Below are 56,071 nucleotides of genomic sequence, written 5' to 3'. Positions count from 1 at the left end.
GAACGAGCCGGAGAAGACCGCCGAGGCGATCGACGCGGGCCGCTGGATGCACACGGGTGACCTCGCGATGATGCGCGAGGACGGCTACGTCGAGATCGTCGGCCGCATCAAGGACATGATCATCCGGGGCGGCGAGAACATCTACCCGCGCGAGATCGAGGAGTTCCTCTACACCCACCCGAGGATCGCCGACGTCCAGGTGGTCGGGGTACCCCATGAGCGCTACGGCGAGGAGGTGCTGGCCTGCGTCATCCCACGCGACCCGGCCGCCCCGCCGACCCTGGAGGAACTCCGCGCCTTCTGCGAGGACAGGCTCGCCCACTACAAGATCCCGACCCTGCTCCAGATCATGGACACCTTCCCGATGACGGTCTCGGGAAAGGTACGGAAGATCGAACTGCGGGAGCGGGCGGTACGGGACAGCCGACCTGGGGCCGACTCCTCGAACTAGCCCGGAGCCGGCGGTCCGCGGCGGGTTCTCGTGACGCCGCCCCGGCCGCGTGGCCCTGGACTCCGCCCCCGGACCGTTCCGCAGCCGGTTCCCCTGGGTCCGGCCGTCGGTTGCCGCGAGTCGCCGCGGCTGTGGAACTGACCCCGTGCCGCGTCGAGTTGGCCGGTCCGGTCGCTCACCGGCCGGGGTGTCCGGGAGGGTCCTGTGGGTGAATCGGCGATCCGCCGTGGGTTTTCGTGGCGTTGCTCCGGTTGCGTGGCCCTGGGCTCCGCCCCTGGACTGTTCCGCAGCCCGGCCGCCGGGGTCGGGCCGTCGGCTGCGGCGAGTCACCGCGTAGCGGCCGTGGTCGTCGCGGCCGTCGAACTAACCTCCCGCCGCGTCGAGTTGGTCCGCCGGTTCGTTCATCGGCTGGGGCGTGCCCGTGAGGTCGAGGACGAAGAGGGGGACGCCGAGGGCGTCGGCGCGGACTCGGGCGTCGTCGGCGTAGCCGGCCAGGGAGAAGTAGACGCAGCCCGTGGACTCCGTCATCGCCGTCAGCCACAGGCACTCCACGTCCCGGAGTGAGGCGGGGCGCACGGTGGGGTCCACCTGCGCCAGGATGCCGCGGGCGGCCAGGCCGATGCCCGACGGGGGCCGCTGGTCGGCGCGGCGGATGTCCCGGTAGCCGAGCCAGCGCAGATAGAGCGCGGCGGCCGTGACCGCGTCGCGCGCGGTGCGGATCGTGACGGGCTGGAACGCGGGCCGGTCCCGCGCGCCGGTGTCGACCATGGCGACGCTCGCGGCCGGTTGCGCCGGCGGCTCCTCCCCGGCGACGGGAATCCGCAGCAGCGTCCCGCACGGGCAGCCCAGCTCCGGGTACGGCCACTCGTCCAGACGCCCACAGGCCTCGCAGCGCACCGCGATCCAGTCCTCGTCCCAGACCCGGTGGCTCACGACTGTCGCCGTGCCGCGCGGATCGAGCGGCGGGGCCACGGGGGCACCGCAGACGCAGGGATAGGACGGCGCGGCATAGACGTGCTCACGTCGGCAGGCCGGACAGCGCACCGGCACGCTCTCGGACATGCGCCCCATCGTCCTCCTGGAAACCCCTGCTTGTCCGTCTCTTGACGGCCTTCGTGCCTCCACTTACATTTCTTCCAGATAGTAGAATTTGGATTCCGCGATGCGGAAGTAAGCGGAAGTAAGTATCGAACTCGATGCGGAACCACTCACCGCGGGGCGCGACGGTGACGCGAATCCGACAGCCGAAGCAGGAGTACTCCATGGCTCGTATGACCGCTGCCCGCGCGGCAGTCGAGATCCTCAAGCGCGAGGGCGTCAGCGACGCGTTCGGCGTCCCCGGCGCGGCGATCAACCCCTTCTACGCCGCCCTCAAGGCCGCCGGCGGCATCCACCACACCCTCGCCCGCCATGTCGAGGGCGCCTCGCACATGGCCGAGGGCTACACCCGCACCCGCCCCGGCAACATCGGTGTCTGCATCGGCACCTCGGGCCCGGCCGGCACCGACATGATCACCGGCCTCTACTCCGCGACCGGCGACTCCGTCCCGATCCTCTGCGTCACGGGCCAGGCTCCGACCTCCGTGATCCACAAGGAGGACTTCCAGGCCGTCGACATCGCCTCCATCGCGGGACCGGTGACGAAGATGGCGGTCACCGTCCTGGAGGCGGCCCAGGTCCCCGGCGTCTTCCAGCAGGCCTTCCACCTCATGCGCTCGGGCCGTCCCGGCCCGGTCCTCGTCGACCTGCCGATCGACGTCCAGCTCACCGAGATCGAGTTCGACCCGGAGACGTACGAGCCGCTGCCGGTCTACAAACCGGCCGCGACCCGCGCCCAGATCGAGAAGGCGATCGGGATGCTGAACGCCTCCTCGCGCCCGCTGATCGTCGCAGGCGGCGGTGTCATCAACGCCGACGCGGCCGAACTCCTCGTCGAGTTCGCCGAGTTGACCGGTACCCCGGTCGTCCCCACCCTGATGGGCTGGGGCGCCCTGCCCGACGACCACGAGCTGAACGCCGGCATGGTCGGCCTCCAGACCTCGCACCGCTACGGCAACGCGACCTTCCTGGAGTCCGACTTCGTCCTCGGCATCGGCAACCGCTGGGCCAACCGCCACACCGGCAAACTGGACGTCTACACCGCCGGACGCACCTTCGTCCACGTCGACATCGAGCCCACCCAGATCGGCCGGATCTTCGCCCCCGACTACGGCATCGCCTCCGACGCGAAGGCGGCGCTGGAGCTTTTCGTGGACGTGGCAAGGGAGTTGAAGGCCGCGGGCAGCCTGCCCGACCGCTCCGCCTGGGCCGCCTCGGCACAGGAGAAGAGGTCGACTCTCCAGCGCCGTACGCACTTCGACGACATCCCGATCAAACCGCAGCGCGTCTACGAGGAGATGAACAAGGCCTTCGGCCCGGAGACCCGGTACGTCTCCACGATCGGCCTCTCGCAGATCGCCGGCGCCCAGATGCTGCACGTCTACCGTCCCCGCCACTGGATCAACTGCGGCCAGGCGGGCCCCCTCGGCTGGACGATCCCGGCCGCGCTGGGCGTCGCCAAGGCCGACCCCGAGGCGTCCGTTGTCGCGCTCTCCGGCGACTACGACTTCCAGTTCATGATCGAGGAACTGGCGGTCGGCGCCCAGCACCGCATCCCGTACGTCCATGTCCTGGTGAACAACGCCTACTTGGGCCTCATCCGGCAGGCGCAGCTCGGCCTGGACATCAACTTCCAGGTCAATCTGGAATTTGAGAACATCAACTCTCCGGAGCTGGGCGTCTACGGCGTCGACCACGTCAAGGTCGTCGAGGGCCTGGGCTGCAAGGCGATCCGGGTCACCGACCCCGCCGACCTCGGCACCGCCTTCGAACAGGCGAAGAAGCTCGCCGCGGAGTTCCGCGTGCCGGTCGTCGTCGAGGCGATCCTGGAGCGCGTCACCAACATCTCGATGAGCCGGACGAACGACATCGGCGAGGTGGTGGAGTTCGAGGAGATCGCGACGGAGCCGGGGCATGCGCCGACGTCGATCAGGACGCTGAAGGTCTGAGACCGCGGGAGGAGCAGAGGGGGCCGTCCTTGAGGGACGGCCCCCTCTGTTTTGCTTCGGGCTGTGTCGGTTGTCGGCTCACTCTTACTGATCGTGGTGTTCCGACAGCCCCGGCCAGTCCTCCGGCCCGCCGCCCTGCCACTCGATGAGATCGCTCTCCTCGACCTCGATCCGGTCCAGGTCGGCCAGTCGCAGGATCTCGACGACGTCGTCCAGGTGGGAGGCGAGGCCGAGGGTCTCGTCGCCGGTGGTGACCCGACGGGAGCCGTCCAGGGCCGGGGGGTGGACCACGATGTGCGGAAACTCCGTCGGTGGATGTGTCATGCGTCAAGGCTCCTGCGAGTACGGCGGATCCGCACCCGGAAACGCCGAAGAGCGCCGTCTCCGGCGCTCTGTGTGGTGGCCGTCCGACGGCGCGAGGCTGGGCGCGACAGGACGTTCGCGCCGCCGGACGGGGTCATGGGGAGGGGTATTTCGGGCCGGTGTTTCGGGCCGGTGTTTCGGGCCGGTGTTTCGGCTGGGACCGCGGCGGTCGCGACGGAACCGGGGGCTCCTTCTTCTCAGGTCGAGAAGGAGGCCCCGGAACCTTCACCACCGCACTGGCTCGCACACCGCCGCGGTCCTGGCCCCGCCCGCGCCGTGCCGGCGACCACCCCTCATCCGGGTCGTCCGGCGCACACGGGCCGTCTGTTGGTTTTCTCGGTCCGGCATGATTCCGGGCGGTGCCACCGCCTGGGCGCGACAGGACAGATGTCGGCGACGGCGCCGCCCGGAAGTCTCAGAGTTGCGCGCCGGAGAGGCGCTCGACGGCGCGCAGCAGCGCCGAGTGGTCGAGGCCGCCGTCGCCCTGCGCGCGCAGCGACGCGACGAGTTGGGCCACCACCGCGCCGACCGGCAGGGCCGCCCCGACGTTGCGGGCCGCGTCCGTGACGATGCCCATGTCCTTGTGGTGCAGATCGATCCGGAAGCCCGGCTTGAAGTCGCGGTTGAGGAAGTTGTCCTTCTTCCGCGTCAGCACGGTCGAACCCGCGAGCCCGCCGTTGAGGACATCGAGAGCCGCCGCCAGGTCCACGCCCGACTTCTCCAGGAAGACCACGGCCTCCGCGCACGCCTGGATGTTCACGGCGACGATCAGCTGGTTGGCGGCCTTCACGGTCTGCCCCGAGCCGTGCGGACCGCACAGCACGATGGTCCTGCCGAGCGCGTCGAAGATCGGTCGTGCCTCGTCGAAGTCGGCCCGGTCGCCGCCGACCATGATGGACAGCACGGCCTCGATCGCACCGGCCTCACCGCCCGACACGGGGGCGTCCAGGACCCGAATTCCCTTGTCCGCAGCCGCCTTTGCCAGGTCGACCGAGGTCTGCGGGGTGATCGACGACATGTCGATCAGCAGGGCGCCGGCGCGCGCGTTCTCCAGGATGCCGTCCGGACCGTAGGCGATGGCCTCGACCTGGGGGGACGCGGGCACCATCGTGATCACCACGTCGGCGTCGCGCACGGCCTCGGCGATGGAACCGGCCGCGCTGCCGCCGGCGGTGGCCAGGCGGTCCAACTTGTCCTGTTCCAGGGTGAATCCGGTGACGTCGTAACCGGCCTTGAGGAGGTTCTCGGACATGGGGGAGCCCATGATGCCGAGGCCTATCCAGGCGACCTTGGGGAGCTTGCTCATCGGAAGTGCCTTTCGGTGAAGGTCAGTTGGGCAGCCAGTCGAAGGCCTCGGCGCTCGGGCGGTCGCCGGGCTTGTACTCCAGGCCAACCCAGCCGTCGTAACCGGCCTTCCTCAGCTGGTCGAGGAGGTCTTCGAGGGGGAGCGTGCCGGTGCCGGGGGCGCCGCGGCCCGGGTTGTCCGCGATCTGCACATGGCCGGTCTTCGCCGCGAACTCCTCGATCACCGCGGGGAGTTGCTCGCCGTTCATGGACAGGTGGTAGAGGTCCATGAGGAAGCGCGCGTTGCCGAGGCCGGTCGCGGCGTTCACCTTGTCCACGATCCCCACGGCGGCGGGCGCGCTGACGAGCGGGTACAGCGGCGACTCGGGCCTGTTGAGCGCCTCGATCAGGAGGATCGCGCCGATCCGGTCGGCGGCGTGGGCCGCGAGGGCCAGGTTCTCCAGCGCGAGCGCGTCCTGCTCGGCCGGGTCGACGCCCGCGACGCGGTTGCCGTAGAGCGCGTTGAGCGCGGTGGCACCGAGCGAGCCCGCGAAGTCGGCGGCCACGTCGATGTTCGCGCGGAACCGCTCCGACTCCTCGCCCGGGATCGACAGGGCGCCGCGGTCCGGTCCCGGCAGCTGTCCGGCGTAGAAGTTCAGGCCGGTGAGCTGGACGCCCGCGTCCTCCAACGCCCGCTTGAGAGCGTCGAGTTCGGACTGTGCGGGGGTGGGGGAGTCGACCCAGGGCCACCACAGCTCGACCGCGGTGAAGCCGGCCGCTGCCGCTGCCGCGGGGCGTTCCAGGAGCGGGAGTTCGGTGAAGAGGATCGACAGGTTGACGTTGAAGCGCTGGTCTGCGAATCCCATGGGGGCCGCGCTCCCTTCCGTGTCGAGGTTCTGATTGAATATTCCGTATTGCGGAATATTGTTTCTGCTTAATGGAAGATTGCCGTCGGGTGCCGGAGCTTGTCAAGAGGGCTCGGCGGAAAACGACACCGCGCGTTAGGTTGTGCGCGTGCGATTGCGAGTGGAGTTCACGACAGAGCCCTTCGATCTCGACGAGGCCCCCGCGCATGCGCTGGTCGCCAGGGAGGTCATCGAGGGGGCGGAGCTGGACGCCGTGGACGTCGGGCCGTTCGGCAACACGGCCGAGGGGGGTGCCGACGCGGTGCTCGGCGCCGTCGACGCGCTGCTGCGCAGGACCCTGGAGGCCGGTGCCACCCGGATCTCGCTCCAGCTCAACGTGATCGGCGAGGGCGACCGGTGACCGGCATCGGGGACGAGCCCTTCATCACGGCCGTGAAGCCGCTGGTCGACGCGATGGGCGGCGAGCTGGTCCCGCCCGACCAGGCCGGCCCCGACGACGTCGTGCTCGCCTGGGAGGGCGCCGACGTGGTCGCCGTACGCCTGCCGCAGCTCGCGGACTCGCTGGACCACATCCTGGCCGCCATGGAGCGCAAGAAGGGCAAGCCCCTCGCGGACCTGGACCGCAAGGCCAAGCAGGAGGTCGTACGGATACTGGAGGCGCGCGGCGCCTTCTCGGTACGGCACGGCGTGGAGACCGTCGCGAGCGCCCTCGGGGTCAGCCGGTTCACCGTGTACAACTACCTCAATCGCGAGAAGGAGAGCTGAGCCGCTCCTGCGCTTGTTACCCCGAATTTTCAACAAAGTGTTGACGTGGTGTTGCCGAGGGGCGTTAGCTACTGCCAGCCCGATCAGCACAAGGCCACGGAGGCTCCCGTGACGTCGACATCCACGCCGCCGGGTCTCGCCCGGTTCAACGCCCTGGAGGAGCACGCGGCCCTCGCCGCCCTCCTGGAGGTGTGCGCCTCCACGGCGTGGGCCCGGCGACTGCTCGCCGGTCGTCCGTACGGCGGACCCGAGGACCTCTACGCCGAGAGCGACGCCGCGATGGCCGACCTGACCGCCGAGGACCTCGGCGAGGCGATGGCCGGACACCCGCCGATCGGCCGCCCCAAGCCCGGCGACCCCACCTCCGCCCGCGAACAGCGCGGCATGGCGGGCGCCTCCGAGGCACTCAAGGCGGAGATGCTCGACCTCAACCTGGCGTACCAGGAAAGGTTCGGCCATGTCTTCCTGATCTGCGCCACCGGCCGCACCGGCGAGCAGATGCGCGACGCCGTCAAGGAACGGATCGGCAACTCGCCGGAGCGGGAACGCGAGATCGTCCGCACCGAGTTGGGGAAGATCAACCGCATCCGGCTGGCCAAGCTCGTAGAGGAAGAAACGGCATGAGCAGCAGCACCACCGCCTCGGTGTCCACGCACATCCTGGACACCAGCATCGGCCGCCCGGCCGTCGGTGTCGCCGTCCAACTCGCCGCCCGCAGTGGGCCGTCGGCGGACTGGCAGGCGCTCGGCGGGTCCGCGACCGACGCGGACGGGCGGTGCAAGGACCTTCCGGCGCTGCCGGCGGGCACCACACACGTACGGCTCGACTTCGCCGTCGAGGCGTATTTCCAGCGTTCAGAGAACAAGCAAGCCGATGCGCAGCAGGACGCCCCCGCGAATCGGGACAGCGGTGCGAGCGGAGTGTTCTTCCCGGAGGTGGCGATCACCTTCGCCGTCCAGCCCGGCGAGCACTACCACGTACCGCTGCTGCTCAACCCGTTCGGCTACTCCGTATATCGAGGGAGCTAGCACATGACCACGATCCTGGGCCAGAACCAGTACGGCAAGGCCGAGAACCGAGTCGTCAAGATCACGCGGGACGGCGCCACCCACCACATCAAGGACCTCAACGTCTCCGTGTCGCTGAGCGGCGACATGGACGAGGTCCACTACTCCGGCTCGAACGCCAACGTGCTGCCGACCGACACCACCAAGAACACGGTGTACGCGTTCGCCAAGGAGCACGGCATCGAGTCCGCCGAGCAGTTCGGCATCCACCTCGCCCGGCACTTCGTGACCTCGCAGGAGCCGATCAAGAGGGCGCGCATCCGCATCGAGGAGTACGCCTGGGAGCGTACGACGGGGGGCCACTCCTTCGTCCGCAAGGGCCAGGAGACCCGGCTCACCCAGATCACCTACGACGGCCGGAGCTGGGAAGTCGTCTCCGGGCTCAAGGACTTGACGGTCCTCAACTCGACGGACTCCGAGTTCTGGGGCTACGTCAAGGACAAGTACACGACCCTCCCCGAGGCCTACGACCGCATCCTCGCGACCGAGGTGTCCGCGCGCTGGCGCTTCAACTGGTCCGACGACGCACAGGAGATGCCCGACTGGGAGACCTCCTACGAGCGGACCAAGCAGCACATGCTCGAAGCCTTCGCCGAGACGTACTCGCTCTCGCTCCAGCAGACCCTGTACCAGATGGGTTCGCGGATCATCGACAACCGCGAGGAGATGGACGAAGTCCGCTTCTCGCTCCCCAACAAGCACCATTTCCTTGTGGACCTGGCGCCGTTCGGGCTGAAGAACGACAACGAGGTGTACTTCGCCGCCGACCGCCCCTACGGCCTGATCGAGGCGACCGTTCTCAGGGACGGCCGTGAGGCGAAGATCCCGGCTGACCTCACCAACCTCTGAAGGACCCACCATGGCAGCCGTTGAGCGCATCGTCATCGAGAACTGTTCCATCGCCACCGTCGACGCCCAGGACACCGAGTACGCCACCGGTCATCTCGTCATCGCCGGCAACCGCATCGAGTCGCTCGGCGCGGGCAAGGCGCCCGAGGGGCTCACGGATGTGGTCCGGCGCATCGACGCAGGCGGTCACCTGGTGACCCCCGGCCTGGTCAACACCCACCACCACTTCTACCAGTGGATCACCCGGGGTCTGGCCACCGACCACAACCTCTTCAACTGGCTCGTCGCGCTGTACCCGACCTGGGCGCGCATCGACGAGCCGATGGTCCGCGCCGCCGCGCAGGGCTCCCTCGCGATGCTGGCGCGCGGCGGTGTGACCACCGCGCTGGACCACCACTACGTCTTCCCGAAGGGTTCCGGCGACCTCTCCGGCGCCATCATCGGCGCCGCCCGCGAGATGGGCGTCCGCTTCACACTGGCCCGCGGCTCCATGGACCGCAGCGAGAAGGACGGCGGGCTGCCGCCGGACTTCGCCGTGGAGACCCTGGAGGGCGCCCTCGCCGCGACCGAGGCGACGGTACGGGAGCACCACGACGCCTCCTTCGACGCGCTGACCCAGGTCGCCGTCGCGCCCTGCTCACCGTTCTCCGTCTCCACCGAACTCATGCGTGAGGGCGCCGAGTTGGGCCGCCGGCTCGGCGTACGGCTGCACACGCACGGCTCGGAGACGGTCGAGGAGGAGCAGTTCTGCAAGGAACTGTTCGGCATGGGCCCGACCGACTACTTCGAGTCCACCGGCTGGCTCGGCGAGGACGTATGGATGGCGCACTGCGTCCACATGAACGACTCCGACATCGCCGCCTTCGCCCGCACCAAGACCGGTGTCGCCCACTGTCCCTCGTCCAACGCCCGGCTCGCGGCCGGTATCGCCCGCGTCCCCGACATGCTCGCCGCCGGCGTCCCGGTCGGCCTCGGCGTCGACGGCACCGCCTCGAACGAGTCCGGCGAACTCCACACCGAACTGCGCAACGCCCTCCTCATCAACCGCCTCGGCGCCCACCGCGAGGCCGCCCTCAACGCCCGTCAGGCGCTGCGCCTCGGAACCTACGGCGGCGCCCAAGTCCTGGGCCGCGCAAGCGAGATCGGCTCCCTGGAGCCCGGCAAGCTGGCCGACCTGGTGCTGTGGAACCTGGACACCCTCGCCCACGCCTCGATCGCCGACCCGGTGACCGCGCTGGTCTTCGGCGCGGCGGCCCCGGTCACCGCGTCGTTCGTGAACGGCCGTCAGATCGTCGAGAACAACCGCCTGTTGCACGTCGACGAGGACGCCATCGCCCGCGCGACACGGGAAGAGGCCCGGCGGCTGGCGCGGATCGCCGCACAGGGCTGAGCAGTTGGCGGCTCGGCCGGTAGGCGGGTGTCGTCGCCCCGCCGCTGATCCGGTCGGCCGATCCAAGATCTCCGGTTGAGGGGGACGGCCCTCATCCGGTGGCCGTGGCCGGGGCGTGCATCCGCGCGCCCCGGAACGGCCTTACCCATCCCTTTTGTTGGGTTCCGTCCTCCGGTCCCGCACGACCGCGCACCACCTCCACTAAACCCACGTCAGAGCCGACGTGTTAGCTGACCCGGAGGAACCGCAGTGACCGCTCACCCCGTCGACGAGAAACTCCCCGCACTCAAGATGGCCACCACGGGCCTGCAGCACGTGGCCGCCATGTACGCGGGTGTCGTCGCCCCGCCGCTGATCGTCGGGGCGGCCGTCGGCCTCTCCGGCACCGAACTGACCTTCCTCACCGGCGCCTGCCTCTTCACCGCGGGTCTCGCCACCTTCCTCCAGACCCTCGGGATCTGGAGGATCGGCGCGCGGCTGCCCTTCGTCAACGGCGTCACCTTCGCCGGGGTCGCCCCGATGACCGCGATCGCCGCCTCCACCAAGGACAAGTCCGACGCGCTGCCCGTGATCTTCGGCGCGGTGATCGTCGCCGGTCTGCTCGGGTTCCTCGCCGCCCCCTTCTTCAGCAGGGCGGTCCGATTCTTCCCGCCGGTCGTCACCGGCACCGTGATCACCCTCATAGGCGTGTCCCTGCTGCCGGTCGCCTTCGGCTGGGCGCAGGGGCCCAACCCCTCGGCGCACGACTACGGTTCGACGACCAACCTGGGACTCGCGGCGGCGACCCTCGTCATCGTGCTCGTCCTGCGCCGCTTCACCCGGGGCTTCGTCAGGCAAGTGGCCGTCCTGCTCGGCCTGTTGATCGGCACGCTCCTCGCGATCCCCTTCGGCGCGACGGACTTCGGCCCGGTCACCGACGCCGACGTGATCGGCTTCCCCACCCCCTTCCACTTCGGCGCACCGCAGTTCCAGCTCGCCGCGATCGTCTCGATGTGCGTCGTGATGGTGGTCTCGATGACCGAATCCACCGCGGACATGCTGGCGTTGGGCGAGATCGTCGAACGCCCGGCGGACGAGGCGACCATCGCGGCGGGCCTGCGCGCCGACACCCTCGGCTCGGCGATCAGCCCCCTCTTCAACGGCTTCATGTGTAGCGCCTTCGCCCAGAACATCGGCCTGGTCGCCATGACCCGCATCCGCAGCCGCTACGTCGTCGCCACGGGCGGCGGCTTCCTGGTGCTGATGGGCCTGTGCCCGATGGCCGCGTCGCTCATCGCCGTCGTACCGCGCCCGGTGCTGGGCGGCGCGGGCGTCGTCCTGTTCGGCTCGGTCGCCGCGAGCGGCATCCAGACCCTCGTCAAGGCCGGCCTGGAGAAGGGCGACAACGTTCTGATAGTGGCGGTCTCGCTGGCCGTCGGCATCATCCCGATCACGGCACCGGACTTCTACCACGCGTTCCCGGGAACCGTCAGGATCGTCCTCGACTCGGGCATCTCCACCGGCTGTGTGGCGGCGGTGGCCCTGAACCTGGTCTTCAACCACCTCGGCCGGCGACAGCAGACACAGGAGCCACCCCGCACCGGCCGGCTCCTCCCGTACGGCGTCGGCGAGTCACTGTGAACTCCCCTGCCACGCCATGAGGTTGGCGAGCAGTTCGGCCTGTTCGATCGCGTCGTCGAGGGCGTGATGCGTGTGCCGCCGCCGGGACAGCAGCTCGCGCGGCATCGTGCCCTTGGCGACGGCACGCAGCGGCAGCCGGGCCTTCGCCGCGTACAGCGTCTTCATGTCGAGGCAGCCGGAGTGCCCGAAGGGGCTCGCGCCGGTGAAGCGGATCAGATACCAGTACAGGAACATCCAGTCGTACGATGCCGGGTAGCCGCACATCACCGGCTGGGCGCCCACGGCGACTTCACGCACCCAGGCGCTGAACTCGGCCAGCGCGACGCCCGGTTCCGCACCCTCGCGCCCGAGGCGCTCCCGGTCGAGCCCGCTCACCGCCAGCGCCTCCGGCACGAACTCCTCGCCGATCGGCCGCAGTTCACGGTAGAAGGTCAGCTTCTCCGGGTCCGCCGCGGTGAACCCCTCGGCGTCCTGCGCCCCGGCGACGGCCGCGCCGAGGCTCAGCATGGAGTACGGGCCCGGGATCGGACCGTCGGCTTCGATGTCGACGGAGATGTACAGGCTGGGCTTGACGCGTCGTGCGGCCATGGGCGGGAGCATCGCAGGTGGTCGGGGTGGCCCGCACCCGAATTCAGCCGCCCCGGACCGCCCGGCAGGGCATGGCCTCGGGGAGCCGGCCCGTGAAGTACGACCGGGGCGGGACACCCATCAGGGCGCGGAAGTCGGACGTCATGTGGGACTGGTCGTAGTAGCCGGTGACGGCGGCGAGTTCGGCCCAGGAGAGTTCGGTGGCGTGGGCCACCACGGCGCGCACCCGGTTGATGCGGGCGTAGTGCTTGGGGGAGAGGCCGACCCCCTCGGTGAAGAGGTTGCGCAACTGCCGCTCGCTGACCGCGAGTTCGCGGGCGACCGCGGGAACCGGGCCGGGGAGGTGGCCGGTGCGGATCGACATCGCGTCGACACCGGCCCGGACGAGTTCGGCGCGCGCGGAGTCCGCGACGGCGGAGAGTCGCGCGGGGATGACCTCCGTGAGCCTCGCGACTGCCGCTTCCGGCTCCAACCCGCGCAGCTCCACGGCCAGTTGGCGGGCGGCCCGGCCGGGCAGCTCGCCCAGGGGCATGGCCCGGCCGACGAGATCGACGGCCGGAACGCCCAGCAACGGCCGTGTCGTGCCCGGCGTCAGCCGCAACTCCGCGCAGGACACCAGGTGTTTGGCCGCGTGGTAGGTGGCCCGGACGCGCGGCCCGACGACGAGGACGCTGCGGCGGCCGTTCCCCTCGACGCGGACCACCAACTTCGTCGCCGCGTCCGGGAGATGGACGAAAGGCTCCACCGGGAAGCGGTTCACGGTCAGGTCGGCGATGCGCGAGACCCAGGGGCGCAGCTCGTCCGGCAGGGGCAACTCCCGTTCGGACACGTCGGCGTTCGTCACCCCTCCACGGTAAGCGCGACACCGGCCCGCACCGGGCTCCCGAACGTGCCGGAATCTCCTAGAACCGAAGGCCCCTCTCCGCCCACCGTGGTGGCCATGATCCTAGTGACCGGTGCCACGGGCACCATCGGCAGCGAGGTCGTACGACAGCTCGTGGCGCGCGGCGAGAAGGTGCGCGCCCTGACCCGGGACCCCGAGAAGGCCCGGATTCCCTCGGGGGTCGAGACGGTACGGGGTCTTCCCGCCGACCGGGCCTCCGTGGACGCCGCGCTGACCGGCGCCGAAGTCGCCTTCCTGGTGGGCGTGTTCGGACCGGACGACGCGGAGCACGACCGGGGCCTGGTCGAGGCGGCACGGGCGGCGGGTGTGCGCCGGATCGTGAAGCTCTCCGGCATCGGCACCGGCGACCCCGCCGTCGGACCGGTCGGCGGCTGGCACGTGGCCGGTGAACAGGCCGTGCGGGACAGCGGGTTGGAGTGGACGATCCTGCGCCCCTCCGCCTTCGCCTCGAACACGCTCGGCTGGGCAGCCTCCGTGCGAGCGGGCACCCCGCTGCCGAACACGAGCGGGGCCGGCGGCCAGGGCGTGGTCGACCCGTGTGACGTGGCCGAGGTGGCGGTGGCCGCGCTGCTCGACGCGGGCCACTCGGGGCGGACACACACACTGACCGGACCCGAGGTGCTGAGCGTGCCGGACCAGGCCGCCGTACTGGCCGAGGTCCTGGGTCGTCCCGTGGAGGTGCGTGACCTGTCCTCGGCCGAGGCGCGAAAGTATCTGCTCGGTCTCGGCTACAACGACACGTTCGTCGACGCCTCCGAGATCAGCCGGGAGTTCGTCCGCAACGGCGGCAACGAAGTCGTCACCGAGGAGGTGCGGGAGGTCCTGGGCCGCCCGGCGCGCACATACCGGGAGTGGGCCCAGGACCACAGGGCGGCGTTCGGGAAGGAGTCCGGGGAGGGGTGACCCGAGCCGCTGCGGGGGCGTCAGTCGCGCCGCCCCCGCAGCACCCCCGCCGCCAGGACCAGCGCTCCCGCCGCGATCAACGCCGCGACCCGGAAGGCGAGTTGGTATCCCGCCGCGGTCGCCGGGATCAACTCCGCGCCCCCGGAGACCAGTTCGTCGGTCCGGCCCGCCGCCAGTGTCGACAGCACCGCGAGCCCCAGTGAACCGCCCACCACCTGCGTGGTGTTGAAGAGCCCGGAGGCCAGTCCCGCGTCCTCCTCCCGCGCCCCCGACATGGCGAGCCCGGTCAGCGCGGGCATCGCGGCGGCGAACCCGGTGGCCAGCAGGAGCAGCGGCGGCAGGACGTCGGCGACGTACGAACCGTCGGCGGGGGCGCGGCTCAGCAGGGCCATGCCCCCGACGATCAGAACCAGCCCGGCCAGCAGCACCCGGTACGCACCGAAGCGGCCGATGGTCCGTGCCGAGAGGCCCAGCATCAGTGCGCCGACCGCGATCGGTGCCGGAAGGAACGCCGTACCGGTGAGCAACTCGCTGAAGCCCAGAACGCGTTGGACGTACAGCGCGCCGATGAACTGGAAGCCGAACATCGTGCCGATCATCAGGATCTGCACGGCGTTCGCCCCGGTCAGCAGTCGGGAGCGGAACAGCCGCAGGCGCAGCAGCGGGCGGGCGGCCCTGGCCTGGCGGACGGTGAACGCCACGAAGAGCGCCAGGGCGAGGGCGGCCAGCAGCAGGGTGGCGGTGAGGGAGCGGGCGCCGGTGCCGACGATGACGTACACCGTGAGCATCAGCGCGCCGGTGACCAGCGCGGCGCCCGGGTAGTCGGCACCCCTGCCGAGCCCGGCGCCCTGCTCCGGGGCCGGCACGCGGACGGCGGCGAACCAGGCCGCGATCCCGATCGGCAGGTTGATGAGGAAGATCCAGTGCCAGTTCAGGGCCTGGGTCAGCGCCCCGCCGAGGAAGGTGCCGAGGGCTCCGCCGCCGGCGCCGACCGCGCTGAACACCGCGATGGCGCGGGCCAGTTCACGCGGCTCGGGGAAGAGCGCGAAGAGCATCCCGAGGACGACCGCCGAGGCCATCGCCCCGCCGACGCCCTGCACCGCCCGGGCCGCGATCAGCATCCCCTGGCTGGTCGCGACCCCGCACAGCACGGAGGCCGCGGTGAACACGGCGAGCCCCGTCGTGAACATCCGCTTGCGGCCCACCAGATCGCCCAGTCGGCCGACGAGGAGCAGCAGTCCGCCGAACGGGATCATGTAGGCGTTCACGACCCAGGCGAGCCCCGGCCCCGAGAACCCGAGGTCGCGCTGGATCGCCGGCATGGCGACCGTGACGATGTTGCCGTCCAGGATCGTCATCAGCGTCCCCGCGCACAGGACGACGAGGGACGCCCAGCGGGAGTACGTTCGTTCCAGCGCGCGTGGCTGTGACTCGGACAGGGTCGACATGGCTCGTGGCCTCCATCGTTCTCCGTTGCACCCATAGGTGCACGACTTGTAACGGGGAACATCGTGAGGAACCATGGAGGTCGGCAAAAGGAGGCACTTCGATGTCCCAGGGGAACACCGGTGTTACCGTCCAGGTCGTGAACGCGCACGCCTGCCCGGTGCGCGAAGTTCTTGACAGGGTGGCCGGCAAATGGAGCGTGCAGATCCTGGTCGCGGCGGCCCACGGCCCCGTCCGCTTCACCGAGTTGGAGCGCAGCATCGAGGGCATCAGCCGCCGCATGCTGACCCTGACGCTGCGCAACCTGGAGCGCGACGGACTCGTGACCCGCACCGTCTTCCCGACCGTGCCGCCCAAGGTCGAGTACCAACTCACTCCGGTGGCCCAGGAGTTGCACGAGACACTGCAACGACTGACGGACTGGGCGGAGCGCAACCGCGTCCACATCGCCGAGTCACGCGCGGCCTACGACGCCGAGCACCAGCCGGAGTAGCCCCGGCTCAGAGCCCGAACAGACCCGGATCGGTCGTCAACTGCTTGAAGTACTCCCGGGGTTGGGCGGCCAGTCGGCGTTCCTTGAGGTCCAGCAGCCCGCCGACCGACGCGACCTCGGCGGAGACCGTGCCGTCGGTCTTCGTGATCGTCTGCGTGACCCGGAACGTCTTCCCCTCACCCCACTCGAAGACACAGCTCACCTCGACGTCATCGCCCGCGCGCAGCTCCCGCAGATAGCGGATGGTCGTCTCCAGCACGACCGGCGCGATCCCCTCGGCGAGCAACTCGGCCTGACCCACCCCCGCGGCCTGCAACAGCGCCCAGCGGGCATGCTCCGCGTACTGCAGATACACGCTCTGATTGAGGTGCCCCAGGCTGTCGGTCTCGTATCCGCGGACGGTCACCGGGACGGAAAACGGCTCGCTCACTGCGTTCCCTTCTCGTACTGACGGACGATCTGCCCCACCGATCTTGGCATGCCCCTCAGCTTCTTCGCGGTGAAGCCAGCAGGTAACTCGCCCCCGTACGCGGCTCGTTGTGCTCGCTCACCTGCCAGCCCGCCCGCTCCAGCGTCTCCGCGCAGGCGCGCAGCGCCGCCCCGTCCGGTTCGCGCACGGCGACGGCCTCGGGCTGCGGGGTCGCCCGTACCCGGTAGCCCTCCGTGTCGTCCCGCCCGGAGGGCCGGTGCCCGGCCGCCTCCAGGGCCAGCGCCGCGGCCTGCACCAGATGGGTGCGCTCCCAGCCGCACGGCCGGTCCACGGAGCCGTCCCGGTTGGTCATCCGGCGCAGCTCCACCAGCCCCTGCCACGCGCTGTGCACCTCACGGGTGCGGGCCGGACCGGTGTCCGCCGCGTCCTCGCCGCCGATCCGCGCGGCGAACACCCCGGCGGTCGCGGGCGCCTCCACGACGGGCTCGGCGATCTCCGGGACGGACTCCCGTATGCGATGCCCCGCCGGGGTCAGGAAGTGGTCGTGCGGCGGACGCGGATGCCGGAACGCGAGCCCTCGCTTCACCAGCGCGGCGAGCTGCGCCTCCGTACCCCGCAGCCGCCCGCTGACGGGGTCGGCGGCGTCGATGACACGCCGCTGCGCGGCGGTCGGCGGTCGTGTCACGGCGTGCTCCTCCCCGCCGCGTCGACGGGTGTCCGCGGCTCATTCGAAGGCTACGACGGCGGTCTGACATTCCAGGCGGCGATCACCGGCCGCCCGTGCTCCGTGCCCAGCCGGCACAGCGTCCCGGTCGCCAGCTGGAACAGCGCCCCCTCCGACGGCGGCAGCCCGAGCCGCCGCGCGGTGAGCACCCGCAGGAAATGGCCGTGCGCCACCAGCACCACCACGCCCTCGGTGTTGGCGAGCGCCGCGTCGACCTCGGCCAGCACACGGTCGGCGCGCTGCCCCACCTGCTCCGGGCTCTCCCCAGGATGATCCGGCGGCCCGGGCGCGACCCCGTCGGTGAACAGGAACCAGTCCGGCCGGGTGCGCTGGATCTCGACGGTCGTGATCCCCTCGTAGCCGCCGTAGTCCCACTCCCGCAGATCAGGGTCGATCCGTACGTCCGTCAGACCGATCAGCTCGGCGGTCTCCCGCGCCCGCTGCAAGGGGCTGACGAACGCGGCGCCGACCCGGTGCGAGCGGATCAGCGGCACCAGGCCGCGCGACTCCGCCCGCCCTTTCTCGGTCAGCGGGACATCGGTCCAGCCGGTGTGCCGCCCCGACCGGGACCATTCGGTCTCTCCATGCCGTACCAGGAAAAGATCGCCCATACCTCACAGGCTATGGGTCCACCGCTCCAACGTCGCGAAATCGCTCTCCCGTAGACCACGGCGCGGGTCCACCTTGAGGAGGAGCGCCGAGCCGTCGTGGTGCTCCTCGACATGCCGTACGTCCAGGTCGGTGATCAGGTCGTCGACCCAGGCGAAAGGGCGGCCGGCCGCCCAGGTCACGATCTGACGGGTCTTCCAGTAGAGGCCGTCCGGGTCCTTGGTGAACAGTTGGGTGAACTCGATCACCGGCAGGTCGCCGGGGAGCCCGACAGCCGGCGCGATCAGCTCGTTGGCCTGGTGCTTCCAGGTGGTGGCCCAGGTGGGCTCGTACGGCAGCGCCAGTATGCGCTCGCCGTGCCCCGGGTGCAGGCGTACCCGCAGCCCACGTCGTAGTCGCCGGGAGCCCGGCGGTTGCCGGGCCGACCAGTTCGTCGGCCACAGCCGGTGGGTGACATAGCCGCGGTGACGCAGGAACCGGGCACCGTACGGGTTGAGGGGGCCGTCGACGTCGAGGAGGAGCAGGGGGCGGTCCATCATGCGGAGGGGCTACCCGGGGCGGGGCGAGATCACTGGCGATACCCGCCGAGGAACCGCCCGATCCGGCCGATCGCCGCCTCCAGGTCGTCCGCGTGCGGCAGCGTGAGGATGCGGAAGTGGTCGGGGGTGGGCCAGTTGAAGCCGGTGCCCTGGACCACCTGGATCTTCTCCCTCAGCAGCAGGTCCAGGACGAACTTCTCGTCGTCGTGGATCTTGTGCACCTTGGGGTCGAGGCGGGGGAACGCGTACAGCGCGCCCTTCGGCTTCACGCACGACACCCCGGGGATCTCGTTGAGCTTCTCCCACACCACGTCGCGCTGTTCGTACAGCCGCCCGCCGGGGACGGTCAGGTCGCGGATGGACTGACGGCCGCCCAGCGCGGCCTGGATGGCGTACTGCGCGGGCGCGTTGGGGCACAGCCGCATGGAGGCCAGCATCGTCAGGCCCTCCAGGTAGTTCTTCGCGTGCTGCTTCGGGCCCGTCACCACCAGCCAGCCCGAGCGGAAGCCGGCCACCCGGTACGTCTTCGACAGCCCGCAGAAGGTGAGGACGACCAGGTCGGGGGCGAGCGCGGCGGCCGAGTGGTGCACGGCGTCGTCGTAGAGGATCTGGTCGTAGATCTCGTCCGCGAAGACCATCAGGCCGTGCCGGCGGGCGAGGTCGAGGATGCCCTCGACGATCTCCTTGGGATAGACCGCGCCGGTGGGGTTGTTCGGGTTGATGATGACGACGGCCTTGGTGCGGTCGGTGATCTTCGCCGCCATGTCGTCCAGGTCGGGGTACCAGTCGGCCTGTTCGTCGCAGAGATAGTGGACCGCCTTGCCGCCGGAGAGGGTCGTGACCGCCGTCCAGAGCGGGAAGTCCGGGGCGGGGATGAGGATTTCGTCGCCGTCCTCCAGGAGCGCCTGGACGGCCATGGAGACCAGTTCGGAGACGCCGTTGCCGAGGAACACGTCGTCTACGTCGACTTCGAGACCCAGGGTCTGGTAGCGCTGGGCGACCGCGCGGCGGGCGGAGAGGATGCCCCGAGAGTCCGTGTAGCCGTGCGCCTGGGGGAGCATTCGGATCATGTCCTGGAGGATCTCCTCGGGCGCCTCGAAGCCGAAGAGCGCGGGGTTGCCGGTGTTCAGACGCAGGACGCTGTGGCCCGCCTCCTCCAGTGCGTTGGCGTGCTCGATCACCGGACCGCGGATCTCGTAACAGACCTCACTGAGCTTGCTCGACTGCCGGAACTCCATTGCGCCCTCGCCCCATCGGCTTCGTGTGTTGCTTGGTTTTACCAAGTGTGAGCTTGGAAAGTCCAACAACATGTCTAGACTGCGTCGCATGTCACCTCGCCGAAGCTACGACCAGTACTGTTCCGCGGCCCGGGCCCTCGATCTCGTCGGCGACCGCTGGACCCTGCTGATCGTCCGCGAACTCCTCGCAGGACCGCGCCGTTACACGGACCTGCACGCCGATCTGCCGGGTGTCAGCACGGACGTACTCGCCTCACGGCTGAAGGACATGGAGCGGGACGGGCTCACCACCCGACGGCGGCTGCCGCCGCCCGGTGCCGCCTTCGTCTACGAACTCACCGGACGCGGGCGGGAGTTGCTCCCCGTGCTGCAGGCCCTCGGCACCTGGGGCGCGCCCGAACTGGGGGAGCGGCGGCCCACCGACGCGGTGCGCGCCCACTGGTTCGCGCTGCCGCTGCTGCGGGCGCTGGAGGGCGAGGGGCTGGTCGAAGTCCGGCTGGAGGAGGGGGAGTTCCACGTGTGGGTGGGGGTGGCCGGGGAGGGCGAGGTCTACGGCGAAGGGCCCGCGACTCGGGACCCCGACGCCCGGCTCGTGCTCGGCGTCGACACCTGTACGGCCGTCGCGCAAGGGGAGTTGAGCCTCGCCGACGCGGTGCGCGCCGGACGCGTCGAGGTGAGCGGCGACGGCACGCTCGCGAAGGCCCTGCGGGAGGCCTGAAAGAGCCTCGGAACGGCAGAAGGCCCGCCAGGGGCGGGCCTTCTGATGAGACGTCACATGCCCGGCGGCGGTACCCGCCGAGGCCGTCCCGACCCCCGCGTCAGCGCATACCCGCCGATCCCCGCGAGCGCGGCCAGCACACCGCCGATGCCCGTCCACACCCAGCGGTCGGACCACCAGCCCGACGACCAGCCGCCGTCGGGCTCGATGCTCGACAGCGCCGCCGACGTGGTCGACGAACTGTCCTCGTCCGACGACGACTTGACCGCGATCCCCGGCGTCAGCGGCTGGGCCAGCGAGCCGTCCACCGCCGCCGAACCGCCGATGTCCTTGGAGTCCACCCGCAGTTCGGTGCTCACCGGCTGACCCAGGTCCGAGGACTGGAGGTCCACGACCGTCAGCCGGACGTAATAGGTGCCGGGCAACGGGTCGTTGGCCCACTGCTCCGACCAGGCACGGACCGTACGCAGCGTGCACGCCAGGTCCAGGGAGCCGGTGCCCTGTGCGGCGGTGCGCGTCGCGGCCCCGTACTGGCAGGCCTGGCGGCGCCGCAGGCCGTCGTAGACATCGAGCTGCCAGGTCTCGCCCGCGTGCGTGTCCGGGAGCTTCACCGTGGCCTTCACGGTGGGGCGTTGACCGGCGTCCGCGGCGAACGACCAGTACAGGTAGTCACCCGTGGAGCCGCTCGCTGTGCCTGTTTGCCCCTGGTCGAGTTCCGTGGCCGTACGGAAGGAGGTGCCGGCCTGGGTCGGGGCCGAACTGCCGTCGGAGGAGGCGGAGGCGCTCGCGGACGGTGAGGAGTCCGCCGCCGCAGGGCCCGCCGCCAGCCCCGCCATCAGCAGGGCCGTGCTCAACACACGTGTGATCCGCATCAGTTGGTCCTCCAGACCGCGAGACGCCAGCGCGACAGCCAGCCCCAGAGCAGACCCGCGACGAAGCCGGTCAGCACGAGGGCGCCGAGCAGCCACCAGCCGCGGCCGAGGCCGAAGGAGGCCACGTCGCTCGAACTGCTGGGCGCGTCCACGACGTCGACGGTCAGTTCCAGGGGCAGACCGGGCGTGGTCTTCACGCCGGAGGCCGCCGAGAAGGAGTTGGTGACCTGGAGACACACGGTCTCGGCCGGGGCGTTGTCGTCGTCGCTCTCGGCCTTCGGGTAGCGCAGCCCGGTGGAGATGACGTCCGTACGGCCGTTGCCCGTGCCCTCGCCGCGCACGATCTCACGGCCGTGCACGGTGACCGCCCGCAGCAACACCCCGTAGTCCGGGTTGACTTCACGGTCGGCGCCCACGCTCACCGAAGCGCGCAGCTCCTGGCCCGGGTCGACGTCCACGCGGTAGAAGCGCTGCTTGCCGAACTCCTCGCGGTCCGTGTACAGACCGGACTTGAGGGTCGGGGCGCTGGAACACTGTGCCGTCCCCTCGGTGGCGACCGGAGTCACCACGGGATCGGCGGCCCGGTCGACCAACTGACCGACCCGGTCGGAGAGTTCCTCCTTGTGCTGCACGGACGTGTACGTGCCGCCGGTCGCGTCCGCGATGCAGCTGAGCTGGTCGCGGGTCTTGGCGTCCGGCACCAGACCCAGGGTGTCGATGGTCAGGCCGATGCCCTTGGCCGCGATCTCGCGGGCCACCTCGCACGGGTCCAGCGGCTGGCAGGTGTCCTCGCCGTCGCTGATCAGGACGATACGGCGGGTGCCGTCACCGCCGTCCAGGTCGTCCGCCGCCTTCAGCAGCGCGGGCCCGATCGGCGTCCAGCCGGTGGGCTGGAGCGTCGCCACCGCGGCCTTGGCCTCGGTGCGGTCCAGGGTGCCCACCGGGTAGAGCTGCGCGGTGTCCTTGCAGCCCGTCTTGCGGTCGTTGCCGTGGTAGTTGGCGCCCAAGGTGCGGATGCCGAGCTGCACTTCCTCGGGTGTCGCGTCGAGCACCTCGTTGAACGCCTGCTTCGCCGCTGCCATCCGGGAGCCGCCGTCCATGTCCTTGGCGCTCATGGAACCGCTGACGTCCAGCACGAGTTCGACCTTGGGGGAGGCCGTGGAGTCCGTCTCGTCGGCGACCGCTCCGGCCGGGAAGGCGACCCCGGCCGAGAGGGTGGCGAGCAGGGCACAGATCCCCGCCGCCAGCCGTTGTCTTGTGATCATCGCCGGATCCTATTGATCAGATGGACCGGGCTCCAAAACGAGCGGGTTGGGCAGCCCCGTCCACTGGTCCCCGGGCAGCTCCGGTGACAGCCGCATCAGCGTCAATGCCTTGGTCGGCAGCGGCTGTTGGAGGAGCGCGAGGAGGTCGGGCGTCCGCTCCAGCTTCGGTACGACACTCGCCAGCGCCGCCCTGAGCGCCGTACCGGAACCGGCCGTGCCCGCGAGCGCGCCCGCCACCAGCGAGCCGAACAGCTTGCGGCGCAGGGTCGTTTCGTCGTCGGTGACGATCCGTCCGCTCAGCTCCGGGACCGGAATCCCGTGCCGGGCAAGGCGCTTGGGGCTCACCCGGATGTCGGCGAGATCGCGGTAGACCAGGCGGATCGGGGCACCCGTCCGTGACAGCACCACCAGCAGGTTCTGACCATGTGCCTCAAGGGCCACACCGGACTCCAGCAGACGCAGACCGACGACGAGGGCGAGACGGGTGAACTCGGCCAGCCAGGCGGGCGATCGGGGCAGGCCGGTGGTCGCGAGGGCGGCCACCGGCAGCACCCGCTCGCCCGCCTCCGTGTCCGCGTACGTCTGCGGCGACTCCCGCAACACGGCCGCCAGGTCAGGGGAGTTGGCGGTTGCCGCACCCAGCGTGCGGGTGACGTGCAACAGGCCGTCCGAGCGCGCCGCCAGGGTCTCCCCGAACGCCGACAAGGCCGCCGACAGACCGATCGAGTAGACCGAGATGTCCCGCACCGAGGACGTCAACCGGGCGCTCAGCGCCGTCTTGACGTGCGTACCGCCCGCCAGCGCCAGGGTGCGCAGCGACATCAGCGGATGCGCGTCCACGGGATCGTCCCCGGCGCGCTTGAGCACATGGGCCGCCTGCCACGGGTGCACCGGGATCAACAGCCTTCCCGCGTCCCGCAGTTCGTCCGGCCACGCGCCGGTCAGCAGACACTCCTCCGCCCGCACCGGCACCGACCCCAGCGCCACCACCGGCCGGTGCTCGGGCCCGTACGCGAGCTGCTCGGCCACCGAGAACCCGGGCCGGGAACGGCAGTTGGGGTGGAACGGATGCCCGTCCACGATCCGCTGCTCCCACTCCCAGTCGTGCTCCGGCCACTCCTCCGGGTGCGCGGGCCGGTTGGCCCGGGACAGCGCCAACGAGGCGACGCTGTGCCCGAGTTCGGCCGCGAACGCCGACCCGTGCGGCACGGTGAGGTCGGTCATCAGGCGCGCCGGATCGGCGTAGGCGCGGCCGTCGAGGTGCACGACGGTGACATACGCGTCGGTCGCGTACGGATCGGCGGGCGGGCCGTGCAGCGTCCGGCCCCCGGAGAGCCGTAGGACCGGGCCCGGGGACCGGCCGGTGATCCACGGCAGTGGCTCATGGGCGAGTGCCCGCCACAGCCGGGTGAGCACCGCCGCGCGGGCGCCGGGCAGCTCGGCCGCGTACCGTTGCAGGAGGTCGGGCCGTACGGCGGCGAGTTCCTCGGCGACCTCGGCCTCGGGATGCGGGGGACAGTCCACGGTCGACTCCTCGGGTGCGGACGGGGCGTCAGGGTCGGTGACGACGAGAGACATACTGATCGCGATCGCAGGACACGGACTTAGGGAACGAATGGATCGCGTCGACTTCACACCTCCGGGCGCCGACACGGCGGAGCGTGCCGACGCGTACGCGGCGGCGCCCCTGCTCAACTGTCTGCTCCGGGAGGTGGCCCGGCCGCTCCCGGATCCCGGGGAGCGACGGGTGTACCGGCTGCCGGGGAGCGGCCGGCTGCTGCGGGTGCGCGGCGAGCGGCGGCCCGCCGAGCCCGAGGTGTACGCGGACGGCGACTGGCACCGCGTGGGCCACGCCGAACTCGTGAAACTCGTAGCCGAGGAACTGGCGCGGCACACCGGGGTGTCCAACCACGAACTGCCCGCCGAGATGACGGACAGCCGTGACGCGGTCGCCGCGCTGCTCGCCGCGCGCGAGCGGGCGACGGCGCCCGCCGACCCGTATCTCCGCTCCGAACAGTCCTTGATCACCGGCCATCCCTACCATCCCGCACCCAAGGCCCGCGGCGGCGGCCCCGTCACGGGCTGGCTGCCCTACGCCCCGGAGGCGTACGCCCGCTTCCCGCTGGTGCTGCTCGGACTGCGCGAGGACGCGGTCGTGGAGGAGGGCGACGTATCCGCCCTGGACGCGCTCGGCGAGGCCCCGCCCGGCTACCGGCTGCTGCCCGCCCACCCCTGGCAGCTCGACCTCGTCGGCGACGCGCTGGCGGACGCCTTCGCCGACGGCCGCCTGATCCGGCTCGGCACGACCGCGACCGAGGCCTGGCCGACGGCCGCGATCCGCACGGTGTACGAGCCCGTCGACGACCTGTTCCTCAAGTTCAGCCTGGACGTACGCATCACCAACGACGTGCGCCGGCTGTGGCGCCACGACCTGCTGAAACTCCGGCGCACCGACACGGCCGTCCTGGACACCTTCGCGGCGACGGCCGGTCCGGCCGGCTGGCTGAGCGACCGCGGCTACCGCACCGCCGACTTCGCCTTCGAGGAACTCGCCGTCCTGGTCCGCGACGGCCTGCGCGACCACCTCCTGCCCGGCACCACCCCACTGCTCGCCGCGGCGCTGGTGGAGGGCTTCGACGGCAACCCGCTCGACGGTACGACCGACCCGGCGGCCTGGTGGAAGGCGTATCTGCGGCAGGTCGTACCGCCCGCGCTGGGTGCCTTCGCGGACCACGGCGTCGTACTCGAAGCGCATCTGCAGAACACGGTGGTCGCCGTCGACGGCGACGGAACGCCCGTGCAGGCGCTGTACCGGGACGCGGAGGGCGTGAAGCTGCTGTCGGACGTGGACCGGGCCGCCGGGTGGGAGCGGCTGGTGTACTGCCTGGTCGTCAACCACCTCGTGGAGGTGGCCGGAGTCCTCGCCGAGCGCCACCCGAAGCTGGACCCCTGGCCCGCAGTCCGCGCCGAACTGGCCCGCCGCGACGACCTTCCCGAGGTCGCCGTGCTCCTCGCCTCGCCCACTCTGCCCGGCAAGACCAATCTGCTGCTGCGCTGGACCGGCGCGGACGGCGCCGACGCGCGCTATCTGCCGGTGCCCAATCCGCTGGCGGAGTGAGCGGGGACGCCGTCGGACCAACTCCGCCGCCGGCCGTGACCGGTTCGGTCGAGGCGCTGCTCGGTGCCCGTGAGCGATTCCGTCCGGCTTCGGACACCTCTTCGTTCCGCATCCTCAGGGAAACGATCCGCTGCTGACGTTCATGCGGGAGGAACGCCGGGACTTCCAGGCTGCTTTCGAAGATGTACCCGAACACCCGTTCCCGGCAGCGATCTCTGCATGCTGCCGAGGCAAGCACGGGCTCTGGGCGTCGCGCGTCAGGGCGTTGGTGACGGCCCGTAGTGGTGGGCGAGGTCGGCGGCGAGGTCGCGGAGGTGAGCCCTGGCTTCGGTGGGGCCGTGCACGGTGATGGCGCTCCCGAACGGCAGCAGTGCTCGCACGTCCTCCAGATGAAGGAAGCGGATCGTCACCTTGCGGCCGGGGGCGGATTCCTCCTGGTCGTCCGGGACGAGCCGTAGGCCGAAGATCCGTTGCGCTCGCTCGAACTGGGTCCGGTCGATGGTGGCGCTGACCTCTGTCGTGTGGTTGTGCTCCCACTGATCGGTGAGCGCTGCGGCGACGGTGGCCAGGGTCTGGCTCTCGCGGATCCGTCGTGGCTGGTCGACTTCCTGCCACGTCGTGATCCGTTCGAGTCGGTACATCCGTGGCGCTCTGGCGCAGTCGGCGACGAGGTACCAGATGCCGGCCTTGGCGAGCAGCCCGTAGGGATCCACGACCAGGTCGCGTGGGCCTGACTCGCGTGGGCTGTCGTACTCGATCCGTAGCCGGCGGCCTCGCCGCACCGTGCCGATCAGCGAAGCCGGAGTCGTGCCGGATGTCGGTGTCTGACGCCAGGGACGGCTGTCCACGTGCACCACGTCGGTGAGCGGCAGGAGTTCATGGACTCGACGCGGCTGTGCGGCGGCGATCTTGGAGAGCGCGCGCCGGCTCTCGGCCGATGCGTCGAGCTCCGCACGTTGCTTCTCGTCCAGCCCGGTGAGCGACAGATGATCGCGCTCGCCCGGTGTGAGCCGCGTGAGGTCGGGCCCGGACCCGGGCAGCATGGTCACGCCGCCGAGGCGGCCCCGGTGTGCGGTCACCGGCAGACCGGCGTCGCGGAGCCAGTTCAGGTCCCGGGTGATGGTTCGAAGGGACACCCCGAGCGCTGAGGCGAGTTCCTGTGTGGTCACGGTGTCCCTCGATGCGAGGAGCAGCATCAGGGTGAAGAAGCGGTCTGGGGTCACCCACCGATTTTTTCAGGAATTGCGACACGATGCGGCGCATATCCCGGTCAGGGTGGCGGCTGCGTACCTGTCTACGACCTGGGAGAAGGCACAACCATGACCACATCCGTCGTGTCCATCGTCTACGTGAACGACGCTCCCGCCGCGGCTCGTTTCTACGGCGACCTGCTCGGCCTGAGCCCCTCGTTCGAGACGTCGGGATACATCACCTTCGACCTCGGGCCGGGCGCCGACCTCGGTGTGTGGTCCGGCCAGTTCGAGGATCTGTCACCGGAGGTCCCGCGCACCAGTGAGGTCTGCCTGGCCATCGGCGGTGGACCCGACGAGCTCAACGCGATCTTTGAGCGGTGGAGGTCCAAGGGGGTCACGATCCTGCGCGAGCCTCATGACGCGGGGTTCGGGCCGACCTTCCTCGCGGCCGATCCTGACGGGAACCGTATCCGCGTCGCACCGCGGGGCTGAAAGGCCGCGACGCGGCAGGCGCGCACGACCGGTGTCGCGCCTGCCGTCGTCCGGCTTCGAGAGGACGACGAGCGCCCCACGCGCATGCGCCCCTGAGCGTCGAGGGCCGTAGGCGGCTCGGGCACTCGCCGCCGGTGATCACCCTTGGTTACTATGCTCACTTCATGCCGGAGGCCGGAGATTCCCCCCAAAGCTGATGGCGGGCAATTTCCACTCCTCGACGCCCTTGAGGCCGGCTGTGGACTGCAAGGGTGAAGAGTAAGGTGGCCTGAGAAAGTGCTGAGAGAGGTCGCGGCAACCCGCTATATCGAACCCTTGCGTTCCGGCGGCTCCGTCCCCGGAGTCGTCGAGGCCGACGACCTCGGCACCTACGTCGTGAAGTTCACCGGCTCCGCGCAGGGCCGCAAAGCGCTGGTCGCCGAAGTGATCGTCGGGGAGCTGGCCCGCGCGCTCGGACTGCGCTTCCCCGAACTCGTGCTCGTGCACTTCGATCCGGAGATCGCCGACGAGGAACCGCACCAGGAGGTCCGGGACCTGCACAGTGCGAGCGCGGGCCTGAACCTCGGCATGGACTATCTGCCGGGTGCGCGGGACTTCACCCCGGAGGTCGCCGCGCGCTGCACGGTCGACCCGCTGGAGGCCGGGAAGATCGTCTGGCTCGACGCGCTGACCGTCAACGTCGACCGTACGGTCCACAGCTCCAACCTGATGATCTGGCCGACCCTCGGCATCGCACCCCCGCGACTGTGGCTCATCGACCACGGTGCCGCCCTCGTCTTCCACCACCGCTGGGACGGCGCCGACCCCACGAAGGCCTACGACTTCCGCCACCACGCCCTCGGCCACTACGCCCCCGACACCCGGGCCGCAGACGCCGAGTTGGCCCCCAGGGTGACCGAGGAGCTGCTGCGCCGGATCGTGGCCGAGGTGCCGGACGCCTGGCTGGCCGGCGAACCGGGCCTCGCGACCCCCGACGCCGTCCGGGAGGCGTACGTCGTCTACCTCCACGCGCGCGTGGAGGCATCCGCGGCCTGGCTCCCCACCGACTTCCCCAGCGGGGAGGAACGCGCCGCGGAGGAGGCCCTCCGCGCGGCGAAGACACAGCAGGGCCGCCCGAGTTGGCTCAAGCGGGTCCCCGACCTGCACGGCAAGCCGGCGGCGGAACAGGATTGGTCGGTACACCTGGGATGACGGGGAAGACGACGGGCATGACCCAGCGAGTCGAGATCGAGTACTGCACCCAGTGCCGTTGGCTGCCGCGCGCGGCCTGGCTGGCGCAGGAGCTGTTGACCACCTTCGAGACCGAGTTGACGGAACTGTCCCTGAAGCCCGGCACGGGCGGTGTCTTCGTCGTCCGCGTCAACGACGAGGTCGTGTGGGACCGCCGTGTGCAGGGTTTCCCGGAACCCACGGCCGTGAAGCAGCTCGTACGCGACCGAGTGGCCCCGGACAAGTCCCTGGGCCACTCGGACAAGTGAGCTTTTCCCCGCGCTCGTTGAGATTCAGCCCTTGAGCTGCTCGTACGCCGGCAGGGTCAGGAAGTCCGCGTAGTCGGCGTCGAGCGCGACCTCCAGGAGCAGGTCGTGGGCCTGCTGCCAGTGGCCCGCGGCGAAGGCGTCCGCGCCGATCTCGGCACGGATGTTCTCCAGCTCCTCGGCGGCGATCTTGCGCGCCAGCTCGGGAGTCGCCTTCTCGCCGTTCTCGAACTCGACGTCCGCGTTGATCCACTGCCAGATCTGCGAGCGCGAGATCTCGGCGGTGGCCGCGTCCTCCATCAGGTTGAAGATGGCGACCGCGCCGAGCCCGCGCAGCCACGCCTCGATGTAACGGATGCCCACCTGAACGGCGTTGACGAGCCCCGGGTACGTCGGCTTCGCGTGCAGCGAGTCCACGGCGATCAGGTCGGCCGCCTTGACCTCGACGTCCTCGCGCAGCCGGTCCTTCTGGTTCGGCCTCTCGCCGAGCACCGCGTCGAAGGAGGCCAGGGCGATCGGCACCAGGTCCGGGTGAGCCACCCAGGACCCGTCGAAACCGTCGCCAGCCTCACGGTCCTTGTCCGCCTTGACCTTCTCGAAGGCGACCTTGTTGACCGCCTCGTCCCGGCGGGACGGGATGAACGCCGCCATGCCGCCGATCGCGTGCGCCCCGCGCTTGTGGCAGGTACGGACGAGGAGTTCGGTGTACGCCCGCATGAACGGGGCCGTCATCGTGACCGCGTTGCGGTCCGGGAGGACGAACTTGGGCCCGCCGTCACGGAAGTTCTTCACGATGGAGAACAGGTAGTCCCAGCGGCCCGCGTTCAACCCCGAGGCGTGGTCGCGGAGTTCGTAGAGGATCTCCTCCATCTCGTACGCGGCCGTGATCGTCTCGATCAGCACGGTCGCGCGGATCGTGCCCTGCGGGATGCCGACGTAGTCCTGCGCGAAGACGAACACGTCGTTCCACAGCCGCGCTTCGAGGTGGGACTCGGTCTTCGGGAGGTAGAAGTACGGGCCCTTGCCCAGGTCCAGCAGCCGCCGCGCGTTGTGGAAGAAGTACAGCCCGAAGTCCACGAAGGCGCCCGGGACTTGCTCACTGTCGACCAGCAGGTGACGCTCGTTGAGATGCCAGCCGCGGGGCCGCATGACGACGGTCGCCAGCTCCTCATCCGCCTTCAGGGCGTACGACTTACCGGAGTTGGGGTCGGTGAAGTCGATCGCGCGGGTGTAGGCGTCGATCAGATTGAGCTGGCCCGTGACGACGTTCTCCCACGTGGGCGCCGAGGCGTCCTCGAAGTCCGCGAGCCAGATCCTCGCGCCCGAGTTGAGGGCGTTGATCGTCATCTTGCGGTCGGTGGGGCCGGTGATCTCGACCCGCCGGTCGTTCAGCGCGGCGGGGGAGGGGGCCACCTTCCAGGAGTCGTCCGCGCGGATCGCGGCGGTCTCCGGGAGGAAGTCGAGCGTGGAGGTACGGGCGATCTCCGCGCGGCGCTCGGCCCGGCGGGCGAGGAGTCCGGCCCGGCGGGGCGTGAACCGCCGGTGCAGCTCGGCCACGAAGGCGAGCGCCTCGGCGGTGAGGACCTCCTCCTGCCGGGGCAGCGGTTCGGCGTCGACGACGACCGGCGAGGACGGCGCTGGTGCGGACATGAACTGTCACTTCCTTCAGCGAGCGTGGCACCGGGTGCCAGATGACCCGGGTAGGACGGAGAGCACCCGAGGGGCCGCCGGGCGCTTCTGAACAGTGGATACTAGTTTCCTCATTGTGGAAGTTCAATGGTTTGTTGACGTCGAGATTCTCCGTATCGAGCCAAAGTGGCGCTCAGTGTCACCCCGTTCACTCAAGGTGGACGAGATCCGCCTCAGTGTCGATGTCGTACGGCTCCGCCGCATCCCCGCACTCGACGAGCACGACCTCGTCCGCGTGCGCCTTGAGGTACGCCCGCGCCCCCCGGTCCCCGGTCGCGCTCTCGGCGATCCCGGCCCAGTGCGCGGCCCCGAACAGCACCGGATGCCCGCGCACCCCGTCGTAGGCGGCCGAGACGAGCGAGTCCTCGGAGCCATGGGCCGCCAGCACCCGCGCCACCGCCTCCGCGCCGATCCCGGGCTGGTCCACGAGCGACACGAGCACCGCCCGCGCCCCCGTACCGGCCAGCGAGTCGAGTCCGGCCCGCAGCGAGGACCCCATGCCCCGCTCCCACTCCGGGTTCTCCACGACCACACACCCGGTCAGCTCCGCCCGCTCCCGTACGGCGTCGGCGCGCGCCCCCAGGACCACGTGGACGCGGCTGAGCCCGGCCGCGCGCAGCACCCCGACCGCGTGCTCCACAAGGGGCCGCCCCCGGTGTTCCAGCAGCGCCTTGGGCCGCCCGCCGAGCCGCCGGCCGCCCCCGGCGGCGAGCAGCAGCCCGGCGACCTGGTCTTCGTTTCGCGTCATACGTCCTGCATACCTGACCGGGCGGCGACGGCACGGAATCCTCCGACTCAATTTCGGTCCGCGGAGTGGCGCAGCCCGCACCGGGTGGCGTTTACTGGCCCGCGTCCCTCGGTGCCCGACCAGTGTCGCGGGGTGCGCGGCGGGATCACAAAGTTCTTGCGCACGACGGCGTGCGAGGGGGGAGAGCTGTGTTGCGGAGCTTGGGGCAGAGGCCAGTGACCGGCAGCGACGAGGATCCGAGGGTGGCGGAACTGCGGACCGCGGTGTCCCGGTTGCGCCGCGAACTGGCCGCGCATCCGGCCGAGTTCCCCGACCGTGTCATCGCCGAGGACGAACTCGCGGCGCTGGCCGCGATGACCATCGACGGCATCCCCGAAATCCCGCGACTGCGCCGCTCGTTGCTCCTCATCGCCGGCGCGATCGGCTCGGTGAGCGCCCTCACGAGGGGACTGACGGACGTACGCAACGCCGTGGACCTGTTCGGCCAACCGCGGGGCGGCCAGGGCTAGTTCGGCGCCGGGAACGCTCCCCGATAGCCGGCGTGCCCGGACCGGTGCTCGAACTCGCCGCACAGCCAGGTCTCCTGGACGAATTCGGTGTGCTCGTCCCAGAGGGTGAAGATGCCCGTCGGGCCGTGCTTGCCGTCGACCTGGCGGTAGCGGTCCTTGACGTCACGGAAGCAGGCCAGCCCCGCCATCAGCCCGTTGCCGGCCGGGTTGTAGTCGGACCAGGCGCACGCGACACAGGCCCGGAGTCGTACGCCCGCCGGGAGGAGCAGGCGCTGGAGGTCGTTCAGGGCGTCCTCGAAGGTGTCGTGGTCCTCCGTGGTCAGGTGCTCGTGCCCGTCCAGGCGCAGGACGGTGAACAGCCGCTCCGTGTCCAGGCCCCCGCCCGGCCCGCCCGGCCCGCCGAGCCACAGCGCGCAGTCCAGCGCGGCCGTCCGTACGCCCTGCCCCTCGGCCGTGACGGACATCGGTACGGTCCACTCCAGGAGGCAGGAGCACAACGCCCCGTCGAAGAAGGTGAACGGGACCTCCGGCGGCTCGCCGCCCAGCGCGCCGAGGTCGTCCATGCTGTCCCCCTCGAAGCGGACGCCCCTGATCGTCGTACGGATCGACTCCCGGCCGTCCGACTCGAAGACGACGTCCTCGCCGCCGTGCCGGTCGGTGTACCGCCCGGGCCAGCGCTGTACGCCGCTCACGCGGGGTTCTGGCTGGCGAGCGCCTCCGACAGTTCGCCGGCCACCTGCTGCAGGATCGGCACGATCTTCTCGGTCGCCGACTCGGTGACCCGCCCGGCCGGGCCCGAGATCGAAATCGCCGCCGCCGTAGGGGAGTTGGGCACGGAGACGGCGAGGCAGCGGACGCCGATCTCCTGTTCGTTGTCGTCGATCGCGTAGCCGAGGCGGCGCACGTCCTCCAGGGCCGCGAGGAAACCCTCCGGCGTGGTGATCGTCTTCTCGGTCGCGGCCGGCATGCCGGTGCGGGCGAGCAGCGCGCGCACCTCGTGGTCCGGGGTGTTGGCGAGCAGCGCCTTGCCGACGCCCGTGGAGTGCGGCAGGACGCGTCGGCCGACCTCGGTGAACATGCGCATGGAGTGCTTGGACGGCACCTGCGCCACGTACACGATCTCGTCGCCGTCGAGCAGGGCCATGTTCGCCGTCTCGCCGGTCTCCTCGACGAGCCGGGCGAGGTAGGGGCGGGCCCAGGTGCCGAGGAGCCGGGACGCGGACTCGCCGAGGCGGATCAGCCGCGGGCCGAGGGCGTACCGGCGGTTGGCCTGCTGGCGGACGTAACCGCAGACCACCAGCGTGCGCATCAGCCGGTGGATGGTGGGCAGCGGCAGTCCGCTGCTCGCGGACAGCTCGCTCAGGCCGACCTCACCGCCCGCGTCGGCCATCCGCTCCAGCAGGTCGAAGGCGCGCTCAAGGGACTGGACACCACCCGTGGCGGACTTGGTGGAGTCGGTGCTGCTGGCGATGGACGGCGGCACGGCGCGTTCCTTTCGGCACGGGCGGGAAGGGCTGAAGCCTACCCGGGGGCCGGTTGACTCCCCGCCGGTGCGTAGCTACGTTCTGCTTGCCGGAAGTCTACTTCCGCTTTGCGGAAACATCCAGAGTGTGCGCGTGCGGCACATCGCGGAGAGGTGTGCCCTTGACGGTACGGGAGCGGGAGTGAAGACTCCTTCAACAGAACGTTGAATTCCGTTACGTGGACGTAAATCCCGTTTCCCGGAAGTAACGGAGCGACGACGGTGGCAGAGAGGGGTCCGGGTGTCCGACGCTGAACTGGTGGTGCGCTCCACGCGTGTCATCACTCCCGAGGGAACACGCGCCGCGGCGGTCGCCGTGACCGGCGGAAAGATCACGGCCGTTCTCCCCTACGAGGCCCAAGTCCCGTCCGGCGCACGGTTCGAGGACTTCGGCGACGACGTCCTGCTGCCCGGCCTGGTCGACACCCATGTGCATGTGAACGACCCCGGCCGCACCCACTGGGAGGGCTTCTGGACCGCCACGCGCGCGGCGGCGGCCGGCGGCATCACCACCCTGATCGACATGCCGCTCAACTCCCTCCCGCCGACGACGACGGTCGACAACCTCCGCACGAAGCAGCGAGTCGCCGCCGAGAAGGCTCACATCGACGTCGGCTTCTGGGGCGGCGCCCTGCCCGACAACGTCAAGGACCTGCGCCCGCTGCACGACGCCGGCGTCTTCGGCTTCAAGGCGTTCCTGTCCCCGTCCGGCGTGGACGAGTTCCCGCACCTCGACCAGGACCAACTCGCCCTGTCCCTCGCGGAGATCGCGGGTTTCGGCGGCCTGCTCATCGTGCACGCGGAGGATCCCCACCATCTGGAGGCGGCCCCCCAGCAGGGCGGCCCCAAGTACGCCGACTTCCTTGCCAGCCGCCCCCGCGACGCCGAGGACACGGCCATCGCGGGACTGATCGCCGCCGCCAAGCGCCTCGACGCGCGCGTGCACGTCCTGCACCTCTCCTCCTCCGACGCGCTGCCGCTGATCGCCGCCGCCAAGGCCGAGGGCGTGCGCATCACGGTGGAGACGTGCCCGCACTACCTCACCCTCACGGCCGAGGAAGTCCCGGACGGCGCAAGCGAGTTCAAGTGCTGCCCGCCCATCCGCGAGTCCGCCAACCAGGACCTCCTGTGGCAGGCGCTGGCCGACGGCACCATCGACTGCGTGGTCACGGACCACTCACCATCGACCGCCGACCTGAAGACCGCCGACTTCGCCACCGCGTGGGGCGGCATCTCCGGCCTCCAGCTGAGCCTCGCGGCGGTGTGGACGGAGGCGCGCAAGCGTGGCTACGGCCTTGCGGACGTGGTCCGCTGGATGTCGTCAAGGACCGCACAACTGGCGGGACTTGAGCAGAAGGGCGCCATCGAGGCGGGTCGCGACGCCGACTTCGCGGTCCTCGCGCCCGACGAGACGTTCACCGTGGACCCGGCCGCCCTCCACCACCGCAACCGCGTCACGGCGTACGCCGGAAAGACCCTCAGCGGCGTCGTGAAGTCGGCCTGGCTGCGCGGCGAACGCATCGTGCTGGACGGCGAGTTCACCGACCCGAAAGGCCAACTCCTGACCCGTACCCCCTGATCGACCGATTCCCCGCACCCGCAGCGGCCGACTCCCGAAAGGCAAAATCAGTGACGGCGCAGCATCCATTTCCTTTGGCTCGCTTCACCGGCGACGCGAACCCCTACGGAGGCGGTGACCCGTACGCGGACTACCGCACGGCCGACTTCCCCTTCACCCAGTACGCCAACCTCGCCGACCGGCAACTCGGCGCCGGAGTCATCGCCGCCAACGACGAGTTCTTCGCCCAGCGCGAGAACCTCCTCGTGCCCGGGCCCGCCGAGTTCGACCCCGAGCACTTCGGCCACAAGGGCAAGATCATGGACGGCTGGGAGACCCGCCGCCGCCGCGGCGCTTCGGCGGACCACCCCTGGCCGACGGCGGAGGACCACGACTGGGCACTGGTCCGGCTCGGCGCGCCCGGCGTGATCCGGGGGATCGTCGTCGACACGGCCCACTTCCGGGGCAACTACCCGCAGGCGGTGTCGGTCGAGGCCGTCTCGGTGCCGGGCTCCCCGTCCCCCGAGGACCTGCTCTCCGACGACGTGAAGTGGACGACCCTGGTCCCGCGCACACCGGTCGGCGGCCACGCGGCGAACGGTTTCTCCATCTCGGTCGAACAGCGCTTCACCCACCTCCGCGTCAACCAGCACCCCGACGGCGGCATCGCGCGCCTACGGGTCTACGGCGAGGTCGCCCCGGACCCCGACTGGCTGGCGGCGCTGGGCACTTTCGACGTGGTCGCCCTGGAGAACGGCGGCCGGGCCGAGGACGCCTCCAACCTCTTCTACTCACCCGCCACCAACACCATCCAGCCCGGCCGCTCCCGCAAGATGGACGACGGCTGGGAGACGCGCCGCCGCCGCGACCAGGGCAACGACTGGATCCGCTACGCCCTGGCCGCCCAGTCCCGGATCCGCGCCGTCGAGATCGACACGGCGTACCTGAAGGGCAACAGCGCGGGCTGGGCGTCGGTGTCGGTACGGGACGGCGAGTCCGGCGACTGGCACGAGATCCTCCCGCGCACCCGCCTCCAGCCCGACACGAACCACCGCTTCGTCCTCCCCACTCCGGCGACCGGGACGCACGCGCGCGTGGACATCTATCCCGACGGCGGGATCTCGCGGCTGCGGTTGTTCGGTTCGCTGACGGAGGAGGGGGCGGCGGCGCTGGCGGCGCGGCATCAGGAGCTGGGCGGCTGACGCGAGCCTCCAGGGCCGAAGCGGGGGTCTGGGGGCGCAGCCCCCGAGGGACCCGAGCCACAATCCACCCGCACCCGGAACCGAGTCGACCCCCCGCCGCGTTCTCCCCTCGTGACCCTTCAGCAAGAAATCGTCGGCAACGCCATGCAGATGGCGGTCGTCAACCTGAACCCCGGCCAGACCGTGTACTGCGAGGCCGGGAAGTTCCTCTTCAAGACGACGAACGTGACCATGGAGACCCGGCTGAGCGGCCCGCCCGGCGCCGGACAGCAGCAGGGCGGCGCCGGTTCCGGAGGTATGGGCGGCATCCTCCGGCAGGCCATGGGGACGGCCATGCAGGTCGGCCAGCGCGCGCTCGCGGGCGAGTCGCTGGCGTTCCAGTACTTCACCTCCCAGGGCGGTGAGGGGACCGTCGGCTTCGCCGGCGTGCTCCCCGGAGAAATGCGCGCCCTGGAACTGGACGGCACGCGCGCGTGGTTCGCGGAGAAGGACGCCTTCGTGGCGGCCGAGTCCAGCGTGCAGTTCGGCATCGCCTTCCAGGGCGGCCGCACCGGCATGAGCGGCGGTGAGGGTTTCGTCCTGGAGAAGTTCACCGGGCACGGCACGGTGATCATCGCCGGCGCGGGCAACTTCATCGACCTGAACCCGGCCGACTTCGGCGGCCGCATCGAGGTCGACACCGGCTGCCTCGTCGCCTTCGAGGAGGGCATCCAGTACGGCGTCCAGCGCATCGGCGGCCTCAACCGCCAGGGCCTGATGAACGCGGTGTTCGGCGGCGAGGGCCTCTCCCTGGCCACCCTGGAGGGCAACGGCCGCGTCATCCTCCAGTCCCTCACCATCGAGAGCCTCGCCAACGCCCTGAAGAAGGCCCAGGGCGGCGACAAGCAGGGCCCGACCGGCGGCATGTTCTCGACCCACGCCGGGTGAGCAGCCGTAGCGACCGATGAGTTGCGGGGGCGGGCCGGGTCTGAGCTGATGACACCAACCCCCGCACCAGGAAGCAGGCACCCGACATGGGCAAGCTCGTCTCCACCATCTTCGTCACTCTCGACGGCGTCTACCAGGCCCCCGGCGGCCCCGAAGAGGACACCCGGGGCGGCTTCGAGCACGGCGGCTGGAGCTTCGTGTACGGCGACGACGACTTCGGCCGGTTCGTGGTCGACGTCTTCGACCGCTCCGGCGCCTATCTGCTCGGCCGCCGTACGTACGACATCTTCGCCTCGTACTGGCCGAACATGACCGACCCCGCCGACCCGATCGCGTCCAAGCTGAACGCCCTGCCGAAGTACGTCGCCTCGGCCACCCTCACCGACCCCTCCTGGGCCGGCACCACCGTCCTCGGCGGCGACCTCGCCAAGGAGGTCACCGACCTCAAGGAGCGCACCGAGGGCGAACTCCAGGTGCACGGCAGCGGCGCCCTCGTCCGGTCCCTCCTGGAGCTCGACCTCCTCGACACCGTCCACCTGGTGACCTTCCCGGTCGTGCTCGGCACCGGCCTGCGCCTGTTCCCCGAGGGCACCACGCCGAAGGCCTTCAGGCGCACGGGCGGCACCGTCACCAGCACCGGGGTCTCCATCCAGTCGTACGACCTGGCGGGCCGCCCCACGTACGGCTCGTACGCCGACCCGGAAAACGCCTAGTCAGCCGGGGCCCGCGCGGGTACGGTGATCGTTCCGTGTGGCAGCCGCCGATGTCTCCACCCCTTCGCCGGAGACCGGGAGAGCCGCCCCCATGTCCTCGATCGCCGTACCGCGCGCCGTCGCGCCCCGCCGCACCTGGTCCACCGACCTGCCCGTCCTGCTGGTCGCCGTGGTCTGGGGCGCCAGCTATCTCGCCGCCAAGGACATCACCACCGCCCGTACGGTCCTCGCCGTCCTGGTCCTGCGCTTCGCCCTCGTCCTGCCCGTCCTGGCGGTCGTCGGCCACCGCTCGCTGCGCGCCCTGACGGCCGCCCAGTGGCGCGGCGCGGCCCTGCTCGGGCTGATCCTCGCCGGGATCTTCCTCCTGGAGACCTACGGCGTCGTCCACACCTCGGCGACCAACGCGGGCCTCATCATCAGCCTCACCATGATCTTCACCCCGCTCGCCGAGTCCGCGGTGACCCGCACCCGGCCCTCCCGTGCCTTCCTCGGGGCCGCCGCGCTCTCCGTGCTCGGCGTGCTGCTCCTGACCCAGGGCGCCGGCTTCAGCCGCCCCTCCCTCGGTGACCTCCTCATGCTGCTCGCGGCCCTCGCCCGCACCCTGCACGTGCTGGCCATGTCCCGCGTGAAGTCCGTGCGGGGCGCCGACGCGCTGCCCCTGACCACCGTCCAACTCGGCGCGGCCGTAGGGGTGTTCGCGCTGCTGTCGGCCGGCGCCGACACGACACCGTGGGCGACGGCGGCGGACTTCGGGCCGCGCGAGTGGGCCGGGCTGCTGTTCCTGTCCGTGTTCTGCACCCTGTTCGCCTTCTTCGTCCAGATGTGGGCCGTACGCCGGACCTCCCCCTCCCGGGTCAGCCTGCTGCTCGGCACCGAGCCGCTGTGGGCCGCCGCGGTCGGCATCGCGCTCGGCGGGGAACGGCTCGGCGCGTTCGGACTGGCGGGCGGCGTGCTCGTCCTGGTCGGGACGGCGTGGGGGCGCGGCGCCGCACGGTGACGCACGAAGGACTCACTGGCCTCGGTCATTCATCCGATAAATAGCCCCAGTACGTTCGTGAATCGTCTCTTTGGTGAGAGCGAGATGCCTCAGAGGTCGGATCTTTTGGCTGCACGACCATTGCTTGTTCCTCGGGGTCTCATTAATTTACGAATTAATCCCGACCGTCCCGTCCGAGGAGATCCGCCGTGCCTTCTTCCTCCCGTCGTGACTTCCTTCGTCTGACCGGTGTCGCCGGTGGTGGTCTCGCCGCCTTCGGTGGCCTGCCCCCGTTCGTGGCGCATGCCGCCCCCGAGCGCCCCGCTCACGCGGACATCGTTCCGGAGGCCGAGGCCACCACCCTCTGGTACCGGCAGCCGGCCGACGAGTCGCACATCATCCAAGAGGCGCTTCCCGTGGGCAACGGCAGGATGGGTGCCCTGGTCGGCTGTGACCCCGCGGACGACTTCGTGTACCTCACGGACGGTTCGTTCTGGACGGGCGGGCGCAACGACACCCTCACCAGCGACGGTCAACTTCCCTACGGAGCCGATGACTTCGGCAGTTTCGGACTGCTGGCCAAACTCCGCGTCACGTTGCCGGGCCACACCGCGCAGGAGATCAGCGGCTACCGGCGCAGTCTCGACCTGAGCAACGGTGTCGTGTCCGCGACCCATCAGCACCACGGCACCCGTTTCCGCCGCGAGATCTACGCCAGCCATCCCGACGACGTGATCGTGGTCCGGCTCACCGGGGACGGCACCCACACCGGTGCGATCTCGCTGGAGGGCGCGCACGGCGAGACCACGTCGGCGGACGGGAAACAGCTCTCGTTCGCCGCGACCCTGAAGAACGGCCTGCGGTACGCGGCCTCCGTGACCGCCGTGAGCAGCACCGGAACCATCAGGGCCGAGGACGGCAAGCTGTCCTTCTCCGGCTGCCGCGAACTGCTGATCGCGGTCTGCGCGGGTACCGACTACGCACCCGACGCCGACAAGGACTTCCGCGACCCGTCCCTGGTCCCGCTCACGGTGGCCCGCGCCAAGAGCACTGCCGCGGCGAAGGTCTCCGGCGCCGCTCTGCTCGCCACCCACGTGGCCGACTACCGGCGGCTCTACGACCGCTTCTCGATCGACCTCGGCAGATCCTCGACGGTGCAGCGGTCGCTGGACTCGTGGTCGCGCATCGCCGTCAGACACACCGACGCGTCCACCCCGGACCCGGAGTTGGAGGCTGCCTACGTCCAGTACGGCCGCTACCTGACCATCACCGGGTCCAGGGACTGGCTGCCCATGAACCTCCAGGGGCTGTGGATCCACAACAACACCCCTGACTGGTACGCCGATTACCACACCGACATCAACGTGCAGATGAACTACTGGCTGGCCGACCCCGCCGGACTGGGCGACAACGCGGAGGCGCTCGCACGCTACTGCCGGTCCCAACTGCCGGTCTGGACCGATGTGACGAGACGGCTCTTCAACAGCCCCGACAACCGTTTCCGCAACAGCTCGGGAAACGTGGCCGGTTGGGCCATCGCCTTCTCCACCAACATCTACGGCGGCAGCGGCTGGGCCTGGCACCCCTCGGGCAACGCCTGGCTCTGCGCGACACTTTGGCGCCACTACGAGTACTCCCAGGACCGCGCGTACCTGGAGACGATCTACCCGGTGCTCAAGGGGGCCGCCGAGTTCTGGAAGGCACGGCTGATCACCACCGAGGTGACCGACGCGGACGGTTCGTCCCGCGAGGTCCTGGTGGACGACACCTCCTGGTCGCCGGAGCACGGCCCGGACGGCAGGGGAAACACCTACGGGCAGGAGCTCGCGTGGGAACTCTTCCGGGAGTTCGCCGTCGCGGCCCGCACGCTGCGCCGCGACACCGACCTCGCCGCCGAGCTGGAATCGATGCGCGCCCGGCTCCATCTCCCGCGCGTCAGCCCGAAGACCGGCTGGCTGGAGGAGTGGATGAGCCCCGACAACCTCGGCGAGACGACACACCGCCATCTCTCACCGCTCATCGGATTCTTCCCCGGCGACCGGATCTCCGTGGACACCAGCCCGCGCGAACTCGTGGACGGCGTACGCGCACTCCTCACCGCCAGGGGAATGGACAGCTTCGGCTGGGCCTGTGCCTGGCGATCACTGTGCTGGTCGCGGCTCAAGGACGCCGAGAAGGCCTACCAGCTCTATCTCACCGTGCTGCGCCCTTCGATGAACAACGGCAACGGCACCTCGGCGAACTGGTTCGACATGTACAGCCAGGGCAGCTACACGATCTTCCAGATCGACGCCAACCTCGGCGGCCCCGCCGCAGCGCTGGAGATGCTCCTGTACTCAAGGCCGGGAGTCCTCGAACTGCTCCCGGCACTGCCCAAGGCCTGGGCGGCCAAGGGCTCCGTCGCCGGGATCGGCGCCCGTGGCGGATTCACGGTCGACTTCTCCTGGCGCGACGGCAGGGCGACCACGGTCACGGTCCGAAGCGTCGGGGGGACGGAGACGGAACTCCGCGCCGGGAAGGTCCGTAAGAAGATCTCCCTCAAGCCCGGGGCATCCGTGAAGATCGACCTTTAGCGAGGCGCGAAGCATCTGTCGTCGGAACACGCGGCGATGCGAGTCCGCGCGGGACTCGCATCGCCTGGTGGTGTCCGGGCCGGCCGGCCAGGTAGGTGCTACTTCGTGGCGAGGAACAGATAGTCGGCCGTGTAGGGGACACGGGCGGTGGGCTGCTCGGTCGGGTTGCAGGTGCCGGACGGGGCGACGCCGCCGACGGTGTCGAGCCGCAGTACCGAGGTGGTCTTGGACAGAAGTCCCTTGCTCTTGCCGGTCTGCTGGGCGCGGAGCAGGAGTTGGGGGATGTTGCCCTTGCCGTTGTCGAACTTGTTGACGACGGTCCCGGTCACCGAGGAGCCGTCCGGGGCGATCCACTGCGGCGGGCCGGCGGGGCCGTGCTTGGCGAAGCTGTGCTGGATGCCGCCCTGGAGGGTGGCGTCGACGTTGTCCTGGGTGAAGGCGTAGGAGCCGTCGTCCTGCTTGGTGCAGGCGTAGATCTGCGCCCCCTTGACGACGCCGGCCAGCGCCGAGTGCCGGATGGCGTCGGGCAGCGAGACCGCGCCCGGCAGTGCGACGGCCTGTCCGCGGACCGCGCCGCCGGGGAACTCGGCGGTGTGCAGGTTGAAGTAGAACTGGTCGGGATGCGCCTTGATGCTCCGCAGCAGGTCGGCGTCCTTGACCTTCACGGTGCCGAACACGAACGGCGTGCCGCCCTTGAGCTTCTCCATGAAGAACGGGATCTTCACGTCACCGTTGGTGCCCCGCGCACCCTGGTGGAGATGGGCCATGGTCGGGGTGCCGATACCCGTCCACGCGAACGCGAACGACACCTCGTCGCCCTGGATCCGCATGAGGGCCACCGCGCTGCCGTCCTTGTCGCCCACCGCCGGCTTGCCCTTGACGGGCACCTCGTTGTCACCGGTGAGGATCGTGGTGAAGTACTGCGCTCCGGGCGCGTTCTCGGAGTAGCGGCCGATGGCACCCGCCGCCTGCGTCGCCCCCGTCGCCGCCGGATGGGACACGGTGGCGTCGGCCGCACCGTCCACGCCGTTGCAGGCGGTCAGGAGCAGGGTGCCGGTGATCGCGGTCGCGGCGATGGTCCCGAATCGCTTGAACATCATGTGTCTCGTTCTCCCCGTGATTGCCGATCCGCGGTTGCCCCGCGGTCGTTCTCCCTCCATCACGGGGCCCCTGGGGCGATCCCTCACCCGATGACACTCCTGAGACACGCCTGAGAAGGGATGGCATCACTGAGGACACGATCTTGACATTACGACGCACATCGACCGCCCGCGGAGAGACAGCTGGGTGGACGCCGGTGACGGCCGCGAAGGCCCCCGGCCCCAACTCGCCCTTGCCGCGCGGGCGGTGGATACGGAGACCGGGTGCGGCCCGCGCCCGCCGAACCCCCGCAGTCCGCGAACCCGCCGACTCAGCGGCCCTGTTGGTCGCCGCCGGACATCGACCGCGCCGTGAGCGGCAGGACACGTGCGGTGCCCTGCCCCGGAAGGCGGACGGCACCCGCTCCAGGACACCGCCCGCGAAGACGTCGTACAACGGCAGGGATTCCAGGTGGACATAGCCGATGTGGCAGTCGCAGACGGCCAGTGGACACGCGCGCGGGCGCAGCGCCGCCCGGTACGAGCCGTCGTACAGATTTCCCAGCTCGTCGCGGACGAAGTGGCAGCGGCGGACCGTGCCGGTGCCGTCGACCGAGATCACGGACTCGCCGGCAAGGAGGCCGCGGAGATCCGGCTGCTCCTCCTGGACGCCGTCCTCGGGCAGCACGACGCCCCGTGGCTCGCGGCGTTCCCCGCCAACGACGGCCCGATCGACGCGCTGTCCGCGGTGTGCCGCGGCGCCGGCTGGTGGTGGCCGTTCGTCCGGGGCGCGGTGCTGACGGAACGCCCCTCGGCCCTCCACCGCGACGAGGCCGGACGACTCGACCACGGGGACGGCCCGGCACTCGCGTACCCGGACGGCTTCGCCCTGCACGCCTGGCGCGGCATGCCGGTCCCGGCCGCCTTCCTGGCCGAACTGCCCACGCTGACCCCCGAACGCGTCCGGGCCGAGGAGAACGCCGAGCTGCGCCGCGTGATGCTGGAGTACTACGGCTACGACCGGTACCTCGCCGATTCGGGCGCCCGCCCCCTGCACCGGGACGAGACCGGCACGCTGTGGCGGATCGACCTGGCCGACGACGAGCCCGTGGTCATGGTGGAGGTCCTCAACTCCACACCGGAACCCGACGGCACCCACCGCACGTACTGGCTACGGGTACCCCCGTCGACGCGCACGGCCAGAGCGGGAGTCGCCTGGACCTTCGGCCTGGACGCGGAGGCGTACGCACCCGAGCGGGAGACCTGACAGTCCCGTACGACCGGCGCCAGGACGTGCCTCGCCCCGCGGCCCATGATCGTGGGGGGAGCCGCGGGGCGAGGGGTGAGCGATGGTGCAGCCGGTGGGAGCCGGACGCCCGGGTGACTACGGAACGGACCTGACCGACCGGCTCAGCAGCCGAAGTTGATCAGGTCGAAGGTGACGTAGTGGTCCGAGGTGTAGTAGTCCTCCTGCGTCTTCTTCCCGGTGACGATCCGGCGCGCTCCGCGCGTGGACGAGCCGGGAGTCTTGACCGTGTACTCGTGGTAGTAGCCGGACGCCTGGCTGGGGAGGACGCCTTCCTGGTTGCGGAAGACGACGCCGTCCTGCGAGTACGGGAAGGGGCCGTTCGTCGCGATCAGGTCGAGCGTGTCGTACGCCTGCGAGGGCAGGTCGCTGTAGCAGATGCTGCCGACCGCGGCGGCCGCCGGGGTCGCGGTGGCGACGGTGCCGCCGATGAGGAGAGTGGACAGGACGGCGGCTGCTGCGCCGATGCCGGTGATCCGTGGGGGGAATCTCATGGCTTCATGATGACGCGCGTAGATAGTGGCATGTCAATGACAACAGCGGAGATTTTCCCGTCAAGTCCGATGAGTTTTCGGGAAGTTAACCTGACGCGCGCCGTCTCCACGCGGTCTTCGCACGGGCAGCGAACACCTCCGTGGGCCGCGGGGCGAGGTGTGTCCGCCGAAAGTCTGTGATGCCGCGACTTTGGTCGACGATCCCCGTCGGGGTGGGGTGACCGGGCCCGGCCCTGCGTAGATTTGTCGACCGTGACCGATGACAGGACCGCGCAGGTACCGTCGGCGTTCGCGGGGCGCCGCTGGCTGCTGCCGTCCGCCGTGGCGGACGAACTCGACCCGGACGTCGAACGGCCGGGACGGCCCCGCCGTACCGCACGCGACTGGGTCGTCGACACCTCCTGCTTCCTGCTGGCCGTGATCATCGCGCTGATCGCCGCGCAGAGCCTCAGGGACGACACCGGGACCTCGCACGCCCTGGCCGTCGTGGACCAGCTGATCGGAGTCCTCGCCTGCTTCACCGTGTGGCTGCGCCGCCGCTGGCCGGTCGGGCTGGCGATCGCCATGATCCCCGTCGGCATCGTCTCGACCACGGCGGGCGGCGCCGGCCTGGTCGCCCTCTTCACCCTCGCCGTGCACCGCCCCTTCCGGTACGTGGCCTGGATCGGCGGTATCCAGCTCGCCCTGACCCCGGTCTTCTTCTGGCTGCGCCCCGACCCCGACCTGCCGTACGCCGGCGCGGTCGCGTTCACCGAACTGTTCACCCTCACCGTCATCGGCTGGGGCATGTTCGTCCGCTCCAAGCGGCAGCTCATGCTCAGCCTGCGCGACCGCGCCCGGCGCGCCGAGACCGAGGCGGAACTCCGTGCCGAGCAGGCCCAGCGGCTGGCCCGGGAGGCCATCGCCCGCGAGATGCACGACGTGCTCGCCCACCGGCTGACCCTGCTCAGCGTGCACGCCGGCGCGCTGGAGTTCCGGCCGGACGCGCCCCGCGAGGAGGTCGCGCGGGCCGCCGGCGTCATCCGGGAGAGCGCCCACGAGGCGCTGCAGGACCTGCGCGAGATCATCGGCGTCCTGCGCGCGGGCGAACCCGACGACACCGGCCGCCCGCAGCCCACGCTCGGCGCCCTGGACGCGCTGGTCACGGAGTCCCGCGAGGCCGGCATGAAGGTCACCCTCGACAACCGGGTCAGCGACCCCGCCACGGTCCCCAGCTCGATCGGCCGCACCGCCTATCGCATCGCCCAGGAGGCCCTCACCAACGCCCGCAAACACGCCCCCGGCACCGAGGTCACGGTGACGGTCTTCGGCCAACGCGGTCAGGGCCTGAAGGTCGTCGTGGACAACCCGCCCCCGGAGGGAGAGGTCCCGCACGTCCCCGGCTCCGGGCAGGGCCTGATCGGCCTGACCGAGCGGGCGACGCTGGCGGGCGGACGGCTGGAGCACGGCCCGCTGGACGGCGGGGGCTTCCGGGTGGACGCCTGGCTGCCCTGGGGCTGACCCGGCGGCTCTCGCTCGCGGGGCCGTGGTTACGTAGCCCCATGACCGCGATCAGAGTGCTCCTCGTCGACGACGACCCGCTGGTGCGGGCCGGACTCTCCCTCATGATGGGCGGCGCCGCCGACATCGAGATCGTCGGCGAGGCCGCCGACGGCAGCGAGGTCCAGGAACTCGTCGACCGCGTCCACCCCGACGTCGTCCTCATGGACATCCGCATGCCCGCGGTGGACGGACTGACCGCCACGGAACGGCTGCGCTCCCGCGGCGACGCGCCGCAGATCATCGTTCTCACCACCTTCCACGCCGACGAACAGGTTCTGCGGGCCCTGCGCGCGGGAGCCGCCGGCTTCGTCCTCAAGGACACCCCGCCCGCCGAGATCATCGACGCGGTGCGCCGGGTCGCGGCCGGCGATCCCGTCCTGTCGCCGGCGGTCACCCGCCAGTTGATGGAACACGCGGCCGGCACGGGCACCGGTACCGACACCCGTCGCGCACGCGCGCGTGCCCGCCTCGCCGTCCTGGGAGACCGCGAACGCCAGGTCGCCGTCGCCGTCGGACAGGGCCTGGCCAACGCCGCGATCGCCACCGGCCTCTTCATGAGCGTCGCCACCGTCAAGACCCACGTCTCCCGCATCCTGGCCAAGCTCGACCTCAACAACCGTGTGCAGATCGCCCTGTTGGCGTACGACGCGGGCCTCCTCGAAGAGGACGGCGACGGCGGGCACTAGCCGCTGCCGCCGCGCGTTCCCACTGCGCTGGGAGATCTCGGGGGATCGTCCGGGATGGGGGCACAGCATGACCGAGGCAATCGATCTGGGGGAGTTCGGCGAGGAGTTCCGACGCGACCCGCATCCGGTGTACGCGACGCTGCGGGAGCGCGGCCCGGTGCACCTCGTGCGCCTGCCGGAGCTGGACGAGCACCATGTGACCTGGCTGATCGTGGGGTACGAGGAGGCACGCGCGGCGCTCGCCGACCCCCGGCTGGCCAAGGACGGCAGCAGGACTTCGGGTCCCGAGCGGCTGGCCCTGCGGGCACTGGTCGACTTCTGGTGGGCGCCCTTCGAGGACACGAGGAGCAGCAGGCCCGCCATGGCCCCGACCAGCCACCCCTGGGTGCGGCTGCACCTGCGCTCCTACTGCCCCGAGGCGAAGGAGGCGGCCACGTACAGCATCCAGACCAACCAGGGACGGCCGCGCGAACTGCGTTGCCCCCATTGCGACTTCGGGGCCGCCACGGACGCGGCGACCCCTGCGATACGACTGCTCAACTGAGGGCGTAGCCACCCGCGATCTCGCCGAGCCGGACTGGTCTTCGCTCGCGCCGGGACACCTCGCACGCCTCGGCGATCCGCAGCGCCTGGAGGGCCTCGCGCCCGTCGCAGGGATTGGTCCGCTGACCGACCACGACCTCGACGAAGGCAATCAGTTCGGCCTCGTAGGCGGGCGCGAAGCGCTCCAGGAAGCCGGTCCACGGCTTGGTCGCGGCCGGTGGCCCGGACGGCTCGGTGGACGCGATCGGGGTGCGGTCGTCCAGGCCGACCACGATCTGGTCCAGCTCCCCGGCCAGTTCCATCCGGACGTCGTAGCCCGCCCCGTTCAGCCGGGTGGCCGTCACCGTGGCCAGGGTGCCGTCGTCCAGAGTGAGGACGGCGGCGGCCGTGTCGATGTCACCGGCCTCGCGGAACATCGGGGGCCCGGCGTCCGACCCGGCCGCGAACACGTCGACCACTTCGCGCCCGGTCACCCAGCGCAGCATGTCGAAGTCGTGGATCAGGGTGTCCCGGTACAGCCCGCCGGAGATCGGCAGATAGGCGGCCGGGGGCGGGGTCTGGTCGGAGGTCATCGCCCGCACGGTGTGCAGCCGTCCCAGCCGCCCCGAGCGCACCGCCTCCCGGGCACCCGTGTAGCCCGTGTCGAACCGGCGCTGGAACCCCATCTGAAGGATCGTTCCCGCCGTCTCGACCTCGGCGATCGCAGCCAGCGACCCCGGCAGATCGAGGGCGATGGGCTTCTCGCAGAACACCGGGAGCCCGGAGCGTGCCGCCCTGCCGATTAATTCGGCGTGCGCCGATGTCGCCGTAGTGATCACCACGGCGTCCACGCCCCACTTGAAGATCTCCTCCGTACTCGGTGCCGCCGTTTCCCCCAGCCGGTTCGCCAACTCCTGGGCCCGTACCGGGTCCACGTCGGTGAGGATCAGCGAACCGACCTCACGATGACGGCTGAGCGTCCTGGCATGGATGGTCCCGATGCGGCCCGTACCGATGACTCCGATGCGCATGGGAACAAACTGAGGGCCGACCAGGCACGCTGTCAATGCGTATGTCCGGACAATCGAACTACATCACTTCCCGTCAACCATTCACAGAGCTACGCTCGGCCCGTGCCGAAACCAGATGTGGACCCGACAGTGCCGCTCGAACTCAGCGTGGACCGGAGCAGCCCGGTGCCGCTGTACTTCCAGCTGTCCCAACAACTGGAGGCCGCGATCGAGCACGGCTCGCTGACCCCGGGCAGCCTGCTGGGCAACGAGATCGAACTCGCCGCCCGGCTCGGCCTGTCCCGGCCCACGGTCCGCCAGGCCATCCAGTCCCTCGTCGACAAGGGGCTCCTGGTGCGCCGCCGGGGCGTCGGCACCCAGGTCGTGCACAGCCAGGTCAAACGCCCGCTCGAACTCAGCAGCCTCTTCGACGACCTGGAGGCGGCCGGACAGCGCCCCGCCACGAAGGTCCTCGTCAACACCGTCGTCCCGGCGTCCGCCGAGGTGGCGGCGGCGCTCGGCGTGGCCGAGGACAGCGACGTACACCGCATCGACCGCTTGCGCCTCGCCCACGGCGAGCCGATGGCGTACCTCTCCAACCACCTCCCGCTCGGCCTGCTCGCCCTGGACACCGCACAGCTGGAGGCCACCGGCCTGTACCGGATGATGCGCGCCGCCGGAATCACCCTGCACAGCGCCCGCCAGTCCATCGGCGCCCGCGGCGCCACCGCCGAGGAGGCCGAACGGCTCGCCGAGCCCGAGGGCGCACCGCTGCTCACCATGCAGCGCACGACGTTCGACGACACGGGCCGGGCGGTGGAATTCGGCAGCCATACTTATCGGCCGACGCGCTATTCGTTCGAGTTCCAGCTTTTGGTACGTCCCTGAGTGCACCGCTTTCCCTGCGATGCTTGCCGTAATGTCCGGACAATTCGAATTTAATGGACGCCCGCTGTAGCGCCCCTTTCAGGGGCGCGGAGAACTGCGCGACCAGCCACAACGCACCCGTACAAGACAACGATCCGCACCCCCCATACGCCCCCGCACAGCACCCACGGTCACGGTGAGGCAGAATCGGGCCTGATGAGCACCTACGGCAATTTCAGCGCCCCCATAGGCTCCCGCCGCGCCCCGGCGCTCCGAACCGTCGGCACGCGCGAGCGCAGGTCCCACCTGACCGCCCCCCGCGTGCCCACCGTCGGCATCGACATCGGCGGCACCAAGGTCATGGCGGGCGTCGTGGACGCCGACGGCAACATCCTGGAGAAGCTCCGCACGGAGACCCCGGACAAGTCCAAGAGCCCCAAGGTCGTCGAGGACACCATCGTCGAACTGGTCCTGGACCTGTCCGACCGCCACGACGTGCACGCGGTCGGCATCGGCGCGGCCGGCTGGGTCGACGCCGAGCGCAACCGGGTCCTGTTCGCGCCCCACCTGTCCTGGCGGAACGAGCCCCTCAGGGACCGCATCACGAGCAGGCTCTCCGTCCCCGTCCTGGTGGACAACGACGCCAACACCGCCGCCTGGGCCGAGTGGCGCTTCGGCGCAGGCCGCGGCGAGGACCACCTCGTCATGATCACGCTCGGCACCGGCATCGGCGGCGCGATCCTGGAGGACGGCCAGGTCAAGCGCGGCAAGTACGGCGTCGCCGGCGAGTTCGGCCATATGCAGGTCGTGCCCGGCGGCCACCGTTGCCCGTGCGGCAACCGCGGCTGCTGGGAGCAGTACAGCTCCGGCAACGCGCTGGTCAGGGAGGCCCGCGAGCTGGCCGCGGCCGACTCCCCGGTGGCCTACGGGATCATCGAGCACGTCAAGGGCAACATCGGCGAGATCACCGGCCCGATGATCACCGAGCTGGCCCGTGAGGGCGACGCGATGTGCATCGAGCTGCTCCAGGACATCGGCCAGTGGCTCGGCGTCGGCATCGCCAACCTCGCCGCCGCCCTCGACCCCTCCTGCTTCGTGATCGGCGGCGGTGTCTCGGCCGCCGACGACCTGCTGATCGGCCCCGCGCGGGACGCGTTCAAGCGACAGCTCACCGGCCGCGGCTACCGCCCCGAGGCTCGCATAGTGCGCGCCCAGCTCGGCCCCGAGGCCGGCATGGTCGGCGCCGCCGACCTCGCCCGCCTGGTCGCCCGCCGCTTCCGCCGCGCCAAGCGCCGCCGTGTCGAGCGGTACGAGCGCTACGAGCGGTTCGCCGAGTCCCGGCGCGACACCCAGGACACGGCATGATCGCATCGCTGCCCCGTCCGACCACCTCCCGGGACGAGCCGCCCCGACCACCCGAGGACCCCCGCCACAAGGCCCGCCGCCGAGCGCTCACCCTGCTCATCATCGTGCTGCTCATCGGCGTACCGGCCGTCTACCTGGCGATCTCCGCGAACCAGAGCCGCAACAGCGGCAAGGACAAGGAGGCCAAGTACTCGGCGACCGGCCTCACCGTGGGCTGGCCCTCCAAGGTCCAGCGCCGCCTCTACCAGGTACCGGTCCCGCACCCGGCGGAAGAGGTCGCCTTCTACGAGACCAACAACTGGAAGACCAGCCGCCTCTACGTCCAGTTCCAGACCTCCGAAGCCGGCCTCGACACCTTCCTCGCCGGCATAGGAGTCGACCGGGACACGCTGAAGAAGAACGACATCACCATCAGCGACCGCGACCAGAAGATCACCGGCTGGAAGTTCACCCGCCCCGGCCCCTGGTGGGGCGTCGTCAACAAACAGAAGGACCCGGCCCCCACCCAGGACATCGTGGTGAACCTGTCCGATCCGGCCCTCCCCATGGTCTACGTCGTCTCCCGCACCGTTCCCTAGCGGGGCGCCCCGGCCGGTCGCCGGAGCCGATTGTCAGACCCCGCCCGTAGAGTCGAAGACAGCTGACACGACTGACGGGCGGGAGGTGACAGGACGTATGACGGACACGGCACTCATGGAGCAGATCTCCGTACGACTGGCCGCGGTCTTCCTGCCGTCCCCCGTCGTCCCGCGCGAGGGCCGCGTCGCCTTCTGGGACCCCGACGGCGAGCGCGCCCTCCCCGAAGCCGAAGAGGGCGTGGAACAGACCGAGTTGACGGTCGTACGACGACAGGGCGCCGCGGTCCGCCGCAGGTCCGCCCCCGCGCTGACCCTGCCGATCGAAGCGGCGCTGCCCCTCCTCGTGCGCGCCCGCCACAATCCCGCAGCCCATCCCGCCACGGCCTGCTGGGGCGCCGCCGCCCTGCACGCGCTGCGGCTCGCGGCCCGCGGCCGGCTGCTCCCCGGCCTCACCGCGTCGGGCCACGACGCATGGCGGGCGGGCCCCCTGGAGCCCGAGGACATCGCACACGTCCGCGCGGTCGCGGCGGCCCTCCCGTACGAGGGCCACGCCGTCCCGCTGCCCGGCCCGGGCCCGCTCCGGCTGCCCGAGCCGGAAGCACTGATGCGGTCCTTCCTGGACGCCGTCGCGGACACCCTGCCCCGCACCCCGGCCGCGCCGTACACCTCGGGGATGCCCTTCGCGGCCCGCCCGCCGCAGCGCCTGCGCGACGCCCAGGACTGGGCCGCCGAGGTCGCCGCCGGCATGGACGCGGGCGTACGGATCTCGCTCCGCCTGGACCTCTCGGCCTACGACCTGTTCGACGACGGCGGCCGGGTGCGCAGCGCGGGCGCGGCGATCGTCCAGGTGCACAGCCTCGCCGACCCGACCCTCGTGGTCGACGCGGCGGCCCTGTGGGCGGGCACGGCGGACAGCGCCTTCGGCCCCCGCGCGCGCGTGGACGCCGCGTTGGCCGTACGCCGGGCCGCCCGCGTCTGGCCCCCGCTGGACCGCCTCACCGAGCAGGACGTGCCCGATGTACTCGCCCTGTCCGAGGAGGAGTTGGGCGATCTGCTCGGCATGGCGGCCACCCGCCTCGCGGCGGCCGGGGTCGCCGTCCACTGGCCCCGGGACCTGGCGCAGGACCTCACGGTGTCCGCCGTGGTCCGGTCGGCACCGGGCTCGGCGACCGACGGCACCGGCTTCTTCGAGAGCGAGGAACTCCTCCAGTTCCGCTGGCAGTTGGCTCTCGGCGGCGACCCGCTCACCGAGGCCGAGATGGACACCCTGGCCGAGGCCCACCGTCCGGTCGTACGACTGCGGGACCAGTGGGTCCTGGTCGACCCGGCCCTCGTCCGCAAGGCCCGCAAACGCGAACTGGGCCTCCTCGACCCGGTCGACGCGCTGTCCGTCGCGCTCGCCGGCACGGCGGAGGTCGACGGCGAACAGGTGGCAGCCGTCCCGGTCGGCGCGCTGGCCACGCTCCGCGACCGCCTGACGGCGGGCATCCAGCCCGCCGAGCCCCCGCCCGCCCTTCAGGCCACCCTCAGGGACTACCAACTCCGGGGCCTGGCCTGGCTCGACCTGATGACCTCCCTCGGGCTCGGCGGCTGCCTCGCCGACGACATGGGCCTCGGCAAGACCATCACCCTCATCGCCCTCCACCTGCGCCGCGCGCACCGCGACCCCACCCTCGTGATCTGCCCCGCATCGCTCCTGGGCAACTGGCAGCGGGAGATCACCCGCTTCGCCCCCGGAGTCCCCGTCCGCCGCTTCCACGGCGCGGACCGCACCCTGGAGGACCTGACCGGCGGCTTCGTCCTCACCACGTACGGCACGATGCGCTCGGCGGCGGCGACCCTCGCCCAACAGGCGTGGGGCATGGTCGTCGCGGACGAGGCACAGCACGTCAAGAACCCGTACTCGGCGACCGCGAAGGCACTGCGCACGATCCCGTCCCCCGCGCGCGTGGCCCTCACCGGCACCCCGGTCGAGAACAACCTCTCCGAACTCTGGGCCCTGCTGGACTGGACGACCCCCGGGCTCCTCGGCCCCCTGAAGTCGTTCCGCGCCCGGCACGCGCGCGCGGTGGAGAACGGCGAGGACGAGGAGGCGGTGACCCGCCTGGCCCGCCTGGTCCGACCCTTCCTCCTGCGCCGCAAGAAGTCCGACCCCGGCATCGTCCCCGAACTCCCGCCCAAGACGGAGACGGACCACCCGGTCCCGCTCACCCGCGAACAGGCCTCGCTCTACGAGGCGGTGGTGCGCGAATCCATGCTGGCGATCGAGACGACGGAGGGCATCGCACGCCGGGGCCTGGTCCTCAAGCTCCTCACCTCGCTCAAACAGATCTGCGACCACCCGGCGCTGTACCTGAAGGAGGAGCACACGGCGGCCCAGGCCGGCGGCGACCGCCTCGCCGCCCGCTCCGGCAAACTCGCCCTGCTGGACGAGCTGTTGGACACTCTGCTGTCGGAGGACGGCTCCGCGATCGTCTTCACGCAGTACGTCGGCATGGCCCGCCTGATCACCTCCCACCTGGCGGCCCGCGCGGTCCCGGTCGAACTGCTCCACGGCGGCACACCGGTACCGGAGCGGGAGCGCATGGTGGACCGCTTCCAGGCCGGCGCGACCCCGGTCCTGATCCTGTCCCTGAAGGCCGCGGGCACCGGCCTGAACCTCACCCGCGCGGGCCACGTCGTCCACTTCGACCGCTGGTGGAACCCGGCGGTCGAGGAACAGGCCACGGACCGCGCGTACCGCATCGGCCAGACCCAGCCGGTCCAGGTCCACCGCCTCATCACCGAGGGCACGGTCGAGGACCGCATCGCCGAAATGCTCGAATCCAAGCGGGCGTTGGCCGACGCGATCCTCGGCTCCGGAGAGTCGTCCCTGACCGAGCTGACGGACCGCGAACTGTCGGACCTCGTGCGGTTGCGGAGGGAGTCATGACGGGAGCGGAGCGGGTTGCGCAGGGTGCGGGCGAAGCGGAGCACGACGTAGAACTGCCGGTGAGCGAAGGCGAGTCGGGGCGGGCGCGGCCCGCGCCGGGCGAGAACGAAGAGCGGGAAGCGGCCGCGCCGCGAGCCGCGCGCCCCGCCGACCTGGCACGACAGGCACTGCGGGCCGCGCGGGAGCGGCAGGAGCGGGGGGAGCGGGGACCGGAGAAGCCCGCGGAGGATACGGCGGCCCCTGCGGACCCGGTGGTCAACCCGCTTGAGCCGGCCGGTTCTGAGGGGTCGGTGTCCCGCGAGCCCCGGCCGACCGGTGCCGGGAGGCTGGTGTCCCGTGCGACTGTGTCGTCTGGTTCCGAGCCGTTGGTGTCTCGTGCGCCTGTGTCGGCCGGTCTTGGGGAGTCGGTGTCCCGGGCGACTGTGTCATCTGGTTCCGAGGAGTCGGTGTCTCGCGTGTCTGTGTCGGCCGGACCTGGGGAGTCGGTGTCCCGCGCGCCTGAGCCGACGGATCCCGAGGCGTCGGCATCTCCCGCTCCCGTCGTGACCGGCGCCGAGGAGACGACGGTCACGGCACCCCCGGCCGCCGATCCCTCACCGCCCGCCCCACGCCCCGGTGACGCCGCCCGCGCCGCGCTGCGCGCCGCCCTGCCGGTCCGACGCGAGGCAACCGCAGCGGCCGCCCCCGAGGGCGCCCGTACCGAACCGGAGCCTCCCGACCCCGTAGATCAACAAGGTGACCACTCGGCACCCCTCGCCCCCGCTCGCACCCTCGGCGACAGCACCCCGGACCAGCCGTCCGCCCGTCCCGCCGACCTCGCCCGCGAGGCGCTGCGAGCTGCCCGGCGGGAGAATCAGCAGGCCAGGACTGACGTAGGGGGCAAGGGAGTTGAGCCCGCGGCTCGTCCACCTCGCCGAACCTCCGCCTCCTCCAGCACCAGCACTGGCACCGCACGAACCCGTGCCCACATGCCCGGCGGCGTCGAGGCCAACCGGGCGCGCGCCGTTCGGGACATGCTCGCCGACGCCTTCCGGATGCCTGAGGGCGACGACCCCATCACGGTGCCGCCCGCCGACAAGGCCCCCGAAGAGCAGGCGAGTTGGAACGATTGGAACGAACGGACGCGGGACCACACCGCACCCGGCGCCACGGCCACAACCCCCAGCCCCATCCACGCACCCCCCATTCCCACAACCCCCACCTCCATGGCCGCCCCCACCCGCGACGGCGACCTCCGCCGCACCTTCCCGGCCTTCCCGCCCAAGCCGTCGAAGGACACGCACTTCGCCGAGACCTGGTGGGGAAACGCCTGGGTCACCGCGTTGGAGGAAGGCGCGCTGGACGCCAAGCGGCTTGTGCGCGGGCGGGGTTACGCCGAGAAGGGCCACGTGGACGCGATCACCGTGACACCGGGACTCGTACTCGCGTATGTGCAGGGCAGCCGCCCGCGGCCGTACCGCGTACAGGTGCGGTTGCGGACGCTCGACGACGGCGACTGGGACCGGTTCCTGGACGCCGCCGCCGACCGGCCCGGGCACATCGCCGCACTGCTCGACAAGGAGATGCCCAAGTCCCTTGCGGAGTGCGGAGTTCCGCTGCTGCCGGGGCCCGGTGACCTCGACCCGCATTGCAGTTGCCCCGACGTCGGTCACCCCTGCAAGCACGCCGCCGCCCTCTGCTACCAGACCGCGCGACTCCTCGACGCCGACCCCTTCGTCCTGCTCCTGCTGCGCGGCCGGGGTGAACGCCCGCTGCTCGACGCGCTGTCCCGCCGCAACGCGACCCGGGCCGCCCGCGCCGCCCAGGACCAGGAACCGGCCCCCCTCCCCGGAGTACGGGCCACCGAAGCCCTCGCGATGGACCGGCGACTCCCGCCGCTCCCACCCCCGTTGCCCACACCTCCGCACCCCGAGCAGCCTCCCGTGTACCCGGCGGCGCCCGGCGGCCCGGACCCCTTCGCCCTCGACCAGTTGGCGACCGACGCCGCCGCCCGCGCACACGCGCTGCTCAGCACCGGCCGGGACCCGGTCGGTGAACTGACCCTGTGGCAGGACGCGGTACGGCTCGCCGCCGCCCGCCCGGGCTCGGGGCTGACCGCCACCACCCGCTCCCTCTACGCCTCCCTCGCCAAGGCCACCGGACGCACCCCGGCCGAGCTGGCACGCGCGGTCGCCGCCTGGCGGCAGGGCGGCATCGAGGGGCTCGCGGTGCTCGAAGAGCCCTGGGACCCGCCGGCCGGCCGCTTCGACCGGGCCCGCCCGCTGCTCCTCGCCGCCGACCTCCCGGCCTTCCGCCCCTGGCACAACCACCTCACCCACCCCCACGGCCATGTCCAACTCCGCCTGGGCCGCGACGGCTTGTGGTACGCCTACGAATCGGAACCGGGCCACGACGACTGGTGGCCCAGAGGCACCCCGGACCTGGACCCGGTCGGCGCACTCACGGGTTTGGGCGCCCCCGGCGAACTCTGAGCTGCAACTCACTCACCACCCACGCTCAGCCCGCCCTCCGGTGAAGGCGATGTGAGAGTTCCCCACCCAAGTGTGGGAGCCGGGTGCGGAGAC

Annotated in this window: 53 protein-coding genes and 3 pseudogenes (1 of these 56 running past the window's edge); 32 read left to right on the top strand and 24 right to left on the bottom strand. The window is 70.9% G+C overall.

The genetic code is table 11. The annotated features are described in order from the left end of the window. Nucleotides 1-451: the final stretch of an AMP-binding protein gene (locus ACIBJH_RS16935; protein WP_399117619.1), read on the top strand. It extends 1,187 nt beyond the left edge of the window; only the last 451 of its 1,638 coding nucleotides appear in the window; its start codon lies off the left edge, out of view; the stop codon is at nt 449-451. Between the two features lie 363 nt (nt 452-814). Here the strand turns inward: ACIBJH_RS16935 and ACIBJH_RS16930 are convergent, their stop codons facing one another. Then, a complete protein-coding gene (locus tag ACIBJH_RS16930; RefSeq protein ID WP_399117618.1) occupies nt 815-1,522 on the bottom strand; it encodes a hypothetical protein in 708 nt (235 codons plus the stop codon). Between the two features lie 191 nt (nt 1,523-1,713). Here ACIBJH_RS16930 and gcl point away from each other — a divergent pair, with 191 nt between their 5' ends. Further along, nucleotides 1,714-3,498 carry a glyoxylate carboligase gene (gene gcl / locus ACIBJH_RS16925; RefSeq protein ID WP_399117617.1) on the top strand — a complete coding sequence of 595 codons (1,785 nt, stop codon included), beginning with the start codon at nt 1,714-1,716 and terminating at the stop codon, nt 3,496-3,498. Nucleotides 3,499-3,582: 84 nt separating this feature from the next. Here gcl and ACIBJH_RS16920 read toward each other — a convergent pair whose 3' ends face one another. From ACIBJH_RS16920 to ACIBJH_RS16910, 3 genes are all read right to left on the bottom strand, one after another. Next, complete coding sequence (locus tag ACIBJH_RS16920; RefSeq protein ID WP_399117616.1) at nt 3,583-3,822, bottom strand: hypothetical protein; 240 nt, start codon at nt 3,820-3,822, stop codon at nt 3,583-3,585. A 454-nt stretch (nt 3,823-4,276) separates the two neighbouring features. Further along, on the bottom strand, nt 4,277-5,167 hold the full coding sequence (locus ACIBJH_RS16915) for a 2-hydroxy-3-oxopropionate reductase (protein ID WP_399117615.1): 891 nt from the start codon (nt 5,165-5,167) through the stop codon (nt 4,277-4,279). A 22-nt stretch (nt 5,168-5,189) separates the two neighbouring features. Then, nucleotides 5,190-6,011 (bottom strand): TIM barrel protein, encoded by an 822-nt coding sequence (locus tag ACIBJH_RS16910; protein WP_399117614.1) that lies wholly within the window; start codon nt 6,009-6,011, stop codon nt 5,190-5,192. 148 nt (nt 6,012-6,159) lie between these two features. On the opposite strand from ACIBJH_RS16910, the gene ACIBJH_RS16905 reads away from it, so the two are divergent. The 7 genes from ACIBJH_RS16905 to ACIBJH_RS16875 all read left to right on the top strand — a co-directional run bounded on the left by ACIBJH_RS16905 (nt 6,160) and on the right by ACIBJH_RS16875 (nt 11,702). Beyond that, a complete protein-coding gene (locus ACIBJH_RS16905; RefSeq protein WP_359613237.1) occupies nt 6,160-6,411 on the top strand; it encodes a hypothetical protein in 252 nt (83 codons plus the stop codon). Beyond that, entirely contained in the window at nt 6,408-6,776 is a 369-nt protein-coding gene (locus ACIBJH_RS16900) for a helix-turn-helix domain-containing protein (RefSeq protein ID WP_399117613.1), read from the top strand. The genes ACIBJH_RS16905 and ACIBJH_RS16900 overlap by 4 nt, the downstream gene beginning before the upstream one ends. A gap of 108 nt (nt 6,777-6,884) precedes the next feature. Next, nucleotides 6,885-7,400, top strand: a complete 516-nt coding sequence (gene uraD / locus ACIBJH_RS16895) for a 2-oxo-4-hydroxy-4-carboxy-5-ureidoimidazoline decarboxylase (RefSeq protein ID WP_399117612.1) — start codon at nt 6,885-6,887, stop codon at nt 7,398-7,400. Then, complete coding sequence (gene uraH, locus ACIBJH_RS16890) at nt 7,397-7,804, top strand: hydroxyisourate hydrolase (RefSeq protein WP_399117611.1); 408 nt, start codon at nt 7,397-7,399, stop codon at nt 7,802-7,804. The genes uraD and uraH overlap by 4 nt, the downstream gene beginning before the upstream one ends. Nucleotides 7,805-7,807: 3 nt before the next feature. Beyond that, nucleotides 7,808-8,692, top strand: a complete 885-nt coding sequence (gene pucL / locus ACIBJH_RS16885) for a factor-independent urate hydroxylase (protein WP_399117610.1) — start codon at nt 7,808-7,810, stop codon at nt 8,690-8,692. Between the two features lie 10 nt (nt 8,693-8,702). Next, entirely contained in the window at nt 8,703-10,082 is a 1,380-nt protein-coding gene (locus ACIBJH_RS16880) for an 8-oxoguanine deaminase (protein WP_399117609.1), read from the top strand. Nucleotides 10,083-10,331: 249 nt separating this feature from the next. Further along, the gene (locus ACIBJH_RS16875; protein WP_399117608.1) at nt 10,332-11,702 is read left to right on the top strand and encodes a nucleobase:cation symporter-2 family protein; all 1,371 of its coding nucleotides are present in this window, start codon (nt 10,332-10,334) and stop codon (nt 11,700-11,702) included. On the opposite strand, the gene ACIBJH_RS16870 is transcribed toward ACIBJH_RS16875, so the two are convergent. After that, nucleotides 11,694-12,290, bottom strand: a complete 597-nt coding sequence (locus ACIBJH_RS16870) for an exonuclease (protein WP_399117607.1) — start codon at nt 12,288-12,290, stop codon at nt 11,694-11,696. The two genes, ACIBJH_RS16875 and ACIBJH_RS16870, sit on opposite strands and share 9 nt — an antisense overlap. Nucleotides 12,291-12,333: 43 nt before the next feature. Beyond that, entirely contained in the window at nt 12,334-13,134 is an 801-nt protein-coding gene (locus ACIBJH_RS16865; protein ID WP_399117606.1) for a helix-turn-helix domain-containing protein, read from the bottom strand. A gap of 96 nt (nt 13,135-13,230) precedes the next feature. Between ACIBJH_RS16865 and ACIBJH_RS16860 the strand changes: the two genes are divergently transcribed. Next, nucleotides 13,231-14,097, top strand: a complete 867-nt coding sequence (locus tag ACIBJH_RS16860; RefSeq protein WP_399117605.1) for an NAD(P)H-binding protein — start codon at nt 13,231-13,233, stop codon at nt 14,095-14,097. A gap of 20 nt (nt 14,098-14,117) precedes the next feature. Here ACIBJH_RS16860 and ACIBJH_RS16855 read toward each other — a convergent pair whose 3' ends face one another. Then, nucleotides 14,118-15,545, bottom strand: coding sequence for an MFS transporter (locus ACIBJH_RS16855; RefSeq protein ID WP_399117604.1), 1,428 nt, complete (start codon nt 15,543-15,545; stop codon nt 14,118-14,120). A gap of 101 nt (nt 15,546-15,646) precedes the next feature. On the opposite strand from ACIBJH_RS16855, the gene ACIBJH_RS16850 reads away from it, so the two are divergent. After that, entirely contained in the window at nt 15,647-16,036 is a 390-nt protein-coding gene (locus ACIBJH_RS16850) for a winged helix-turn-helix transcriptional regulator (protein WP_399117603.1), read from the top strand. Nucleotides 16,037-16,043: 7 nt separating this feature from the next. Here the strand turns inward: ACIBJH_RS16850 and ACIBJH_RS16845 are convergent, their stop codons facing one another. From ACIBJH_RS16845 to ACIBJH_RS16825, 5 genes are read right to left on the bottom strand one after another with little or no spacing between them, the layout of a single operon-like run. Continuing rightward, on the bottom strand, nt 16,044-16,466 hold the full coding sequence (locus ACIBJH_RS16845; RefSeq protein ID WP_399117602.1) for an acyl-CoA thioesterase: 423 nt from the start codon (nt 16,464-16,466) through the stop codon (nt 16,044-16,046). 55 nt (nt 16,467-16,521) lie between these two features. Then, nucleotides 16,522-17,151, bottom strand: a complete 630-nt coding sequence (locus tag ACIBJH_RS16840) for a hypothetical protein (RefSeq protein ID WP_399117601.1) — start codon at nt 17,149-17,151, stop codon at nt 16,522-16,524. A 50-nt stretch (nt 17,152-17,201) separates the two neighbouring features. Continuing rightward, complete coding sequence (locus tag ACIBJH_RS16835) at nt 17,202-17,801, bottom strand: histidine phosphatase family protein (RefSeq protein ID WP_399117600.1); 600 nt, start codon at nt 17,799-17,801, stop codon at nt 17,202-17,204. A gap of 3 nt (nt 17,802-17,804) precedes the next feature. Continuing rightward, a complete protein-coding gene (locus ACIBJH_RS16830; RefSeq protein WP_399117599.1) occupies nt 17,805-18,338 on the bottom strand; it encodes an HAD domain-containing protein in 534 nt (177 codons plus the stop codon). Between the two features lie 29 nt (nt 18,339-18,367). Next, nucleotides 18,368-19,576 carry a pyridoxal phosphate-dependent aminotransferase gene (locus ACIBJH_RS16825; RefSeq protein WP_399117598.1) on the bottom strand — a complete coding sequence of 403 codons (1,209 nt, stop codon included), beginning with the start codon at nt 19,574-19,576 and terminating at the stop codon, nt 18,368-18,370. Between the two features lie 88 nt (nt 19,577-19,664). Between ACIBJH_RS16825 and ACIBJH_RS16820 the strand changes: the two genes are divergently transcribed. Further along, nucleotides 19,665-20,294, top strand: a complete 630-nt coding sequence (locus ACIBJH_RS16820; RefSeq protein ID WP_399117597.1) for a winged helix-turn-helix transcriptional regulator — start codon at nt 19,665-19,667, stop codon at nt 20,292-20,294. Nucleotides 20,295-20,347: 53 nt separating this feature from the next. On the opposite strand, the gene ACIBJH_RS16815 is transcribed toward ACIBJH_RS16820, so the two are convergent. Genes ACIBJH_RS16815 through ACIBJH_RS16805 form a run of 3 tightly spaced genes read right to left on the bottom strand, consistent with a single transcriptional unit; the run spans nt 20,348 to nt 24,009 of the window. Further along, a complete protein-coding gene (locus tag ACIBJH_RS16815; RefSeq protein WP_399117596.1) occupies nt 20,348-21,166 on the bottom strand; it encodes a hypothetical protein in 819 nt (272 codons plus the stop codon). Then, nucleotides 21,166-22,431, bottom strand: coding sequence for a VWA domain-containing protein (locus ACIBJH_RS16810; RefSeq protein ID WP_399117594.1), 1,266 nt, complete (start codon nt 22,429-22,431; stop codon nt 21,166-21,168). Before ACIBJH_RS16810 ends, ACIBJH_RS16815 begins: the two co-directional genes overlap by 1 nt. A 9-nt stretch (nt 22,432-22,440) precedes the next feature. Then, on the bottom strand, nt 22,441-24,009 hold the full coding sequence (locus ACIBJH_RS16805) for an IucA/IucC family protein (protein ID WP_399117593.1): 1,569 nt from the start codon (nt 24,007-24,009) through the stop codon (nt 22,441-22,443). Between the two features lie 37 nt (nt 24,010-24,046). On the opposite strand from ACIBJH_RS16805, the gene ACIBJH_RS16800 reads away from it, so the two are divergent. Then, nucleotides 24,047-25,549, top strand: coding sequence for an IucA/IucC family protein (locus ACIBJH_RS16800; RefSeq protein WP_399117592.1), 1,503 nt, complete (start codon nt 24,047-24,049; stop codon nt 25,547-25,549). A gap of 257 nt (nt 25,550-25,806) precedes the next feature. Here ACIBJH_RS16800 and ACIBJH_RS16795 read toward each other — a convergent pair whose 3' ends face one another. Beyond that, nucleotides 25,807-26,772, bottom strand: coding sequence for a helix-turn-helix transcriptional regulator (locus ACIBJH_RS16795; RefSeq protein WP_399117591.1), 966 nt, complete (start codon nt 26,770-26,772; stop codon nt 25,807-25,809). Nucleotides 26,773-26,868: 96 nt separating this feature from the next. Between ACIBJH_RS16795 and ACIBJH_RS16790 the strand changes: the two genes are divergently transcribed. From ACIBJH_RS16790 to ACIBJH_RS16780, 3 genes are all read left to right on the top strand, one after another. Then, nucleotides 26,869-27,234 (top strand): VOC family protein, encoded by a 366-nt coding sequence (locus tag ACIBJH_RS16790; protein ID WP_399117590.1) that lies wholly within the window; start codon nt 26,869-26,871, stop codon nt 27,232-27,234. A gap of 276 nt (nt 27,235-27,510) precedes the next feature. After that, nucleotides 27,511-28,425 carry a HipA family kinase gene (locus ACIBJH_RS16785; RefSeq protein WP_399117589.1) on the top strand — a complete coding sequence of 305 codons (915 nt, stop codon included), beginning with the start codon at nt 27,511-27,513 and terminating at the stop codon, nt 28,423-28,425. A gap of 17 nt (nt 28,426-28,442) precedes the next feature. After that, nucleotides 28,443-28,712: a SelT/SelW/SelH family protein gene (locus ACIBJH_RS16780; RefSeq protein ID WP_399117588.1), complete on the top strand. Its 270-nt coding sequence runs from the start codon at nt 28,443-28,445 to the stop codon at nt 28,710-28,712. A gap of 24 nt (nt 28,713-28,736) precedes the next feature. Here the strand turns inward: ACIBJH_RS16780 and aceB are convergent, their stop codons facing one another. Together aceB and ACIBJH_RS16770 are read right to left on the bottom strand one after the other, a co-directional pair. Then, nucleotides 28,737-30,359, bottom strand: coding sequence for a malate synthase A (gene aceB / locus ACIBJH_RS16775; protein WP_399117587.1), 1,623 nt, complete (start codon nt 30,357-30,359; stop codon nt 28,737-28,739). Between the two features lie 187 nt (nt 30,360-30,546). Beyond that, nucleotides 30,547-31,146 (bottom strand): NTP transferase domain-containing protein, encoded by a 600-nt coding sequence (locus ACIBJH_RS16770; protein WP_399117586.1) that lies wholly within the window; start codon nt 31,144-31,146, stop codon nt 30,547-30,549. A 215-nt stretch (nt 31,147-31,361) separates the two neighbouring features. Here ACIBJH_RS16770 and ACIBJH_RS16765 point away from each other — a divergent pair, with 215 nt between their 5' ends. Then, a complete protein-coding gene (locus ACIBJH_RS16765; protein ID WP_235029506.1) occupies nt 31,362-31,655 on the top strand; it encodes a DUF5955 family protein in 294 nt (97 codons plus the stop codon). Here ACIBJH_RS16765 and ACIBJH_RS16760 read toward each other — a convergent pair. Further along, nucleotides 31,652-32,347, bottom strand: a complete 696-nt coding sequence (locus ACIBJH_RS16760; protein WP_399117585.1) for a DUF6304 family protein — start codon at nt 32,345-32,347, stop codon at nt 31,652-31,654. The genes ACIBJH_RS16765 and ACIBJH_RS16760 overlap by 4 nt on opposite strands. Continuing rightward, nucleotides 32,344-33,138 (bottom strand): IclR family transcriptional regulator, encoded by a 795-nt coding sequence (locus tag ACIBJH_RS16755; protein WP_399117583.1) that lies wholly within the window; start codon nt 33,136-33,138, stop codon nt 32,344-32,346. The genes ACIBJH_RS16760 and ACIBJH_RS16755 overlap by 4 nt, the downstream gene beginning before the upstream one ends. A gap of 280 nt (nt 33,139-33,418) precedes the next feature. Here ACIBJH_RS16755 and allB point away from each other — a divergent pair, with 280 nt between their 5' ends. From allB to ACIBJH_RS16725, 6 genes are all read left to right on the top strand, one after another. Then, complete coding sequence (allB, locus tag ACIBJH_RS16750) at nt 33,419-34,756, top strand: allantoinase AllB (RefSeq protein WP_399117582.1); 1,338 nt, start codon at nt 33,419-33,421, stop codon at nt 34,754-34,756. Nucleotides 34,757-34,806: 50 nt separating this feature from the next. Then, nucleotides 34,807-35,937: an allantoicase gene (alc, locus tag ACIBJH_RS16745; protein WP_399117581.1), complete on the top strand. Its 1,131-nt coding sequence runs from the start codon at nt 34,807-34,809 to the stop codon at nt 35,935-35,937. A 111-nt stretch (nt 35,938-36,048) separates the two neighbouring features. Then, nucleotides 36,049-36,864, top strand: a complete 816-nt coding sequence (locus tag ACIBJH_RS16740; protein ID WP_399117580.1) for an AIM24 family protein — start codon at nt 36,049-36,051, stop codon at nt 36,862-36,864. Nucleotides 36,865-36,950: 86 nt separating this feature from the next. After that, the gene (locus ACIBJH_RS16735; protein WP_399117579.1) at nt 36,951-37,577 is read left to right on the top strand and encodes a dihydrofolate reductase family protein; all 627 of its coding nucleotides are present in this window, start codon (nt 36,951-36,953) and stop codon (nt 37,575-37,577) included. Between the two features lie 91 nt (nt 37,578-37,668). Next, nucleotides 37,669-38,574: a DMT family transporter gene (locus ACIBJH_RS16730; RefSeq protein ID WP_399117578.1), complete on the top strand. Its 906-nt coding sequence runs from the start codon at nt 37,669-37,671 to the stop codon at nt 38,572-38,574. 188 nt (nt 38,575-38,762) lie between these two features. Beyond that, nucleotides 38,763-41,126 (top strand): glycosyl hydrolase family 95 catalytic domain-containing protein, encoded by a 2,364-nt coding sequence (locus ACIBJH_RS16725; RefSeq protein ID WP_399117577.1) that lies wholly within the window; start codon nt 38,763-38,765, stop codon nt 41,124-41,126. Between the two features lie 98 nt (nt 41,127-41,224). Here ACIBJH_RS16725 and ACIBJH_RS16720 read toward each other — a convergent pair whose 3' ends face one another. Beyond that, nucleotides 41,225-42,226 (bottom strand): CHRD domain-containing protein, encoded by a 1,002-nt coding sequence (locus tag ACIBJH_RS16720; RefSeq protein WP_399117576.1) that lies wholly within the window; start codon nt 42,224-42,226, stop codon nt 41,225-41,227. A 388-nt stretch (nt 42,227-42,614) separates the two neighbouring features. Next, a pseudogene (locus ACIBJH_RS16715) lies at nt 42,615-42,836 on the bottom strand (radical SAM protein); the annotation flags it as partial. Between ACIBJH_RS16715 and ACIBJH_RS16710 the strand changes: the two are divergent. Further along, nucleotides 42,828-43,472 (top strand): annotated as a pseudogene (locus tag ACIBJH_RS16710) (DUF6745 domain-containing protein); the annotation flags it as partial. The pseudogenes ACIBJH_RS16715 and ACIBJH_RS16710 sit on opposite strands and share 9 nt — an antisense overlap. Nucleotides 43,473-43,615: 143 nt before the next feature. Here ACIBJH_RS16710 and ACIBJH_RS16705 read toward each other — a convergent pair. Further along, entirely contained in the window at nt 43,616-44,005 is a 390-nt protein-coding gene (locus ACIBJH_RS16705) for a ribonuclease (protein WP_019071217.1), read from the bottom strand. Nucleotides 44,006-44,248: 243 nt separating this feature from the next. Here ACIBJH_RS16705 and ACIBJH_RS16700 point away from each other — a divergent pair, with 243 nt between their 5' ends. The 3 genes and pseudogenes from ACIBJH_RS16700 to ACIBJH_RS16690 form a co-directional block, all read left to right on the top strand. Further along, on the top strand, nt 44,249-45,505 hold the full coding sequence (locus ACIBJH_RS16700; RefSeq protein WP_399117575.1) for a sensor histidine kinase: 1,257 nt from the start codon (nt 44,249-44,251) through the stop codon (nt 45,503-45,505). 41 nt (nt 45,506-45,546) lie between these two features. Next, on the top strand, nt 45,547-46,233 hold the full coding sequence (locus ACIBJH_RS16695; protein ID WP_399117574.1) for a response regulator: 687 nt from the start codon (nt 45,547-45,549) through the stop codon (nt 46,231-46,233). 67 nt (nt 46,234-46,300) lie between these two features. Further along, a pseudogene (locus ACIBJH_RS16690) lies at nt 46,301-46,507 on the top strand (cytochrome P450); the annotation flags it as partial. A gap of 262 nt (nt 46,508-46,769) precedes the next feature. Here ACIBJH_RS16690 and ACIBJH_RS16685 read toward each other — a convergent pair. Further along, nucleotides 46,770-47,786, bottom strand: a complete 1,017-nt coding sequence (locus ACIBJH_RS16685; protein ID WP_399117573.1) for a Gfo/Idh/MocA family oxidoreductase — start codon at nt 47,784-47,786, stop codon at nt 46,770-46,772. Between the two features lie 129 nt (nt 47,787-47,915). Between ACIBJH_RS16685 and ACIBJH_RS16680 the strand changes: the two genes are divergently transcribed. The 5 genes from ACIBJH_RS16680 (at nt 47,916) to ACIBJH_RS16660 (ending at nt 55,978) form a co-directional block, all read left to right on the top strand. Then, nucleotides 47,916-48,653 (top strand): GntR family transcriptional regulator, encoded by a 738-nt coding sequence (locus tag ACIBJH_RS16680; protein ID WP_399117815.1) that lies wholly within the window; start codon nt 47,916-47,918, stop codon nt 48,651-48,653. 195 nt (nt 48,654-48,848) lie between these two features. After that, the gene (locus ACIBJH_RS16675; protein ID WP_399117572.1) at nt 48,849-49,997 is read left to right on the top strand and encodes an ROK family glucokinase; all 1,149 of its coding nucleotides are present in this window, start codon (nt 48,849-48,851) and stop codon (nt 49,995-49,997) included. Further along, a complete protein-coding gene (locus ACIBJH_RS16670) occupies nt 49,994-50,575 on the top strand; it encodes a sugar kinase (RefSeq protein WP_399117571.1) in 582 nt (193 codons plus the stop codon). The genes ACIBJH_RS16675 and ACIBJH_RS16670 overlap by 4 nt, the downstream gene beginning before the upstream one ends. A gap of 97 nt (nt 50,576-50,672) precedes the next feature. Then, nucleotides 50,673-53,507: a DEAD/DEAH box helicase gene (locus tag ACIBJH_RS16665; RefSeq protein WP_399117570.1), complete on the top strand. Its 2,835-nt coding sequence runs from the start codon at nt 50,673-50,675 to the stop codon at nt 53,505-53,507. Nucleotides 53,508-54,475: 968 nt separating this feature from the next. Then, nucleotides 54,476-55,978 carry an SWIM zinc finger family protein gene (locus ACIBJH_RS16660; RefSeq protein WP_399117814.1) on the top strand — a complete coding sequence of 501 codons (1,503 nt, stop codon included), beginning with the start codon at nt 54,476-54,478 and terminating at the stop codon, nt 55,976-55,978. Nucleotides 55,979-56,071 lie beyond the last annotated feature (93 nt).

This window comes from Streptomyces sp. NPDC050548 (genome assembly GCF_044457385.1).
Lineage (GTDB): Bacteria > Actinomycetota > Actinomycetes > Streptomycetales > Streptomycetaceae > Streptomyces.
This window is presented reverse-complemented; position numbering and strand designations above follow the sequence as displayed.

What these genes read in the sequence shown, in the direction of transcription:
- ACIBJH_RS16930 (WP_399117618.1), bottom strand. Translation starts at nt 1,522, where the DNA reads ATGGGGCGCATGTCCGAGAGCGTGCCGGTGCGCTGTCCGGCCTGCCGA.
- gcl (WP_399117617.1), top strand. Translation starts at nt 1,714, where the DNA reads ATGGCTCGTATGACCGCTGCCCGCGCGGCAGTCGAGATCCTCAAGCGC.
- ACIBJH_RS16920 (WP_399117616.1), bottom strand. Translation starts at nt 3,822, where the DNA reads ATGACACATCCACCGACGGAGTTTCCGCACATCGTGGTCCACCCCCCG.
- ACIBJH_RS16915 (WP_399117615.1), bottom strand. Translation starts at nt 5,167, where the DNA reads ATGAGCAAGCTCCCCAAGGTCGCCTGGATAGGCCTCGGCATCATGGGC.
- ACIBJH_RS16910 (WP_399117614.1), bottom strand. Translation starts at nt 6,011, where the DNA reads ATGGGATTCGCAGACCAGCGCTTCAACGTCAACCTGTCGATCCTCTTC.
- uraH (WP_399117611.1), top strand. Translation starts at nt 7,397, where the DNA reads ATGAGCAGCAGCACCACCGCCTCGGTGTCCACGCACATCCTGGACACC.
- pucL (WP_399117610.1), top strand. Translation starts at nt 7,808, where the DNA reads ATGACCACGATCCTGGGCCAGAACCAGTACGGCAAGGCCGAGAACCGA.
- ACIBJH_RS16880 (WP_399117609.1), top strand. Translation starts at nt 8,703, where the DNA reads ATGGCAGCCGTTGAGCGCATCGTCATCGAGAACTGTTCCATCGCCACC.
- ACIBJH_RS16870 (WP_399117607.1), bottom strand. Translation starts at nt 12,290, where the DNA reads ATGGCCGCACGACGCGTCAAGCCCAGCCTGTACATCTCCGTCGACATC.
- ACIBJH_RS16860 (WP_399117605.1), top strand. Translation starts at nt 13,231, where the DNA reads ATGATCCTAGTGACCGGTGCCACGGGCACCATCGGCAGCGAGGTCGTA.
- ACIBJH_RS16855 (WP_399117604.1), bottom strand. Translation starts at nt 15,545, where the DNA reads ATGTCGACCCTGTCCGAGTCACAGCCACGCGCGCTGGAACGAACGTAC.
- ACIBJH_RS16850 (WP_399117603.1), top strand. Translation starts at nt 15,647, where the DNA reads ATGTCCCAGGGGAACACCGGTGTTACCGTCCAGGTCGTGAACGCGCAC.
- ACIBJH_RS16835 (WP_399117600.1), bottom strand. Translation starts at nt 17,801, where the DNA reads ATGGGCGATCTTTTCCTGGTACGGCATGGAGAGACCGAATGGTCCCGG.
- ACIBJH_RS16830 (WP_399117599.1), bottom strand. Translation starts at nt 18,338, where the DNA reads ATGATGGACCGCCCCCTGCTCCTCCTCGACGTCGACGGCCCCCTCAAC.
- ACIBJH_RS16825 (WP_399117598.1), bottom strand. Translation starts at nt 19,576, where the DNA reads ATGGAGTTCCGGCAGTCGAGCAAGCTCAGTGAGGTCTGTTACGAGATC.
- ACIBJH_RS16820 (WP_399117597.1), top strand. Translation starts at nt 19,665, where the DNA reads ATGTCACCTCGCCGAAGCTACGACCAGTACTGTTCCGCGGCCCGGGCC.
- ACIBJH_RS16815 (WP_399117596.1), bottom strand. Translation starts at nt 21,166, where the DNA reads ATGCGGATCACACGTGTGTTGAGCACGGCCCTGCTGATGGCGGGGCTG.
- ACIBJH_RS16810 (WP_399117594.1), bottom strand. Translation starts at nt 22,431, where the DNA reads ATGATCACAAGACAACGGCTGGCGGCGGGGATCTGTGCCCTGCTCGCC.
- ACIBJH_RS16805 (WP_399117593.1), bottom strand. Translation starts at nt 24,009, where the DNA reads ATGTCTCTCGTCGTCACCGACCCTGACGCCCCGTCCGCACCCGAGGAG.
- ACIBJH_RS16800 (WP_399117592.1), top strand. Translation starts at nt 24,047, where the DNA reads ATGGATCGCGTCGACTTCACACCTCCGGGCGCCGACACGGCGGAGCGT.
- ACIBJH_RS16790 (WP_399117590.1), top strand. Translation starts at nt 26,869, where the DNA reads ATGACCACATCCGTCGTGTCCATCGTCTACGTGAACGACGCTCCCGCC.
- ACIBJH_RS16780 (WP_399117588.1), top strand. Translation starts at nt 28,443, where the DNA reads ATGACCCAGCGAGTCGAGATCGAGTACTGCACCCAGTGCCGTTGGCTG.
- aceB (WP_399117587.1), bottom strand. Translation starts at nt 30,359, where the DNA reads ATGTCCGCACCAGCGCCGTCCTCGCCGGTCGTCGTCGACGCCGAACCG.
- ACIBJH_RS16770 (WP_399117586.1), bottom strand. Translation starts at nt 31,146, where the DNA reads ATGACGCGAAACGAAGACCAGGTCGCCGGGCTGCTGCTCGCCGCCGGG.
- ACIBJH_RS16735 (WP_399117579.1), top strand. Translation starts at nt 36,951, where the DNA reads ATGGGCAAGCTCGTCTCCACCATCTTCGTCACTCTCGACGGCGTCTAC.
- ACIBJH_RS16730 (WP_399117578.1), top strand. Translation starts at nt 37,669, where the DNA reads ATGTCCTCGATCGCCGTACCGCGCGCCGTCGCGCCCCGCCGCACCTGG.
- ACIBJH_RS16720 (WP_399117576.1), bottom strand. Translation starts at nt 42,226, where the DNA reads ATGATGTTCAAGCGATTCGGGACCATCGCCGCGACCGCGATCACCGGC.
- ACIBJH_RS16705 (WP_019071217.1), bottom strand. Translation starts at nt 44,005, where the DNA reads ATGAGATTCCCCCCACGGATCACCGGCATCGGCGCAGCAGCCGCCGTC.
- ACIBJH_RS16695 (WP_399117574.1), top strand. Translation starts at nt 45,547, where the DNA reads ATGACCGCGATCAGAGTGCTCCTCGTCGACGACGACCCGCTGGTGCGG.
- ACIBJH_RS16685 (WP_399117573.1), bottom strand. Translation starts at nt 47,786, where the DNA reads ATGCGCATCGGAGTCATCGGTACGGGCCGCATCGGGACCATCCATGCC.
- ACIBJH_RS16675 (WP_399117572.1), top strand. Translation starts at nt 48,849, where the DNA reads ATGAGCACCTACGGCAATTTCAGCGCCCCCATAGGCTCCCGCCGCGCC.
- ACIBJH_RS16670 (WP_399117571.1), top strand. Translation starts at nt 49,994, where the DNA reads ATGATCGCATCGCTGCCCCGTCCGACCACCTCCCGGGACGAGCCGCCC.
- ACIBJH_RS16665 (WP_399117570.1), top strand. Translation starts at nt 50,673, where the DNA reads ATGACGGACACGGCACTCATGGAGCAGATCTCCGTACGACTGGCCGCG.
- ACIBJH_RS16660 (WP_399117814.1), top strand. Translation starts at nt 54,476, where the DNA reads ATGCCCGGCGGCGTCGAGGCCAACCGGGCGCGCGCCGTTCGGGACATG.